54 protein-coding genes and 1 pseudogene (2 of these 55 running past the window's edge) are annotated in these 55,600 nt (G+C 66.5%); 27 read left to right on the top strand and 28 right to left on the bottom strand.

Annotated features, from left to right (window positions below; translation table 11 throughout):
• From ACS5NL_RS14915 to ACS5NL_RS14850, 14 genes and pseudogenes are all read left to right on the top strand, one after another.
• A protein-coding gene (locus ACS5NL_RS14915) for a GlcG/HbpS family heme-binding protein (RefSeq protein ID WP_066786844.1) crosses the window boundary here: on the top strand, positions 1–239 show its 3' portion. The gene continues 193 nt to the left of window position 1, outside the view; the window shows 239 of its 432 coding nt (coding positions 194–432); the start codon falls outside the window, past its left edge; the stop codon is at positions 237–239.
• 22 nt (positions 240–261) lie between these two features.
• Complete coding sequence (locus ACS5NL_RS14910; protein ID WP_439354708.1) at positions 262–1,716, top strand: 2-hydroxymuconic semialdehyde dehydrogenase; 1,455 nt, start codon at positions 262–264, stop codon at positions 1,714–1,716.
• A 191-nt stretch (positions 1,717–1,907) separates the two neighbouring features.
• A complete protein-coding gene (locus ACS5NL_RS14905) occupies positions 1,908–2,768 on the top strand; it encodes an alpha/beta fold hydrolase (protein ID WP_439354706.1) in 861 nt (286 codons plus the stop codon).
• Positions 2,769–2,793: 25 nt separating this feature from the next.
• Positions 2,794–3,579 carry a 2-oxopent-4-enoate hydratase gene (dmpE, locus tag ACS5NL_RS14900; RefSeq protein ID WP_439354704.1) on the top strand — a complete coding sequence of 262 codons (786 nt, stop codon included), beginning with the start codon at positions 2,794–2,796 and terminating at the stop codon, positions 3,577–3,579.
• Positions 3,580–3,598: 19 nt separating this feature from the next.
• Entirely contained in the window at positions 3,599–4,387 is a 789-nt protein-coding gene (gene dmpH / locus ACS5NL_RS14895) for a 2-oxo-3-hexenedioate decarboxylase (protein WP_439354702.1), read from the top strand.
• 25 nt (positions 4,388–4,412) lie between these two features.
• Positions 4,413–5,006 carry an antibiotic biosynthesis monooxygenase gene (locus ACS5NL_RS14890; protein ID WP_439354700.1) on the top strand — a complete coding sequence of 198 codons (594 nt, stop codon included), beginning with the start codon at positions 4,413–4,415 and terminating at the stop codon, positions 5,004–5,006.
• Positions 5,003–5,806, top strand: a complete 804-nt coding sequence (locus tag ACS5NL_RS14885) for an SDR family NAD(P)-dependent oxidoreductase (protein WP_060984467.1) — start codon at positions 5,003–5,005, stop codon at positions 5,804–5,806. The genes ACS5NL_RS14890 and ACS5NL_RS14885 overlap by 4 nt, the downstream gene beginning before the upstream one ends.
• Before the next feature lie 32 nt (positions 5,807–5,838).
• Entirely contained in the window at positions 5,839–6,753 is a 915-nt protein-coding gene (locus ACS5NL_RS14880; protein ID WP_439354698.1) for an acetaldehyde dehydrogenase (acetylating), read from the top strand.
• Between the two features lie 13 nt (positions 6,754–6,766).
• Positions 6,767–7,807, top strand: coding sequence for a 4-hydroxy-2-oxovalerate aldolase (dmpG, locus tag ACS5NL_RS14875; protein WP_439354696.1), 1,041 nt, complete (start codon positions 6,767–6,769; stop codon positions 7,805–7,807).
• A gap of 9 nt (positions 7,808–7,816) precedes the next feature.
• Complete coding sequence (locus tag ACS5NL_RS14870) at positions 7,817–8,794, top strand: Bug family tripartite tricarboxylate transporter substrate binding protein (protein WP_439354694.1); 978 nt, start codon at positions 7,817–7,819, stop codon at positions 8,792–8,794.
• A gap of 22 nt (positions 8,795–8,816) precedes the next feature.
• Positions 8,817–9,008 (top strand): 2-hydroxymuconate tautomerase, encoded by a 192-nt coding sequence (gene thmT / locus ACS5NL_RS14865; RefSeq protein ID WP_008328882.1) that lies wholly within the window; start codon positions 8,817–8,819, stop codon positions 9,006–9,008.
• A gap of 11 nt (positions 9,009–9,019) precedes the next feature.
• Positions 9,020–9,805, top strand: a complete 786-nt coding sequence (locus ACS5NL_RS14860) for a 1,6-dihydroxycyclohexa-2,4-diene-1-carboxylate dehydrogenase (protein ID WP_439354735.1) — start codon at positions 9,020–9,022, stop codon at positions 9,803–9,805.
• Positions 9,806–9,825: 20 nt separating this feature from the next.
• A complete protein-coding gene (locus ACS5NL_RS14855; protein WP_439354691.1) occupies positions 9,826–10,710 on the top strand; it encodes a 2-keto-4-pentenoate hydratase in 885 nt (294 codons plus the stop codon).
• A 206-nt stretch (positions 10,711–10,916) separates the two neighbouring features.
• Positions 10,917–11,328 (top strand): annotated as a pseudogene (locus ACS5NL_RS14850) (VOC family protein).
• Between the two features lie 22 nt (positions 11,329–11,350).
• Here the strand turns inward: ACS5NL_RS14850 and ACS5NL_RS14845 are convergent.
• Positions 11,351–13,147 carry a sigma-54-dependent Fis family transcriptional regulator gene (locus ACS5NL_RS14845; RefSeq protein ID WP_133155587.1) on the bottom strand — a complete coding sequence of 599 codons (1,797 nt, stop codon included), beginning with the start codon at positions 13,145–13,147 and terminating at the stop codon, positions 11,351–11,353.
• A 289-nt stretch (positions 13,148–13,436) separates the two neighbouring features.
• Between ACS5NL_RS14845 and ACS5NL_RS14840 the strand changes: the two genes are divergently transcribed.
• Together ACS5NL_RS14840 and ACS5NL_RS14835 are read left to right on the top strand one after the other, a co-directional pair.
• A complete protein-coding gene (locus tag ACS5NL_RS14840) occupies positions 13,437–14,441 on the top strand; it encodes a PDR/VanB family oxidoreductase (RefSeq protein ID WP_439354689.1) in 1,005 nt (334 codons plus the stop codon).
• A gap of 67 nt (positions 14,442–14,508) precedes the next feature.
• Complete coding sequence (locus ACS5NL_RS14835; protein ID WP_439354687.1) at positions 14,509–15,621, top strand: Rieske 2Fe-2S domain-containing protein; 1,113 nt, start codon at positions 14,509–14,511, stop codon at positions 15,619–15,621.
• A gap of 222 nt (positions 15,622–15,843) precedes the next feature.
• Here ACS5NL_RS14835 and hpaI read toward each other — a convergent pair whose 3' ends face one another.
• From hpaI to hpaR, 10 genes are all read right to left on the bottom strand, one after another.
• Positions 15,844–16,653: a 4-hydroxy-2-oxoheptanedioate aldolase gene (gene hpaI, locus ACS5NL_RS14830; RefSeq protein ID WP_439354685.1), complete on the bottom strand. Its 810-nt coding sequence runs from the start codon at positions 16,651–16,653 to the stop codon at positions 15,844–15,846.
• Entirely contained in the window at positions 16,650–17,669 is a 1,020-nt protein-coding gene (locus ACS5NL_RS14825) for a 2-dehydropantoate 2-reductase (RefSeq protein WP_439354684.1), read from the bottom strand. The genes hpaI and ACS5NL_RS14825 overlap by 4 nt, the downstream gene beginning before the upstream one ends.
• An 11-nt stretch (positions 17,670–17,680) precedes the next feature.
• Entirely contained in the window at positions 17,681–18,442 is a 762-nt protein-coding gene (locus tag ACS5NL_RS14820; RefSeq protein ID WP_439354682.1) for a class II aldolase/adducin family protein, read from the bottom strand.
• Between the two features lie 36 nt (positions 18,443–18,478).
• On the bottom strand, positions 18,479–19,306 hold the full coding sequence (hpaH, locus tag ACS5NL_RS14815; protein WP_439354681.1) for a 2-oxo-hept-4-ene-1,7-dioate hydratase: 828 nt from the start codon (positions 19,304–19,306) through the stop codon (positions 18,479–18,481).
• Positions 19,307–19,313: 7 nt separating this feature from the next.
• Complete coding sequence (locus ACS5NL_RS14810; protein WP_439354679.1) at positions 19,314–19,760, bottom strand: 5-carboxymethyl-2-hydroxymuconate isomerase; 447 nt, start codon at positions 19,758–19,760, stop codon at positions 19,314–19,316.
• Positions 19,761–19,773: 13 nt separating this feature from the next.
• On the bottom strand, positions 19,774–20,700 hold the full coding sequence (hpaD, locus tag ACS5NL_RS14805) for a 3,4-dihydroxyphenylacetate 2,3-dioxygenase (protein ID WP_439354677.1): 927 nt from the start codon (positions 20,698–20,700) through the stop codon (positions 19,774–19,776).
• 357 nt (positions 20,701–21,057) lie between these two features.
• A complete protein-coding gene (hpaE, locus tag ACS5NL_RS14800) occupies positions 21,058–22,533 on the bottom strand; it encodes a 5-carboxymethyl-2-hydroxymuconate semialdehyde dehydrogenase (protein ID WP_439354675.1) in 1,476 nt (491 codons plus the stop codon).
• A complete protein-coding gene (locus ACS5NL_RS14795) occupies positions 22,530–23,303 on the bottom strand; it encodes a fumarylacetoacetate hydrolase family protein (RefSeq protein ID WP_439354673.1) in 774 nt (257 codons plus the stop codon). Before ACS5NL_RS14795 ends, hpaE begins: the two co-directional genes overlap by 4 nt.
• Positions 23,300–23,944, bottom strand: a complete 645-nt coding sequence (locus tag ACS5NL_RS14790) for a fumarylacetoacetate hydrolase family protein (protein ID WP_439354671.1) — start codon at positions 23,942–23,944, stop codon at positions 23,300–23,302. Before ACS5NL_RS14790 ends, ACS5NL_RS14795 begins: the two co-directional genes overlap by 4 nt.
• Positions 23,941–24,426 (bottom strand): homoprotocatechuate degradation operon regulator HpaR, encoded by a 486-nt coding sequence (gene hpaR / locus ACS5NL_RS14785; RefSeq protein ID WP_439354669.1) that lies wholly within the window; start codon positions 24,424–24,426, stop codon positions 23,941–23,943. Before hpaR ends, ACS5NL_RS14790 begins: the two co-directional genes overlap by 4 nt.
• 84 nt (positions 24,427–24,510) lie before the next feature.
• On the opposite strand from hpaR, the gene ACS5NL_RS14780 reads away from it, so the two are divergent.
• Together ACS5NL_RS14780 and ACS5NL_RS14775 are read left to right on the top strand one after the other, a co-directional pair.
• Positions 24,511–25,566, top strand: coding sequence for an NAD(P)H-dependent flavin oxidoreductase (locus tag ACS5NL_RS14780; RefSeq protein ID WP_439354667.1), 1,056 nt, complete (start codon positions 24,511–24,513; stop codon positions 25,564–25,566).
• Positions 25,554–25,856 (top strand): antibiotic biosynthesis monooxygenase family protein, encoded by a 303-nt coding sequence (locus ACS5NL_RS14775; protein WP_439354665.1) that lies wholly within the window; start codon positions 25,554–25,556, stop codon positions 25,854–25,856. The genes ACS5NL_RS14780 and ACS5NL_RS14775 overlap by 13 nt, the downstream gene beginning before the upstream one ends.
• On the opposite strand, the gene ACS5NL_RS14770 is transcribed toward ACS5NL_RS14775, so the two are convergent.
• A complete protein-coding gene (locus ACS5NL_RS14770; RefSeq protein WP_439354663.1) occupies positions 25,853–26,992 on the bottom strand; it encodes a hypothetical protein in 1,140 nt (379 codons plus the stop codon). The genes ACS5NL_RS14775 and ACS5NL_RS14770 overlap by 4 nt on opposite strands.
• Positions 26,993–27,057: 65 nt before the next feature.
• On the opposite strand from ACS5NL_RS14770, the gene radA reads away from it, so the two are divergent.
• From radA to ACS5NL_RS14750, 4 genes are all read left to right on the top strand, one after another.
• Positions 27,058–28,434, top strand: a complete 1,377-nt coding sequence (gene radA, locus ACS5NL_RS14765) for a DNA repair protein RadA (RefSeq protein WP_439354661.1) — start codon at positions 27,058–27,060, stop codon at positions 28,432–28,434.
• A gap of 61 nt (positions 28,435–28,495) precedes the next feature.
• Positions 28,496–28,891, top strand: a complete 396-nt coding sequence (locus ACS5NL_RS14760) for a glycerate kinase (RefSeq protein WP_439354659.1) — start codon at positions 28,496–28,498, stop codon at positions 28,889–28,891.
• A 63-nt stretch (positions 28,892–28,954) separates the two neighbouring features.
• The gene (locus ACS5NL_RS14755; RefSeq protein ID WP_439354657.1) at positions 28,955–29,893 is read left to right on the top strand and encodes a branched-chain amino acid transaminase; all 939 of its coding nucleotides are present in this window, start codon (positions 28,955–28,957) and stop codon (positions 29,891–29,893) included.
• Positions 29,894–29,905: 12 nt separating this feature from the next.
• A complete protein-coding gene (locus tag ACS5NL_RS14750; RefSeq protein ID WP_439354654.1) occupies positions 29,906–30,112 on the top strand; it encodes a zinc-finger domain-containing protein in 207 nt (68 codons plus the stop codon).
• Positions 30,113–30,421: 309 nt separating this feature from the next.
• Here the strand turns inward: ACS5NL_RS14750 and ACS5NL_RS14745 are convergent, their stop codons facing one another.
• Both ACS5NL_RS14745 and ACS5NL_RS14740 read right to left on the bottom strand, forming a co-directional pair.
• Positions 30,422–31,675, bottom strand: coding sequence for a HAMP domain-containing sensor histidine kinase (locus tag ACS5NL_RS14745; RefSeq protein WP_439354652.1), 1,254 nt, complete (start codon positions 31,673–31,675; stop codon positions 30,422–30,424).
• Positions 31,672–32,403 carry a response regulator gene (locus ACS5NL_RS14740; protein ID WP_439354650.1) on the bottom strand — a complete coding sequence of 244 codons (732 nt, stop codon included), beginning with the start codon at positions 32,401–32,403 and terminating at the stop codon, positions 31,672–31,674. The genes ACS5NL_RS14745 and ACS5NL_RS14740 overlap by 4 nt, the downstream gene beginning before the upstream one ends.
• Before the next feature lie 80 nt (positions 32,404–32,483).
• On the opposite strand from ACS5NL_RS14740, the gene ACS5NL_RS14735 reads away from it, so the two are divergent.
• A complete protein-coding gene (locus tag ACS5NL_RS14735) occupies positions 32,484–34,028 on the top strand; it encodes a class I adenylate-forming enzyme family protein (RefSeq protein WP_439354648.1) in 1,545 nt (514 codons plus the stop codon).
• On the opposite strand, the gene ACS5NL_RS14730 is transcribed toward ACS5NL_RS14735, so the two are convergent.
• Positions 33,994–35,445 (bottom strand): AmpG family muropeptide MFS transporter, encoded by a 1,452-nt coding sequence (locus tag ACS5NL_RS14730; protein ID WP_439354646.1) that lies wholly within the window; start codon positions 35,443–35,445, stop codon positions 33,994–33,996. The two genes, ACS5NL_RS14735 and ACS5NL_RS14730, sit on opposite strands and share 35 nt — an antisense overlap.
• Positions 35,446–35,504: 59 nt before the next feature.
• Between ACS5NL_RS14730 and ACS5NL_RS14725 the strand changes: the two genes are divergently transcribed.
• The gene (locus ACS5NL_RS14725) at positions 35,505–36,386 is read left to right on the top strand and encodes a M48 family metallopeptidase (RefSeq protein WP_439354644.1); all 882 of its coding nucleotides are present in this window, start codon (positions 35,505–35,507) and stop codon (positions 36,384–36,386) included.
• A gap of 9 nt (positions 36,387–36,395) precedes the next feature.
• Here ACS5NL_RS14725 and ACS5NL_RS14720 read toward each other — a convergent pair whose 3' ends face one another.
• The 11 genes from ACS5NL_RS14720 to ACS5NL_RS14670 all read right to left on the bottom strand — a co-directional run bounded on the left by ACS5NL_RS14720 (position 36,396) and on the right by ACS5NL_RS14670 (position 50,986).
• Positions 36,396–38,348, bottom strand: coding sequence for a vanadium-dependent haloperoxidase (locus tag ACS5NL_RS14720; protein WP_439354642.1), 1,953 nt, complete (start codon positions 38,346–38,348; stop codon positions 36,396–36,398).
• Positions 38,349–38,461: 113 nt separating this feature from the next.
• Positions 38,462–40,075, bottom strand: a complete 1,614-nt coding sequence (locus tag ACS5NL_RS14715; protein ID WP_439354640.1) for a T6SS phospholipase effector Tle1-like catalytic domain-containing protein — start codon at positions 40,073–40,075, stop codon at positions 38,462–38,464.
• A gap of 22 nt (positions 40,076–40,097) precedes the next feature.
• Positions 40,098–40,790 (bottom strand): hypothetical protein, encoded by a 693-nt coding sequence (locus ACS5NL_RS14710; protein WP_439354638.1) that lies wholly within the window; start codon positions 40,788–40,790, stop codon positions 40,098–40,100.
• Positions 40,791–40,861: 71 nt separating this feature from the next.
• Positions 40,862–41,647: an SGNH/GDSL hydrolase family protein gene (locus ACS5NL_RS14705; protein WP_439354636.1), complete on the bottom strand. Its 786-nt coding sequence runs from the start codon at positions 41,645–41,647 to the stop codon at positions 40,862–40,864.
• A 71-nt stretch (positions 41,648–41,718) separates the two neighbouring features.
• Positions 41,719–42,399, bottom strand: a complete 681-nt coding sequence (locus ACS5NL_RS14700; protein ID WP_439354634.1) for a hypothetical protein — start codon at positions 42,397–42,399, stop codon at positions 41,719–41,721.
• 890 nt (positions 42,400–43,289) lie between these two features.
• Positions 43,290–43,955, bottom strand: a complete 666-nt coding sequence (locus ACS5NL_RS14695) for a hypothetical protein (protein ID WP_439354632.1) — start codon at positions 43,953–43,955, stop codon at positions 43,290–43,292.
• Positions 43,956–44,107: 152 nt separating this feature from the next.
• The gene (locus tag ACS5NL_RS14690; protein ID WP_439354630.1) at positions 44,108–45,166 is read right to left on the bottom strand and encodes a helix-turn-helix transcriptional regulator; all 1,059 of its coding nucleotides are present in this window, start codon (positions 45,164–45,166) and stop codon (positions 44,108–44,110) included.
• A complete protein-coding gene (locus tag ACS5NL_RS14685) occupies positions 45,163–47,166 on the bottom strand; it encodes a S8/S53 family peptidase (RefSeq protein ID WP_439354628.1) in 2,004 nt (667 codons plus the stop codon). The genes ACS5NL_RS14690 and ACS5NL_RS14685 overlap by 4 nt, the downstream gene beginning before the upstream one ends.
• Positions 47,163–48,329, bottom strand: coding sequence for a phosphatase PAP2 family protein (locus tag ACS5NL_RS14680; protein ID WP_439354626.1), 1,167 nt, complete (start codon positions 48,327–48,329; stop codon positions 47,163–47,165). The genes ACS5NL_RS14685 and ACS5NL_RS14680 overlap by 4 nt, the downstream gene beginning before the upstream one ends.
• Before the next feature lie 60 nt (positions 48,330–48,389).
• On the bottom strand, positions 48,390–50,156 hold the full coding sequence (locus tag ACS5NL_RS14675; protein WP_439354624.1) for an adenylate/guanylate cyclase domain-containing protein: 1,767 nt from the start codon (positions 50,154–50,156) through the stop codon (positions 48,390–48,392).
• A gap of 191 nt (positions 50,157–50,347) precedes the next feature.
• A complete protein-coding gene (locus tag ACS5NL_RS14670; protein ID WP_439354622.1) occupies positions 50,348–50,986 on the bottom strand; it encodes an MBL fold metallo-hydrolase in 639 nt (212 codons plus the stop codon).
• A 160-nt stretch (positions 50,987–51,146) separates the two neighbouring features.
• On the opposite strand from ACS5NL_RS14670, the gene ACS5NL_RS14665 reads away from it, so the two are divergent.
• The gene (locus ACS5NL_RS14665) at positions 51,147–52,730 is read left to right on the top strand and encodes a methyl-accepting chemotaxis protein (protein WP_439354620.1); all 1,584 of its coding nucleotides are present in this window, start codon (positions 51,147–51,149) and stop codon (positions 52,728–52,730) included.
• Here ACS5NL_RS14665 and ACS5NL_RS14660 read toward each other — a convergent pair.
• Positions 52,720–53,523, bottom strand: a complete 804-nt coding sequence (locus ACS5NL_RS14660; protein ID WP_439354618.1) for an exodeoxyribonuclease III — start codon at positions 53,521–53,523, stop codon at positions 52,720–52,722. The two genes, ACS5NL_RS14665 and ACS5NL_RS14660, sit on opposite strands and share 11 nt — an antisense overlap.
• Between ACS5NL_RS14660 and pyrE the strand changes: the two genes are divergently transcribed.
• Both pyrE and ACS5NL_RS14650 read left to right on the top strand, forming a co-directional pair.
• Complete coding sequence (gene pyrE, locus ACS5NL_RS14655; RefSeq protein WP_439354616.1) at positions 53,522–54,238, top strand: orotate phosphoribosyltransferase; 717 nt, start codon at positions 53,522–53,524, stop codon at positions 54,236–54,238. The genes ACS5NL_RS14660 and pyrE overlap by 2 nt on opposite strands.
• A 9-nt stretch (positions 54,239–54,247) precedes the next feature.
• A complete protein-coding gene (locus ACS5NL_RS14650; RefSeq protein WP_439354614.1) occupies positions 54,248–54,922 on the top strand; it encodes a DUF4124 domain-containing protein in 675 nt (224 codons plus the stop codon).
• 57 nt (positions 54,923–54,979) lie between these two features.
• On the opposite strand, the gene gatB is transcribed toward ACS5NL_RS14650, so the two are convergent.
• Positions 54,980–55,600 carry the 3' portion of an Asp-tRNA(Asn)/Glu-tRNA(Gln) amidotransferase subunit GatB gene (gene gatB / locus ACS5NL_RS14645; protein ID WP_439354612.1) on the bottom strand. The gene runs 843 nt beyond the window's last position, so only the last 621 of its 1,464 coding nucleotides appear in the window; its start codon lies beyond the right edge, outside the window; it ends in the stop codon at positions 54,980–54,982.

The following is a 55,600-nucleotide window of genomic DNA, read 5'->3' as shown; positions in this document are numbered from 1 at the left end:
ACAAGGCCTACACCGCCGCGAGCTTCGGCTTTCCCACCTCGCAATGGGGCGGCGTCATCGGTGACGACGAGCTGCTGCGCATCGGCCTGAACCAGCGCCAGCGCCTGGTGCTGTTCGGCGGCGGCCTGCCGGTCGTGACCGACGGCCAGCGCATTGGCGGTATCGGTGTTTCCGGCGGCTCGGCCGAGCAGGACGAGGCCTGCGCCCGCGCCGGCCTGAAAGCCCTGGGCCTCGACTGATTTTTCATCTCACTCACGCACCATGAAACAGTTCCTGAACTTCATCAACGGCGAATTCGTCGCCACCGCCAAGACCTTCGACAACCGCAACCCGGCCACCAATGAAGTGGTCGGCCAGGTGCACGAGGCCGGCCAGGCCGAGGTCGACGCCGCCGTGGCCGCGGGCCGTGCCGCGCTCAAGGGCGAGTGGGGCACGATGAGCGTGGTCAAGCGCGCCGAGCTGCTGCACGCGGTGGCCGACGAGATCAACCGCCGCTTCGACGACTTCCTGGCCGCCGAACTGGCCGACACCGGCAAGCCGCGTTCGCTGGCCTCGCACATCGACATCCCACGCGGCGCGGCCAACTTCAAGATCTTTGCCGACATCGTCAAGAACGTGCCGACCGAGAGCTTCCAGATGACCACGCCCGACGGCGGCACGGCCATCAGCTACGGTCTGCGCAAGCCCCTGGGCGTGGTCGGCGTGATCTGCCCCTGGAACCTGCCGCTGCTGCTGATGACCTGGAAGGTCGGCCCGGCCCTGGCCTGCGGCAACACCGTCATCGTCAAACCCTCGGAGGAAACCCCCGCCACCGCGACCCTGCTGGGCGAGGTGATGAACGCGGTCGGCGTGCCCAAGGGCGTGTACCAGGTGCTGCACGGCTTCGGCCCAGGCTCGGCCGGCGAATTCATCACCAAGCACCCGGGTGTCAACGGCATCACCTTCACCGGCGAGACCCGCACGGGTGAAGCCATCATGGCCGCCGCCGCCAAGGGTGTGCGCCCGGTGTCGTTCGAACTCGGCGGCAAGAACGCCGGCATCGTGTTCGCCGACGCCGACTTCGACAAGGCCATCGCCGGCATCACCCGCAGCGCCTTCGAGAACTGCGGCCAGGTCTGCCTGGGCACCGAGCGCGTGTACGTGCAGCGCCCGATCTTCGACAAGTTCGTCGCGGCACTGAAAGCCAAGGCCGAAGGCCTGAAGATCGGCGGCCCCGACATGCCGGGCGTGGGCATCGGCCCGCTGATCTCTGCGGAGCACAAGCAGAAGGTCATGGGCTACTACGCCAAGGCCAAGGCCGAGGGTGCGACCGTGATCACCGGCGGCGGCGAACCGGCCATGACGGGCGAGTACGCCAACGGCCACTTCGTCCAACCGACCATCTGGACCGGCCTGCCCGAAAGCGCCAGCGTGATCCGCGAAGAAATCTTCGGCCCCTGCTGCCACATCGCGCCCTTCGACACCGAAGAGGAAGCGATTGCCCTGGCCAACGCCACCGACTACGGCCTGGCCACCACCGTGTGGACGCAGGATCTGGGCAAGGCGCACCGGATGGCCGCGGCCATCGAAGTCGGCCTGTGCTGGATCAACAGCTGGTTCCTGCGTGACCTGCGCACCGCCTTCGGCGGCAGCAAGGCCTCGGGCATCGGCCGCGAAGGCGGCGTGCACTCGCTGGAGTTCTACACGGAACTCCGCAACGTGATGGTGAAGCTGTGATCTCCCCCCTGCGCCGCTGCGCGGCCCTGGACGAACGGCCTCGTGCGCCGACAGCGAGTGGGCCGGGGCGACTGGTGCAGTGAAGTAAAGGAGGAGGCGGGCGCGCAGCGACCGACGGGGGACATGAACGGAACCAGTCGTCCCGGCCCACTCGCCGCCCCTTCAACGCAAAGACCTCAAGGACAAGACACATGAATGCCCCACACAACCCTGAAATTGCGCTGAGCGTTCGCACAGGCAGCTTCAACACCAACGTGCACGACCTCGGCAGCTCCAAGCCGGGACAGCCTCCGGTGCTGTTCATCCACGGCTCCGGTCCGGGTGTGAGCGCCTGGGCCAACTGGCGCCTCGCCATGCCGGTCATCGCAAAGGACCGCCGCGTGATCGCGCCCGACATGGTGGGCTTCGGCTACACCGACCGCCCCGCCGGCATGACCTACAACATGGACACCTGGGTGCAGCAGGCGCTGGATGTCATGGACGCGATGGGCGTCGAGAAAGCCGACGTGGTCGGCAACAGCTTTGGCGGTGCGCTCTCGTTGGCGCTGGCGATCCGCGCGCCGCAGCGCGTGCGCCGTCTGGTGCTCATGGGCTCGGTCGGCGTGCCCTTCCCGATCACGCCGGGCCTGGATGCGGTCTGGGGCTACGAGGCGTCGCTGGACAACATGAAGCGCATCATGGACGTGTTCGCCCACGACCGGGGCCTGATCACCGACGAGCTGGCCGAGCTGCGCTACCAGGCCAGCGTCCGCCCCGGCTTCCAGGAATCGTTTTCGGCCATGTTCCCCGCCCCGCGCCAGCGCTGGGTCGATGCCATGGCCAGCCCCGAGGCCGCCATCCGCGCGCTGCCGCACGAGACCCTGATCGTGCACGGCCGCGAAGACCAGGTGATTCCGCTGCAGACCTCGCTGACGCTGAGCCAGTGGATTCCCAACAGCCAGCTGCACGTGTTCGGCCACTGCGGCCACTGGACGCAGATCGAACACGCCGCACGCTTCGTCCAGCTGGTGTCGAACTTCCTCGCCGAAGCCGACGCCCGGGCCGCCGCCTGACCTTTTCACTCATCGGATACGCATCATGGACAAACAGAAGATCCAGCACTACGGCGACGAGCTCTACCAGTCGCTGCTCGACCGCCAACCCGTCGCTCCGCTGACCGACCGCGAAGCGGACATCACCATCGAGGACGCCTACCAGATCCAGCTGCGCATGATCCAGCGCCGCCTGGACGCGGGCGAGCGCGTGGTGGGCAAGAAAATCGGCGTGACGAGCAAGGTCGTGATGGACATGCTCAAGGTCAACCAGCCCGACTTCGGCCACCTGCTCTCGGGCATGGTCTACAACGAAGGCCAGCCCATCCCGGTGGGCACCATGATCGCGCCCAAGGCCGAGGCCGAGGTCGCCTTCATCCTGGCGCGCGACCTCGAAGGCCCCGGCGTCACCGCGGCCGACGTGCTGCGCGCCACCGACTGCGTGATGCCCTGCTTCGAGATCGTCGACAGCCGCATCAAGGACTGGAAGATCAAGATCCAGGACACCGTGGCCGACAACGCGTCGTGTGGCGTGCTCACGCTCGGCGGCCTGCGCAAGAGCCCGCGCGACCTCGACCTCGCGCTGGCCGGCATGGTGCTGGAGAAGAACGGCGAAATCATCAGCACGTCCTGCGGCGCATCGGTGCAGGGCTCGCCGGTCAACGCGGTCGCCTGGCTGGCCAACACGCTCGGCCGTCTGGGCATCGGCCTCAAGGCCGGCGACATCATCCTCTCGGGCTCGCAGTCGCCGCTGGTGCCGGTGGTAGCGGGCGACAGCCTGTATTGCAGCGTCGGCGGCCTGGGCGGCACGTCGGTGCGTTTCGTCGCCTGAGCGGGAAGGAAACAACCACATGAAACTCGACAAGAACACCCTCGCCCAACTGGCCGAGCACCTGGAAAACGCCGAGCTGAAGGCGCACGACGTCACCAAGATCACCGACGACCACCCGGACATGGACTGGGACGACGCCTACGCGATCCAGGACCTGATCCGCGCGCGCAAGGAAGGACGCGGCCACAAGACGGTGGGCCTCAAGTGCGGCCTGACCTCCTACGCCAAGATGAAGCAGATGGGCGTGGAAACGCCGGTCTTCGGCTTCGTCAGCGACTACATGGCCTGCGCCGAAGGCAGCGATATCCGGACGGCCGAACTCATCCACCCCAAGGTCGAGGCCGAGATCTGCGTCGTCACCAAGGCGCCGCTCAAGGGCCCGGGCTGCCACGTCGGCGCCGTGATGGCCGCGATCGACTTCGTGATCCCCGGCGTGGAGATCATCGACAGCCGCTACCGCGACTTCAAGTTCGACCTCAAGAGCGTGATCGCCGACAACACCTCGGCCTCGCGCTTCGTGATCGGCGGGCGCGCCCGCCGTGTGGAAGACCTGGACCTGCGCACGCTGGGCGTGGTGCTGGAGAAGAACGGCCAGATCGTGGCCATGGCCGCCGGCGCCGCCGTGATGGGCCACCCTGCCGCCGCCATCGCTGCCCTGGCCAACCACCTGGGCGCGCGCGGCCAGGAGATCCCGGCGGGCAGCTTCATCATGACCGGCGGCGTGACCGAAGCCATTGCGGTGCAGGCCGGCGACAGCGTGAACGTGCGCTTCCAGGACCTGGGCACGGTCGGCATGCGCTTCGTCTGAGCGCCGCCCTGAGCCGCCTGCACCCATGAACGCACCCGCCACCCCGTCGCGCGCCGTGACCGTGCTGGTCACGCGCCGGGTCGCCCCCGAAGGCGTGACCGCCTTCGAGTCGGCCATGGCCGGCATGATCGAGGCGGCCACCCACTTCCCCGGCCACCTGGGCGGCCAGCTGGTGCGCCCTGGCGAGGCCGGCGGCGGCGACGAGCCCCTGCTCTACCACGTGGTCTTCGCCTTCGACAACGACGCGCACCTGGCCGCCTGGCAGGACTCGCCCGAGCGGGCCCGCTGGCTCGCGCAGGTCGCACCCCACACCGTCGGTGCGCAGGAGATGCGCCGGGTCAGCGGGCTGGACTACTGGTTCGCGCCGGCGGGCAGCACCACCAAGGCGCCGCCGCCGCGCTGGAAGGTGGCGGCCGTGACCTGGCTGGGCATCTTCCCGACCGTGCTGCTGCTGTTCCTCACCGTGGCGCCGCTGCTGGCCGACTGGCCGCTGGTGCCGCGCACCATGGTCATCACCGCGCTGGTGGTGCTGCTCATGACCTGGGTGGTGGCGCCGCGCCTGACCCGCTGGCTGGCAGGCTGGCTGCACGCCCGTCCGCCCGCAGGAGGGCGCCCATGAGCCCGGCACCACGCCCCCTGGCGGGGCAGACCGCCTTCGTCTCGGGCTCGACCGCCGGCATCGGCCTGGCCATCGCCCAGGCCCTGCTGGCCGACGGCGCCCATGTGGTGCTCAACGGCCGCGGCGAGGCGTCGGTGCAGCGCGCCCTGCAGACCCTGCGCCAACAGCACCCGCAGGCCGAGGTGTCCGGCATCGCCGCCGACCTGGGCACCGCCGCCGGCTGCGAGCAGGTGGCGACCCGGCTGGCCGATGTGGACATCCTGGTCAACAACCTTGGCATCTTCGAGCCCAAGCCCTTCGAGCAGATCGCCGACGCCGACTGGCAGCACCTGTTCGAGGTCAACGTGATGAGCGGCGTGCGACTTTCACGCGCCGCCTTGCCGGGCATGCTGGAGCGCAACCGCGGCCGCATCGTCTTCATCTCCAGCGAGTCGGGCATCTGTCCGCCGGCCGAAATGGTGCACTACGGCATGAGCAAGTCGGCCCAGCTGTCCGTGGCACGCGGCCTGGCCGAGTGCTGCGCCGGCACCGCCGTCACGGTCAACAGCGTGCTGCCCGGCCCCACGCTGACCGAAGGCGCACGCGCTTTCTTCGACACGCTCGCCACACAGCAGGGCCTGAGCTTCGACGAAGCCGCGGCCCGCTTCTTCCGGGAAGCGCGGCCCACCTCGCTGCTGCGCCGCTTCATCCGCCCCGACGAGGTGGCGGCCATGGTGGCCTACGTCTGCAGCCCGCAGGCCAGCGCCACCACCGGCGCCGCGCTGCGGGTGGACGGTGGCGTGGTGCGCACGCTCACCTGAACCTTTTTTCTTCTTCCCCCAGGAGTCAACCCATGACCAAAAAAATCAAGTGCGCCCTCATCGGGCCCGGCAACATCGGCACCGACCTGCTGGCCAAGCTGCAGCGCAGCCCCGTGCTCGAACCCGTGTGGATGGTCGGCATCGATCCCAACTCCGACGGCCTCAAGCGCGCCAAGGAGATGGGCATCAAGACCACCGCCGAGGGTGTGGACGGCCTGATTCCGCACATGAAGGCCGACGGCGTGCAGATCGTGTTCGACGCCACCAGCGCCTACGTGCACGCCGAGAACTCGCGCAAGGTCAACGAACAGGGCGCGATGATGATCGACCTCACGCCCGCCGCCATCGGCCCCTACTGCGTGCCGCCGGTCAACCTCAAGCAGCACGTCGGCCAGCGCGAGATGAATGTGAACATGGTCACCTGCGGGGGCCAGGCCACCATCCCCATGGTCTACGCGGTCAGCCGCGTGCAGCCGGTGAGCTACGGCGAGATCGTCGCCACCGTGTCCAGCAAATCGGTCGGTCCCGGCACGCGCAAGAACATCGACGAGTTCACCCGCACCACGGCCGGCGCGGTCGAGAAGGTGGGCGGCGCCAAGAAGGGCAAGGCCATCATCGTGATCAACCCGGCCGAGCCGCCGCTGATCATGCGCGACACGGTGCACTGCCTGGTCGAAGGCACGCCCGACGAGGCCGCGATCACGAAGTCGGTGCACGACATGATCCGGGAAGTGCAGAAGTACGTGCCGGGCTACAAGCTGGTCAACGGCCCCGTCTTCGACGGCAACCGCGTCTCGGTCTTCATGGAGGTCGAGGGCCTGGGCGACTACCTGCCCAAGTACGCCGGCAACCTGGACATCATGACCGCCGCCGCCGCGCGCACCGCCGAGATGTTTGCCGAAGAAATCCTGAAGGGCGAGCTCGTGCTCGAACCCGTCGCCGCCTGATCCGGAGCACCCCATGAGCCAACAAAAAATCACCCTGCACGACATGACCCTGCGCGACGGGATGCACCCCAAGCGCCACCTGATGACACTCGACCAGATGAAGAGCATCGCTTGCGGCCTCGACGCCGCGGGTGTGCCGCTGATCGAGGTGACCCACGGCGACGGCCTGGGCGGCTCCAGCGTCAACTACGGCTTCCCGGCCCACAGCGACGAGGAGTACCTGGGCACCGTGATCCCGCTGATGAAGCAGGCCAAGGTCTCGGCCCTGCTGCTGCCCGGCATCGGCACCGTCGACCACCTGAAGATGGCGCACGGCCTGGGCGTGCACACCATCCGCGTCGCCACGCACTGCACCGAGGCCGACGTGAGCGAGCAGCACATCACCTACGCCCGGAAGCTCGACATGGACACCGTCGGCTTCCTGATGATGGCCCACATGAACAGTCCCGAAGGCCTGGTGAAACAGGCCAGGCTGATGGAGGGCTACGGCGCCAACTGCATCTACATCACCGACTCGGCCGGCTACATGCTGCCCGGCGACGTGAAGGTCCGCCTGCAGGCGGTGCGCGACGCGCTCAAGCCCGAGACCGAGCTGGGCTTCCACGGCCACCACAACCTCGCCATGGGCGTGGCCAACTCGGTCGCCGCCATCGAGTGCGGCGCCACGCGCATCGACGCCGCCGCCGCCGGCCTGGGCGCGGGCGCGGGCAACACGCCGATGGAGGTGCTGGTCGCCGTGCTCGACCGCATGGGCGTGAGCACCGGTGTCGACGTCTGGAAGATCCAGGACGTGGCCGAAGACCTGGTGACGCCGATCATGGACTTCCCGATCCGCATCGACCGCGACGCGCTCACGCTGGGCTACGCGGGCGTGTACGGCAGCTTCCTGCTGTTCGCCAAGCGCGCCGCCGTCAAGTACGGCCTGTCGGCGCGCGACATCCTGGTCGAGCTGGGCCGCAAGAAGATGGTCGGCGGCCAGGAAGACATGATCGAAGACACCGCGATGACCATGGCCCGTGCGCGCGATGCGCAACTGCAGAAAAAAGCCGCCTGAGGAAGACACATGGACCGCAGACAATTCATCGGCGCAGCAGGCGCCGGCATGGCGCTGACCCACCTGAACGGCTGGGCACAGGACAGCTACCCCGCCCGCCCCGTCAAACTCATCGTGCCCTTCCCGCCGGGCGGACCGACCGACGTCATGGGCCGCACCGCGGCCAAGGCCATGGGCGACGTGCTGGGCCAGTCCTTCGTGGTCGAGAACAAGGCCGGCGCCGCGGGCAACATCGGCACCGATGCGGTCGCCAAGGCCGCCCCCGACGGCCACACGATCGGGCTCTCGGCCATCAGCAGCCTGGCGATCGCGCCCCACCTGATGGCGTCGGTGCCCTTCAATGTCGACAAGGACTTCGCCCCCATCTCGCTGGTCGGCACCACCCCTTGCGCCATCGTGGTCCATCCGTCGGCCCCGTTCTCCGACCTCAAGGGTCTGGTGGCCTATGCGAAGGCCAACCCCGGCAAGCTGGCCTACGCCAGCTCGGGCATCGGCACCAGCAACCACCTCGCGGCCGAACTGCTGCAGACCTCGGCGGGCATCGACCTGCTGCACATCCCCTACAAGGGCTCCAGCCAGATCGTGCCCGACCTGCTCGCCGGCACCATCATCATGAGCGTCGAGAGCTCGCTGACCACCACGCTGCAGCATGTCCGCGCGGGCAAGCTCAAGGCGCTGGCGGTGACCTCGCCGACGCGGTCCAAGGCCCTGCCGGATGTGCCCACCGTCTCCGAATCGGGTTACCCCGGCTTCGCGGTCGAAAGCTGGTTCGGCCTGGTCGCGCCCGCGGCCACGCCGGCCGCGATCGTGCAGAAGCTGCACGACGCCTGGGCCAAGGGTGCGAAAACCGCCGAGGCGCAGACCGCGTTCGACAACATCGCCGGCACGCTGCGGGTCACCACGCCACAGGAGTTCGGCGCCTTCATCAAGGCCGAGAACAACCGCTGGGGCGCCCTGATCCGCAAGCAGAACATCAAGGCCGACTGACACCCACCACAGGATCACCACCATGCCGTTCGCACAGATCTACATCCTCGAAGGCCGCACGCCCGAGCAGAAGAAGGCCGTGATCGAGAAGGTCACCCAGGCGCTGCACGAGGCCATCGACGCGAAGAAGGAAACCATCCGCGTCTGGATCCACGAAATGCCCAAGGAGAACTGGGGCATCGCGGGCGTCAGCGCCAAAGACCTCGGCCGCTGACCAGGACCGGAATCGCCGCCCAGCGCTACCAGGGGCGCGTGGTCGTCGTGACCGGCGCCGCGCAGGGCATCGGCCGGGCCTGCGCGCTGCGCATGGCGGCCGAGGGCGCGCGCGTGGTGCTGGTGGACCGCGCCGCCGGCCCCTGCGAGGCGGTGCGCGACCAGATCACCGCTGCAGGCGGCGAGGGCCTGCTGGTGGCCGCCGACCTGGAGCAGCACGAAGGCGCGCAGGCCGTGGTGCAGGCGGCCCTGCAGGCCCACGGCCGCATCGACGTGTCGGTGCACAACGTGGGCGGCACCATCTGGGCCAAGCCGTTCTGGGAATACACGCCCGACGAGATGCAGCGCGAGATCAACCGCTCGCTCTGGCCCACGCTGTGGTGCTGCCGCGAAATGGCGGCGCTGATGAAGCGCCAGGGCGATGGCGCCATCGTCAACGTCGGCTCCATCGCCACCCGCGGCATCTACCGCGTGCCCTACGCCGCGGCCAAGGGCGGCGTGCACGCGATGACGGTGGCCATGGCGATGGAACTCGCCGAATTCGGCGTGCGCGTCAACTGCGTCTCACCCGGTGCCATCGACAACGGCCAGCGCATCGTGCCGCGCAACCCGCAGCCGCTGAGCGAGGCCGAGACCGGCTGGATGAAAGCCATCTACACCCAGTCGCTGCGCGACACGCCGATGAACCGCCTGGGCACACCAGAAGAGATCGCCGCGGCCATCGGCTTCCTGGGCGCGCCCGAGGCCTCGTACATCACCGGTCAGGTGCTGTTCGTGGGCGGCGGTGCCATCGGCTGAGGGCGGCTGGGATGAAGACGGTGGCCCAACTTGCCGAAGCGATCTGGGCCGCCCGCCAGGCCGGGCGCACGCTGGACGCCGACGCCACCGTCGGCTCGCCCGACCTCGCCACCGCCTACGCCATCCAGCGCGCGCTGCTCGGCCTGCGCCTGGCCGCCGGCGAGCGCGTGGTCGGGTGGAAGCTGGGTTACACGTCGGAAGTGATGCGCCGCCAGATGGGCATAGCCCGGCCCAACATCGGGCCGCTGACCGACCGGATGCTGCTGAACTCGGGCGACGCGGTGCACGAGCGCCTGGTGCAGCCGCGGGTCGAACCCGAGATCGGGCTGCGCCTCCAAACCGCCCTCGACGCGCGGCACGCGCCCGTCGACCGCCACACCGTGGCCGCCGCCGTGGAGGGCGCCTACGCCTGCCTCGAGGTCGTGCACTCCACCTGGACCGGCTACCGCTTCAACCTCGAACAGAACACCGCCGACAACTCGTCCGCCGGCCAGGTCGTCGTCGGGCCGCGCCTGCCGGTGACCGACATGATGGCGGCGGGCACCGTTGCGGTGCGCCTGCACGACGGCAGCCACCACACGCTGGGCCAGGGCGTGGGCGCCGACGCCGACGGCCACCCGCTGGACGCGGTGGCGCGGCTGGCGCGGGAGCTGGCCGCGTTTGGTCAGCGGCTGGAGGCGGGTGATCTGGTGATCACGGGTGGGCTGACAAAGGCTTGTGAGCTGGAGGGGGGGGGGGAGGTTGACGGGGGTGTTTTCGTTTGGGGACGCTTGGTCGGTAGATGTGACTGTGCGGCGTCTGTGAAACGACACCTGATAGGTGCGGATCGCCTGCACATCAACCCGGTCAACGAACGGCTCCATCAAAGACGCCAGTGCAGCGTGAGCGGTCGCGTGACACCTTGACCAGTGAGCGGCCGGTGGAGGCGCCTCGACGATGGCCTGCAGAGAGGTCGAGTGACAGCCACCAGCCTTGTGCGGACTTCGGCCGCGATCAAATGAAGCGCTGCCACTGGTCGGCGCCGAGCCGACCGCGCAAGCCCTTCCCCAAACAACTGTATGTACAGTTTTGTGGCGCGATCTTGCACGCCACACCCACTCAAGGACCCCACATGCTCGACCACATGACGTTTCGCGTGACGGACATCGCCAAGGCCAAGGCCTTCTACAGCGCGGCCCTGGCCGCTGGGTTACAGCGTCTGCTTTGAAGGGAACTACGGCGCCAACATCCTCGGCCTGGCCTACCCGGACCCCGCCGAGCCCGACGGCAAGAAGGCCGACGTCTGGTTCATCGACGGGCCTTCGCCCTACGGCGGGCCGGCGGCGACTTCGGGTTGCCATCTGGCGTGGCGCGCACAAAGTCGCGCGCAGGTGGACGCCTTCTACAAGGCGGCGATGGCCGCCGGCGGCAAGGACAACGGTGCGCCCGGCCTGCGACCCGACTACCACCCCCACTACTACGGTGCCTTCGTGATCGACCCCGAGGGCAACAACATCGAAGCGGTCTGTCACCTGCCCGAGTGACCCGCGCCCCTGAAAACCGGCCTCAGCCCCCGGCTTCGCGCCGCTTGATGCGGTACTCCACCTGACCGCGCCGCAGTTGCAGCAGCCGCGCCACCGCCGACACGTTGCCGCCGCAGCGATCGATGGCGCGGTCGATCAGCATGGCCTCGATGTCGGTAAACGCGGCCTGCTGGTCCAGCAGCCGGTCCACCAGGCTGGGCAGGTCGCCCGCCGAATCGTCGCCTGGCACCGGGAAGCCGGGCGCGGCGCGCCCATGCCCGCCGGCGCGCACCAGATCGCCCGCTGGCCCCAGGCCCCAGGTGGTGCCGCGCAAGGTTTCGCCGCCGGCAAAGAGGTGTTGCACGTCGATGCTGCCGCCCGCTTCCGCGAGGATGACACCGCGTTCGATCATGTTTTCCAGCTCGCGCACATTGCCCGGCCAGTCGTAGTCCCACAGCGCTGCATAGGCCTGCGGGCTCAGGCCCTTCACGTCCTTGCCACAGCGGCGCACGCTGCGGTCCAGAAACAGGGCCACCAGCAGCGGGATGTCTTCCAGCCGCTCGCGCAGCGGCGGGATCTCGATCGGAAACACGTTCAGGCGGAAGAACAGGTCGGTGCGAAAGCGCCCTTCGCTGACCTCCTTGCGCAGGTCGACGTTGGCGGCGGCGACGATGCGCACGTCGGCCCGCCGCACTTCGGTGCCGCCCACCCGTTCGAACTCCCGCTCCTGGATCGCGCGCAGCACCTTGCCCTGTGCGGGCAGGCTCAGGCTGGCGATTTCGTCGAGAAACAGCGTGCCGCCATCGGCGCGTTCGAAGCGCCCGGGCCGCGCGCGGTCGGCGCCGGTGTAGGCCCCGCGCTCGACCCCGAACAGTTCGGCCTCGACCAGGTTGGCGGGAATGGCCGCGCAGTTGATGGTGATCATCGGCCCCGCGGCGCGCGGGCTGATGGAGTGCAGCGCCCGCGCGAAGCATTCCTTGCCCACGCCGCTTTCACCCCGGAACAGCACGGTCGAATGGGTGGGCGCCACGCGGCGCACCAGGTGGGCCACCGCGCGAAACCCGGCCGAGGTGCCGACGAAGCCACCCAGGTTGTCGCCAGGGTCGGCCACCGTGCTCGCGGGCGCGGCCGGGGGCTGACCTGCCGATGCCGCGGCGGCGGTATGAGCCCCCGGCGCCGACCACGAACGGCGGCGCCCCACGCGGTCCACGAAGGTGTCGACCTGCAGGTAGTCGGTGTCGTCTTCGCCGTCCTGCAGCGCTTCGGATTGCCACTCCACCAAGGGCCGGCCGATGACGCGGCAGCGCGCGTGCCCCATGGCCACGCACTCCACTTCGCGCCAGTGGATGGGCATGCCGGTCACGGCGGTGCAATAGCCATCGGCATACCCCACCATGGTCCAGCAGGCCGGTGAACCGCTCACGCCGCAGTGCGCCAGGTGGGCCTGGGCCTCCCAGCTCGCGCTCCAGTAGTAGTCGCCCCAGAACTGGCCCTGCGCGATGTCGACCTGCATCGCATCGACCGGCTGGTTGCGCACAAAACCTTCCATCTCGCGCAAGCGCGGCCCCAGCGCCAGCGCGTCGGCGGGGTCGGCGCGACCCAGTTGTTCGCGCACCCGCTGGCCGTCATCAAAGCCCTGCTGGTACCCCAGCCGCATCATGAGCGCGCGCGTTTTCGCGGTGCCGAGGCTGACGATGAGTTCGCGCCGCAATTCGGCAAACGACTCGGCCTGCATCAGCAGCATGCGCTGATCGAACAGCTGGATGTGGCCGGCGTCGGGCGAGAAATGCAGGTGGCCCGCCAGCAGTTTGGCGGGGTCGATGGCAGGGGTCAGGGGCATGGGAGCGTGGGGTTTGAAGAAGGCGACGGCAGGTCGTCGGCACCGGGTGAGTTTCCGCAAATGCGTAATCCAGAGGCTGTTCAGGTTTCCGCAAATCCTGAACAGCCACCCCCTGCACCGCCATCATGGTTTACCCCCGCTTGGCCAAAAACCGTTGCCCGACAAGGGCTTGCCGACGGCCTCTCTGTCGTCTCTCCGCCATCTGCGCGATGGCACATCGCTTGCAAGGAAGGCTGCCAAGGCCGCGCCCAACGGGCGGTGCAGCGGTCATCACAACGACGGAGACAACATGACCAACCCGACAGCCGACGCGGCCCACGGCCTGCTGCGCGTGCGCGTGTCGCACCGCGAGGTGCAGGCCGAGGACGTGGTGGCGCTCACCCTGGTGCCCATCGACGAAGCCCCCGATGCGTTGCCCGCCTTCGACGCTGGCGCCCACATCGACCTGCACCTGCCCAACGGCCTGGTGCGCCAGTACTCGCTGTGCAACGCGCCGCACGAGCGCGGCCACTACCTCGTCGCCGTGCTGCGCGAGCCCGCCGGACGCGGCGGCTCGGCCTGCGTGCACGAAGCCCTGCACGCCGGCACCGAGTTGCACATCGGCCGGCCCCGCAACGCTTTTGCACTGGCCCCCTGCCCACACACCTTGCTGCTGGCCGGCGGCATCGGCCTGACGCCGCTGCTGGCCATGGCCGAGCAGCTCTGGGCACAACAGCAACCCTTCGAGCTGCACATCTGCACACGCTCGGCCGCGCGGCTGCCGTTCCGCCAGCGGTTGCAGGCAGCCCCGTGGTCCGCACACGTGCACCTGCACCACGACGACGGGCCGCCCACGCAAAAGCTCGATGCGCACACGCTGCTCAGCCGCTCACCGCACGGCACCCAGGTCTGGGTGTGCGGCCCGGCGGGCTTCATCGGCCATGTGCGTGATCGCGCGCAGGCACTGGGCTGGCCGGCCGACCGCGTGCACGCCGAGCACTTTGCCGCGACGCCCGGTCATGCGGTGGGCGCACAGGCGGCAGACGGCGCGTTCACCGTCGAATGGCAGCCCACGGGCCAGCGGGTGGCGGTGCCGCCGGGCACCAGCGTCGCGCAGGCGCTGGAGGCCGCCGGCATTGCGCTGGCGCTGTCGTGCGAACAGGGCATCTGCGGCAGTTGCAGTGTGCGGCTGGTGGCCGGCGAGCCCGACCACCGCGACCAGCTCTACACCGCTGCTGAACACGCCGACCCCGGCCACTTCACGCCCTGCTGTTCGCGCTCGCACAGCCCGCTGCTGGTGCTGGCGCACCACTGAAACCGCATCCCCCTTTCCCCCACCCGGCCGGCAACGGCCTTCACTACCAGCAACGACAGGAGACAACATGGACGCCCCCACCCGAACCACCGCCTCGATCCCCATCCACACCCATCCCAGCGGCAACCCCGTGGGCAAGCCGGACACGCAGTACCTGCTGAACTGCTGGTACGTCGCGGCGATGTCGCGCGAGCTGGGCGCCGAAGCCATGCTCACACGCCAGTTGCTCGACACCTCGGTGCTGATGTACCGCAAGGCCGACGGCACGCCCGTGGCCATGCACGACCGCTGCCCGCACCGCTTCGTGCCCCTCTCGATGGGCGAGCGCCACGGGGACGACGTGGTGTGCAAGTACCACGCACTGCGCTTCGACTGCAGCGGCCAATGCACGCACAACCCGCACGGCACCGGGCGCATTCCCGCCGCCGCCAAGGTCCGCACCTTCCCGCTGCTGGAGAAGTACGGCTTCGTCTGGATCTGGATGGGCGACGAGCCGGCCGACGCGGCAAAGCTGCCCGACTTTTCCGAACTCGACAACGGCCCGGCCACCGGCGTGGCGCACACCTACATGCCGATGAAGGCGAACTACGAGCTGATCATCGACAACGTGATGGACCTGAGCCACATCGACCACGTGCACGGCGAGATCATCACCACGCGCGGCCAGCTCTCGCCGCTGATCCCACCGGTCAAGGAAGACAACAACACCGTCAACGCGCGCTGGGAATGGCGCCAGACCCCGGCCATGATGATCTTCGCCAACTTCCTGCCCGACCCGACGGCCGAAGCGCGCGGTTTCTTCGACATCACCTGGAGCGCGCCGGCCAACATCCAGCTCAGCGTGGGGGCGATCCAGGGCGAAGGCGCGCTCGACCTGAACGACACCGTGGGGCAGTACGACCTGCACACCTGCACCCCCGCCAGCGCCACCGAAAGCCACTACTTCTTTGCCACACGGCGCAACCACATCGTGGACGACGGCGAGTACAACCAGATGAAGATCGAGGCCATGCACAACGCGTTCGTCACCGAAGACGGCCCCATCATCGAAGCCGTGCAGAAGGAGATGAACACCAACGATTTCTTCTCGCTCAACCCGGTGCTGATGAGCAACGATGCGGCGCCTGTGCGGGTGCGGCGCCTGCTGGCGCGGCTGATTGCGCAGCAGAGTAGAGGGTGACGGCCCGGGGCCGAGCCGATGAGGCCCGGCCTCCGCCGCCATGGGTCGAACCCGAGATCGGGGCGCGGGCGCCGACGGCCACCCGCTGGATGCGGTGGCCCGGCTGGCGCGGGAACTGGCTGCGAATGGTCAGCGGCTGGAGGCAGGCGAGAGGTGATTGACTCCGCCTTCAGAAATCGAGATCTCGAAGATTTTTTTTCAGATTTGGCGTCAAGTCGGCGCTCAGTACCCGCCCGAAGGCGCAGCCGGTCCCTTGGTGGCGCCCGCGCTGAACCGCTGAACGAGGCTGCTCGCCGCCTTCACCAGCAGCGTCGTGTCCACCCCCACCGCCACGAACAGCGCGCCCGCGTCGAGGTATTGCTGCGCCAGCGCCGGGTCGGTGGCGAGGATGCCGGCGGCCTTGCCGGCGGCGCGCACGGTGGCGATGCCGTCCATGATCACTTTCTGCACCTCGGGGTGTGATGGCTGGCCGCGGTGGCCCATGCTGGCAGACAGATCGGCCGGGCCGAAGAACACGCCGTCCACACCCTCGGTCTCGGCGATGGCCTTCAGGTTGTTCACCGCGGTCACGGTCTCGGCCTGCACCAGCAGGCACATCTGGCCGTTGGCCTGGTTGAGGTAGTCGTCGACCTGGTTCCAGCGCGAGGCGCGCGCGAGCGCCGCGCCCATGCCGCGGATGCCTTCGGGCGGGTAGCGCATGGCCTGGACCATGAGCGCGGCCTGTTCGGCGGTGTCGATCATCGGGATCAGCAGGGTCTGCGCGCCGATGTCGAGGTATTGCTTGACGAGGGCGACGTTGCCCTCGACCGCGCGCACGACGGCGTGGGTCTTGGTGTACGGGGCCACTGCGCGCAGCTGGTCGAGCGCGGTGCGCGGGTCGTTGGGCGCGTGTTCGCCGTCGATGAGCAGCCAGTCGAAGCCGCAGCCGGCCAGCGCCTCGGCCACGTCGGGCGAGGCGAAGCCGACCCAGCAGCCGATCTGTGGATGGCCGGCCTTGAGGGCGTCGCGGAAGGTGTTCTGGGGGATCTTCATTGCGGTGTCTTCGTCGGTTCGGGGTAGAGGCCGCGCATCTGGCCCATCAGTCTTGTGAGGCCCATGAGCGCGTCCATGTTCGGTGTCGCTTCGCCCAGATGCTGCCCGATCTCGCGCACGGCGCCCACCAGCGCGTCGAGTTCGATGGGGCGGCCGGCTTCCACGTCCTGCAGCATCGAGGTCTTGAACGAGCCGAGCTTGCGCGTGACAGCGTGGCGGTCTTCGGGGTTCTGGTCGATGGGGATGCCGATGCGCGCTCCGATGGCCTGCGCCTCGCGCATCACGGCGCTGCAGAAGCCGCGCACGAGTTCGTCGTCCAGGATGCGGTCGCAGGGCGCACCGGTGATGGCCGAGACCGGGTTCATGGTCATGTTGCCCCAGAGCTTGAACCAGATGTCGCGCTGGATGCGCTCGGACACGGTGACGCCGAAACCGGCTGCGCCCAGCAGCTCGGCCACGGCCTGCACGCGTGGTGTCACGCCGCCGGCCGGCTCGCCGATGATGAGCTGGTTGTTCTTGATGCGTTCGATGCGCGCGGGCTGGGGCGCGGCGGCGCTGGCGTGCACCACGCAGCCGATGACCTGCGATGTGGGGATGTGCTGCGCGGTGACGCCGCCAGGATCGACCGCATTCAATTGCAGACGGGCGGCCTCGCCCGGCAGGCCATCAAAGAACCACCAGGGCACGCCGTTCATGGCGACGAGCACGACCGTGTGCGGCCCCATGAGCGCGCGCACGGCGGGTGCGACCACGGGCATGGCCGGGCCCTTGACCGAGACGATCACCAGGTCCTGCACGCCCAGGCTTGCCGGGTCGTCGCTGGCGTTCAGCGGCACGCGGTGTTCGGCGCCTTCGGCATCGACCCATGTGAGGCCTTGGCCCCGCAAGGTGCGCAAGGTCTCACCGCGCGCCACTGCCGAGAGCTGCACCTGCCCGGCCGGCAGGCGCGAACCGAGCCAGCCGGCAAACAGGCCGCCGATGGCGCCGACGCCGACGATGGCAATCTTTTTGAACATCGGTGAATCACTCATGCGCGGTACCCCGGGTCGATTCGGTCGATCAGGCGCTGCATGGCGGCGAAGGAGTCTTCGCCGGCGCCGTACTTCGGGTTGAAGTTGAGCGAGTCGCGCACGCAGCCTTCGAGCACCGGCACCGGAATCTGCCGCAGCTGGCCGAGCGTGGCCGAGGCCACCTGGATCTCGCAGGCGCGCTGCACCAGCCACATCAGGTTGAACGCCTGCGGCAGCGTGTGGCCGATGACCACCGGACCGTGGTTGCGCAGCAGCAGCACGCGTTTGCCATTGGCTGAAGCGAGGATGCGCGCGCCCTCTTCGCGGTGCACCGTGATGCCCTCGAAGTCGTGGTACGCCACCTGCCCGTGCAGCTGCGCAGCGTAGAAGTTGGTGTAGCTCAGGCCCTCTTCGCTGCAGCACACGGCCATGGTCGGTGTGGTGTGCACGTGCATCACGCAGTGCGCGTCGGGCAGGGTGGCGTGGATGGCGCCGTGGAAGGTGAAGCCGGCCGGGTTGATGGGCCAGTCGTCGTTGCCGATGATGTGGCCGTCCACATCGACCTTGACCAGGTTGGACGCGGTGACTTCGGTGTAGTGCAGGCCGAAGGGGTTGATGAGGAAGTGATCGTCCGGCCCCGGCACGCGCAGCGAGATGTGGTTGTAGATCAGCTCAGCCCAGCCCAGGTGGGCAAAGATGCGGTAGCAGGCGGCCAGCTGCACGCGGGCCTGCCATTCGGCGTCGCTGACGCGGGCGGGTTTGAGGAAGGCGTCGGCCATTTCGGATCTCCTGTCTCTCTATATATATGTGTGTGCTCAGACGAAGCGGAAGCGCAGGCAGCCGAGCGGGCCGTAGTCCGCCTCGAACAGATCGCCCGCTTTCGCCGCCACCGGCCGTGTGAAGCTGCCCGCGAGCACGATCTCGCCGGCCTGCAGCGTCTCGCCCCAGGGCGCGAGCTTGTTGGCCAGCCAGGCGATGCCGATGGCGGGGTCGCCCTGCACGCCCGCGGCGAGGCCGGTCTCTTCGACCGCGCCGTTCTGCCGCAGGATGGCGCCGCACCAGGGGCGGTTGGTGCTGCGTGGGTCGGCGCGGAAGGCCGGGTCGCCCGCGCCGATCACGATGCCGGCGTTGGCCGCGTTGTCGCTGATGGTGTCGTAGACCTTGCGCATCACTTTCGTGTAGCGGTCGAACTGCTCGATGCGCGCGTCGATGATTTCGATGGCCGGCGTGATGTAGTCCGTCGCGGCGAGCACGTCTTCCACGGTCACGTTCGGGCCGGTCAGCGGCGCCTTGAGCACAAAGGCCAGCTCGACCTCGACGCGCGGGGCGATGAAGTGCTTCACCGGAATCTCCAGCACCTCACCGGCCTGGGCGGTGTAGAGCATGTCGTCGAGCAGGGTTCCGTAGTCGGGCTCGTCGATCTGGCTGCTGATCTGCATGGCGCGGCTGGTCAGGCCGATCTTGTGGCCGATGACTTTTTTGCCGGCGACTTTCTCAAGATCCACCCAGGCGCGGCCGATGCGGTAGCCATCTTCGATGGTCATGCCGGGGTGGCGCTTGGAGAAGTGCTCGACCGGGGTGCGGGTCTGCTGGGAATGCTGCAGCTCGGCGGCGAGCTGCTGAACGAGGGCATCGTCGAACATGGTGGTTTTACGTCTTGTTGAAGAGCGGGTGCAGGGAACTGTTCTTGGCGTCGAAGACCTCCCCGCCTTCGTCGACCTGCACGGTGATGCCAATGGGGCGCTTGGCCAACTGTTCGGCGAAGCGTTCTTTCACGCAGGCGTTGAGCGCCTCGCCCACGCGCTGGTGCACGACGGCGCTGCGGCCTTTGGCCATGCGCACGTTCATGTAGACGAAGGCGTAGTCGCCGCCCAGCCCGGCCGCGACGCCGGCCGCACCACCGTCGGACACCGCGCTGTGCGCCGCGGGGTAGGCCAGCACGCGCGTGCCGCCGGTGGGGAAGACCTGCTGGTCCTGTTCGTCGCGCACGGCGAGCATGGTGTCGGCCAGCGCGCGGCACAGGCCGCCCATGTCGACGCCGCCTTCGGCCGCCGGTTTGTCGAGGTTGGGGGTGTAGAGGATGACGAGGTGGGGCATGTGTCGCTTCCGTTCAGAGGCGCGAACTCACGAGGCTGAAGCCATCGGCGGCCGAGGCCTGCGCCTTGGGAATCGCCTTGCCGGTGACGGGCGTGACCGGGAACACGGCGTTGATCTGGCCGGTGCCCGAGGCGCTGAAGTACGGCGTGATGACGTCGGCCCTGCCGTCGTACTCGCTCCAGCCCAGCACGCCCATCATCATGGCCGTGTCGTGCATGAAGCCTTCGCCGTGGCCCTTGCTGGCGTACTCGGGCAGCATCTCGCAGAAGTCTTTCCACTCGCCGGCCTGCCACATGCGCACGACCTCGTCGTCCAGGTGCTGCAGGAAGGGGCTCCAGACCTTGAATGCGAATTCGGGCGCGAGGCCGTTCTGCGCGAAGCGGTGGCTGAGGCTGCCGCTGGCCAGGAAGGCGACGGTGCCGTCGTAGTGCTCTTCGACCGCCTTGCGCATGGCCCAGCCCAGGCGCGCGCTGTCGTTGAGGTAGTGCACGGTGCACAGCGCGGAGACCGAGATCGCCTTGAAGTGCTGGTCCTCGTTCATGTAGCGCATGGGCACGAGGGTGCCGTACTCGGGCTGCAGCGTGGTGGCGTGGTGGGCGAGGGTTTCGACGCCGTGTTCGTTCGCGACTTTGGCGAGCAGCTGGCCCAGCTCTGGGTTGCCGGGGATGGCGTAGCCCATGTTGCTGATGAAGTGGGGCAGCTCGTTGCTGGTGTAGGTGCCTTGCCAGTGGGGCGCGCAGTTGAGGTGGTAGCTGGCGTTGACGAGCCAGTGGGTGTCGAAGACGACGATGGTGTCGACGCCGAGTTCTTTGCAGCGGCGCGCGATTTCCTTGTGGCCGTCGATGGCGTCCTGGCGGGTGCCTTTGCGGGGGCCGTCGAGTTCGCTGAGGTACATCGAGGGGACGTGGGTGATCTTGCCGACCAGTGCTACTTTGCCCATTGGGTTTGTCTCCGGTTGCGTTGCTCTGTTTGTGTGCCGTTGCTGGGCTGACTGTTGTGGGTGGAAGGCGAGGTGGGTGGTGTACCTCCGCTCATGTCCCCCGGTCTGCGCTGCGCGCAGCCCTCCTCCTTTACTTCGCTGCGGCACACCACCCACCTCGCCTTCTCTCGCTGCGCATCGGCGCTCCAACCGTTGAGTGCCAGCATCGCTTCTGGCTTGGAGGATCGGGGCACCCGGTGCAGCGAAGTAAAGGAGGAGAAACGGGCAAAGCCCGTTTCGGGGGACATGAGCGGAACCGGGTACCCCGGTCCTCCCAGCCCGCCCAGGCAGCTGCGTGAAACAGCAGAGGCGAACAAATCACACCCCCCAATGCGGAATGTGGTGAGAACCCAAAGAGACAGCGACGTTCTTGGGCTCCAGGAACACCTCGTAACTCCAGGTCCCGCCCTCACGCCCCGTGCCCGACGCCTTGGTGCCACCAAACGGCTGCCGCAGATCCCGCACGTTCTGCGAGTTCACGAAACACATGCCGGCCTCGACCGCTGCCGCGATACGGTGCGCCTTGCCGATGTTCTCGGTCCAGACATAGCTCGACAGACCGTAGGCGATGTCGTTCGCAATCCGGATCGCATCCGCCTCGTCCTTGAACGGGATCAGACAGGCGACAGGGCCAAAGATCTCGTCCTGCGCGATCTTCATGCGGTTGTCCACGTCGGCGAACACCGTCGGCCACACGTAGTTGCCACCCGCCACATGCGCCGGCAGTTCGGCCGCGTACGACGGCCGGTCCAGACCACCGCACAACATCGTCGCGCCCTCCTTCGGCCCCAGCTCGATGTAGCTGCGCACCTTGGCCATGTGGCCCTTGGAAATCATCGGGCCGATGGTGGTCTTCTCGTCCAGCGGATCGCCCACCACGATGCGCTTCGCACGCTCGGTGAACTTCGCCACGAAGTCGGCGTAGATGCTCTGCTGCACCAGGATGCGCGAGCCGGCCGTGCAGCGCTCGCCGTTGTTGCTGAAGATCATGAAGATCGCGGCGTCCAGCGCGCGGTCCAGGTCGGCGTCGTCGAAGACGACGAACGGGCTCTTGCCGCCCAGCTCCATGCTGAACTTCTTCAGGCCCGCGGCCTTGACGATGCGGTTGCCGGTGGCCGTGGAGCCGGTGAAGGAAATCGCGCGCACATCGGGGTGAGCGCACAGCGGCTCGCCAGCTTCCTTGCCGAAACCGTGCACCACGTTAAGCACGCCGGCCGGGATGCCGGCCTCCAGCGCCAGCTCGCCCAGGCGCGCGGCGGTCATGGGCGAAAGCTCACTCATCTTGAGCACCGCCGTGTTGCCAAACGCCAGCGCGGGTGCGACCTTCCAGGTCGCGGTCATGAAGGGCACGTTCCACGGCGAGATCAGCGCGCACACGCCCACCGGGTGGAACAGCGTGTAGTTCAGGTGCGTGGGCGTGGGGTAGGTGTGGCCGTCGACGCGGGTGCACATCTCGGCGAAGTAATAGAAGTTGTCCGAGGCGCGCGGGATCAGCTGCTTGCCGGTCTGCGCGATCACCTGTCCGGTGTCCTGGGTCTCGGTGTTTGCGATCTCGGGCACGTGTTTCGCGATCAGGTCGCCCAGCGCGCGGATCTTCTTCGCGCGCTCGGTCGCGGGCAGGCCGGCCCAGACGGGGAAGGCGTCTTTCGCGGCCTGCACCGCGGCGTTCACTTCGGCCTCGGTGCCCGAGGCGACTTCGGCGAGCACGCCCTGCGTGGCCGGGTTGACCGTTTCGAAGTAGTCGGCGCCGGCGACGGTCTTGCCGTTGATGAGGTGGTCGATGCGTTGCGTCATGCCTTGCTTTCGGAAGTGATGGTGTTCGTGAGGGCGCCGATGCCGTCGATCTCGGTGACGACCACGTCGCCGGGCTGGCAGTCGACCACGCCGTCGGGCGTGCCGGTGAGGATCAGGTCGCCGGGCATCAGGGTCATGAAGCCGCTGAAGTACTCGATCAGCGTGGCGACGTCGAAGATCATGTCTTTCGTGCTGCCCTGCTGCGTGAGCTTGCCGTTGACCGTGGTGCGCAGCGCGAGGTTCATCGGATCAGGGACATCGGCCGCATCGACCAGCCAGGGCCCGATGGGCGTGCAGGTGTCGCGGTTCTTGACCTTGAGGTTGGGCCGGTACCAGTTCTCCAGGTAGTCGCGGATCGCGTAGTCGTTGGCGACGGTGTAGCCGGCGACGTACTGCAGCGCATCGGCCTTCTTCACGCGCTTGGCGGGCTTGCCGATCACGACCGCGAGTTCACATTCGTAGTGCATGAACTGCACGCCGTCGGGCCGCACGGTGAAGGCGCGGTGGCCGATGAGCGAAGCCTCGCCCTTGACGAAGGCCAGCGGCTCTTCGGGCGCCTTGAAGGCGAGTTCCTTCGCGTGGTCGGCGTAGTTCAGGCCGAGGGCCAGCACGGTGCGCGGGCGGTTGATCGGCGCGAGCGGTGGCAGCCAGGTCACCTCGTCGAAGCCGACGCGGCGCCCCTGGAAGGCGGGCGTGAGCAGTTCGAGTTGGCCATCGGCTTCGACGGCGTCGTGGACCGCGCCGGCCCAGGCGATGCGTGCTCTCTTCATACCGTCTCCTGCACGAAATGGTTGACCAGCGGCGAGAAGCCGGTGGCGGTGATCTCGACCGAATCGCCGGCCTTCACGCGCGGCCGGGTGCCGTCGTCCAGGCAGTCGGTGCCGACCATCAGCACGTCTCCGGGCCGCATCGACTGGAACGCGTTCACGTCCGCCCAGAGCGTGGCCACGTCGCGCACCAGGTCGGCCAGCGCCGTGCGCTGGCGCATCACGCCGTCCACGCGCAGTTCCAGCACCAGCGACGCGAGCGACGACAGGTCGCCGACCGGTCGCACCCCATCGCCCACACCGAAAAACCCGTCGACATTGCGGAACTTCACCGGCGGCCGGTAGTAGCTCTCGTGCGGGATCGCCACGTCGTTGCACAGCACGGCCCCCACGATGGCGCCGCCCTCGCCCGCCACCAGGCCGACACTGGCACACACCTCCACCTCGGCCACACCACGCGGCAGCGTGATCGGATGCCCCGAGGGCGTGAAGGTGTTGGCGGTCTTGATGTAGAGCACCGGCGCTTGCGGCGGCGCCTTGTAGGGCGCCTCGTGCATGCGCGGCGCCCAGAGCGCGTGTTCGCGCCGGAAGTTCAGCAGCGTGCCGTAGACCGTGCCGGCCGGCAGATAGGGGATGGGGTTCATTCGATGTCGTCCTCGGAGATGTCGTCGCCGCTGGGGGCTTCAAGCGCAATCACCTGGTCCAGCAAGGCGTAGAGCTTCGCCAGCTGCGCCTTGCCCAGTTGTTCCTCCATCCAGGCGTAGTGCGCCTCGATGGTTTGCGAGAGCGTGGCCACCAGCGCCAGGCCCTCGGGCGTGGCACGCACCACCGTGCGGCGCGCGTCCTGCGGGCAGCGCTCGCGGCGGATCAGTCCGTCGCGCTCCATGCGCGAAAGCACACCGGTCAGGCTGGGGCCGAGCAGCAGCGCCTCGCGCGCCACGCGGCCGGTCTCGACACCGGCCGGATCGCCCGCGTGCTCGCCCAGCACACGCAGCACGCGCCACTGCTGGTCCGACAGGCCGTGCTCGCGCAGGCTCGGGCGGGTGTGCTGCATCACCGCTTCGCGCGCCTCCAGCAGCAGGCGGGGCAGGTTGCGGTGAACGAACGAAGGCGTGGTCTGGCTCATTTATTTAATATGTTAAATGATTTCTCCGGACGCATCCAGCAAGGGATTACCCGGAGACCGCGGCCGGGAGGACAATCCCGCTGCATGAAGACCTTGCTCGCCCTGCTGGGCACCGAAGTCCCCCTCATCCAGGCCCCGATGGCGGGCGTGCAGGGCGCGGCGCTGGCGATCGCCGTCAGCAACGCCGGCGGCCTGGGTTCGCTGCCCTGCGCGATGCTCTCGCCCGAGGCGCTGCAGACCGAGCTGACGGCGCTCGCCCGGGGCACGTCGCACCCCTGGAACATCAACTTCTTCTGCCACACGCCGCCGGTGCCGGACGCCGGCCGCGAAGCGCGCTGGCGCGAGACGCTGGCGCCGTTCTATGCCGAGGCCGGGCTGGACATCACCGCCGTGCCGGCCGGTGCGGGTCGGGTGCCGTTCAGCCACGCGGTGGCCGATGTGGTCGAGCCCTTCCGCCCCCCGGTGATGAGCTTTCACTTCGGCCTGCCCGCACCCGACCTGCTGGCTCGCGTCAAGGGCTGGGGCAGCGTGGTGCTGTCGTCGGCCACGACGGTCGACGAGGCGCGCTGGCTGGTTGCGCACGGTGCGGACGCAGTGATCGCACAGGGCGTGGAGGCCGGCGGCCACAGAGGCATGTTCCTCTCGGACGACCTGACGACACAGTCCGGCACCTTCGCCTTGCTGCCGCAGATCGTGGCGGCCGTCGACCTGCCCGTGGTTGCGGCTGGCGGCATCGCCGACGCGGCCGGCGTGGCCGCCGCGCTGGCGCTGGGCGCCTCCGGCGTGCAGGTCGGCACCGCCTACCTCTGCTGTCCCGAAGCCACCACCAGCGCGATCCACCGCGCCGCGCTGCAGAGCGATGCCGCCCGGCACACCGCGCTCACCACCCTGTTCACCGGCCGGCCGGCGCGCGGCATCGTCAACCGCGTGATGCGCAGCCTCGGCCCGCTGAACCCGGCCACGCCCGCCTTCCCGCTCGCCACCGCCGCCATGGCGCCGCTGCGTGCACACCACGAGTCGCAGGGCAGCGGCGACTTCTCGCCGCTGTGGTCCGGCCAGAACGCCAGCGGCTGCCGCTCCATCCCGGCGGCCGAACTCACCCGCGAACTCTCGCAAGGATTCATCGAATGTTTGTTGTGATCTTCCGGGCCAAGGCCCGCGCCCTCGACGCCGAATACAGCGCCATGGCCGCACAGATGCGCCAGCTCGCGCTCACGCAGTTCGGCTGCCTGGACTTCACCGCGGTCACCGAAGGCAACCAGGAAATCGCCCTCTCCTACTGGCCCGACGAAGCCGGCATCCGCGCCTGGAAGCAGCACACCGACCACCTGATGGCACAGAAGCTGGGGCGCGAGCGCTGGTACGCCAGCTACACGGTGGAGATCGCCGAAGTGACGCGGCGCTACTGCCACCCGGCGGCACCGGGCTAGAAGTCGTCGTCGGGGTCGCGGTCCGCGCGGGGCTGGCGCGGCGTTTCGCGCTGCCGGTTGAGCCAGCGCTTGAGCGCCGCGGGCTCCCGCACCTGGTCCAGGTCGTGCTCCAGCTGTGCCACCGCCGACTCCAGCGCGCCCACCTGCGCCAGCAGTTGCTGCCGGAGCGTGTTCGGATTGGCCACCTGGCCGGGCGGCAGATCGAATTCGGCCGCCAGCTGTCCCTGCCGCGCGGCGCGCTCGCGCTCCAGCTCGGCCACCTGCTGCTTGAGCAACAGGGTCAGCGCCGCCAGCTTGTCGTCGGCCATGCGCGAGACCGCGGCCGGGTCGGCCAGCTCGGCGCGCAGCTGGATCTGCATCAGCGTCACCAGGTCCTTGCGGCCATAGGCCGCGTTGGCCTCGCTCATCAGCGCGGTCTTGCGCAGGCGCTCGGTCTCATCGGGCTCGCGGTCCGGGTGCAGGGCGCTGGCCAGCTGGCGGAACAGGGTGCGCAGCTGCGTCTCGGCATCGGCCTGCTGCGCCTGTGCCTGGACCAGCCCGGCACCCGGCTTCTGCCGGGCCTTGCGGGCTTTCGCCTTCGCCTGGCGGCGCGCCTGTTCTTCGTCCCGTGATTCGCGCAGCCGCGCCATGCCGGCGCGCAGCAGTTCCTCCATCGACACATCCTCGTCCGCGCCGTCCAGCGGCTCGCCCAGCACGGCTTCCAGCCGCGCCCGCATGGCGTCGGCCGCGGCCTGCTTTTTCTGCGCCAGGGTCTGGCGGCTGTGCCGGTCGTGCAGCGCGGCCATGGCGGTGTCACCCTCCTCGGCCAGGCTCTGCGCCAGCCGGCACAGGGCCTCGGTCGCTGCCTCCTGCTGCAGGCGGCTCAGCGCCTTGCCCTGCAGACACGCGGCCAGGTCCAGCGCCAGCGCGCGCATGCCCCCGCGCCGCCGCTGCTCCAGGGGCGTGACCCAGCGCTGCCGCTCGGCCCGGTGCAACTGGGCGAGCGTGTCCAGTTCGGCCAGCTGCTCCTTGAGCTTGTCGACGCGGGTGAGCTGGAGGTTGAAGGCCCGCACCGCGGGCGAAGGCGGCTGCCCGCCGGGTGGCAGCACGCGCAGGCCGGCGGCCGGTGGCGCAAGGGGTTCTTGGGGTGCGGACAAGGAGGTACCGGAGATGCGGGGTGGGCCAGGGCGGCCCGGCGGGACTCGACTATATTGCCTGCCACATGGCCAAAGAAAAGACGATCTACACCTGCAACGAATGCGGCGGCACCAGCCCCCGCTGGCTGGGCAAATGCCCGCACTGCAACGCCTGGAACACCTTGATCGAGTCGGTCGCCGAATCGTCGGCCCCGGCAAAAAACCGCTTCGCCTCGCTGGCCAAGACGGCCGAAGTCACGACCCTGGCCGACATCGAGGCCACCGACGTGCAGCGCACGCCCACCGGCCACGACGAACTGGACCGCGTGCTGGGCGGCGGCATCGTGGAAGGCGGTGTGGTGCTGATCGGCGGCGACCCGGGCATCGGCAAGTCCACCCTGCTGCTGCAGGCGCTGGATTCGCTGCAGCGCCTGGGCCAGAAGACGCTCTACGTCACCGGTGAGGAGTCGGGCGCCCAGGTCGCGCTGCGCTCGCGCCGGCTCGGGCTCGATGGTTCGCAGGTCAGCGTGCTGGCCGAGATCCAGCTGGAAAAGATCCTCGCCACGCTGGCCCACACCCAGCCGGCCATCGCGGTGATCGACTCGATCCAGACCGTGTACTCCGAGCAGCTCACCAGCGCGCCCGGCTCGGTGGCGCAGGTGCGCGAATGCGCAGCGCACCTGACCCGCGCGGCCAAGGCCAGCGGCACCGCGATCGTGCTGGTCGGCCACGTGACCAAGGAAGGCGCGCTGGCCGGTCCGCGCGTGCTGGAGCACATGGTCGACACCGTCCTGTATTTCGAGGGCGACACGCATTCGAGCTACCGCCTGATCCGCGCGATCAAGAACCGCTTCGGCGCGGTCAACGAGATCGGCGTGTTCGCGATGACCGAGCGCGGCCTCAAGGGCGTGAGTAACCCGAGCGCGATCTTTCTCTCGCAGCACGCCGAGCCGGTGCCGGGCAGCTGCGTGCTGGTCACGCTGGAAGGCACGCGGCCGATGCTGGTGGAGATCCAGGCGCTGGTGGACAGCGGCGGCCCGTCGCCGCGGCGGCTCTCGGTCGGCCTGGACCGCGACCGGCTGGCCATGCTGCTGGCCGTGCTGCACCGCCACGCCGGCGTGGCCTGCATGGACCAGGACGTGTTCGTCAACGCGGTCGGCGGCGTGCGCATCAGCGAGCCGGCGGCCGACCTGGCCGTCATGCTGGCCATCACCAGCAGCCTGCGCGGCAAGGCCCTGCCCAAGGGCTTCATCGCCTTTGGCGAAGTCGGGCTGGCCGGCGAAGTGCGTCCCGCGCCACGCGGTCAGGAGCGCCTGAAAGAAGCCGCCAAACTGGGTTTTTCGGTTGCGGTCGTGCCCAAGGCCAACGCGCCCAAGCGCAACGACAAGGCCTTCGAGGGCCTGACCATCCACGCGGTCGAGCGCATCGAGGAAGCGATGGAGTTGGCTCGAAGTCTCGCTTGAGCCGCCCTGTCTACGCAGATTCCGCAGTGGCAGACAACGCCAGGTTGCCGACAATCCGGGTATGAACTTCCAGCGCTTCGCGATTCCTGTCCTGATCATTGGCCTGCTCGCGGTCGCCTGGCGCAGCTACGGCTGGCCGGGCATCGCTGCCGTCGGCGGCGGTCTGGTGATGTGGCTGCTGCTGCATGTCACGCGGCTGATGACCGTGATGCAGCGCGCCGCCAAACGCCCCATCGGCTCGGTCGCTAGCGCCGTGATGCTCAACGCCAAGCTCAAACCCGGCGCGACGCTGCTGCACGTGATCGCGATGACGCGCTCGATCGGCGAGCGGCTGTCGGCCGAGGGCGAACAGCCCGAGCGCTACCGCTGGACCGACGGCAGCAACTCCTCGGTCACCGCCAGCTTTGCGGGCGGCAAGCTCACCGACTGGCAGCTCTCCCGCCCCGCCAGCGACTAGAGCCGGCGCCAAGGGGCGCCGTAAAATTGCGGGCTGACCGACAAATCCCACAAAGGACCCCGCATGAGCCCCGTGATTCCCTCGATGTCCGACCGCGACGGCAAGATCTGGATGGATGGCCAGATGGTCGACTGGCGCGACGCCAAGATCCATGTGCTGACCCACACGCTGCACTATGGCTGCGGCGCCTTTGAAGGTGTGCGCGCCTACAAGACCGCCGACGGCACCGCCATCTTCCGCCTCGAAGAACACACCGACCGCCTGTTCAACAGCGCCAAGATCCTGCGCATGAAGCTGCCGTTCACCAAGGAGGAAGTGAACGAGGCCCAGAAAGCCGTGGTGCGCGAGAACAAGCTCGAATCCTGCTACCTGCGCCCGCTGACCTGGATCGGCGACAAGAAGTTGGGCGTTTCTCCCAAGGGCAACACCATCCACCTGATGGTCGCGGCCTGGGCCTGGGGCGCCTACCTGGGCGAAGAAGGTCTGAAGCGCGGCATCCGCGTCAAGACCAGCAGCTACACCCGCCACCACGTCAACATCACCATGACGCAGGCCAAGGCGGTGAGCAACTACACCAACTCCATCCTGGCCAACATGGAAGTGACCGACGAGGGTTACGACGAAGCGCTGCTCCTGGACAGCTCGGGTTTCGTGTCGGAAGGCGCGGGCGAGAACATCTTCGTGATCAAGAACGGCGTCATCTACACGCCCGACCTGTCGGCCGGCGCCCTGAACGGCATCACCCGCAACACCATCTTCCACATCGCCAAGGACCTGGGCCTAGAGATCATCCAGAAGCGCATCACCCGCGACGAGGTCTACATCGCCGACGAAGCCTTCTTCACGGGCACGGCCGCCGAAGTGACCCCGATCCGCGAACTCGACCGCATCGAACTGGGTTCGGGCAGCCGCGGACCGATCACCGAGAAGATCCAGTCGGCCTTCTTCGACATCGTCAACGGCCGCAATCCCAAGTACGCCCACTGGCTCGCCAAGGTCTGAAGGAACAACCCCATGAGCAAGATGCAAGTCGAACTCGCCGCCGCCGATCTGAACCACCAGGGCGGCGTGTTCTGCCCCAGTCCCAAGGCGGACATGAAGCTCTGGAACAGCCACCCGAAGGTGTATCTGGATGTGGCCAAGACCGGTGAAGCGCGCTGCCCGTACTGCGGCACCGTGTACCGTCTCAAGGCTGGCGAAGTGGTCGCTCACAGTCACTGAGCATCAGGCCCGGCCCAAAAAAAAGCCACCTTGCGGTGGCTTGGAAGTCCTTGGAAGGACGTCGTTGGGAGATCGGTACTGTGGCAACGGCGGGACCACACGGCCCCACCGTTGCGATGAATGTTGTGACAGCAACCGGCAAATTGTGCGTTGCGGCATGTGTTTCGACCATCCCCTGTTTGGGGGAGAAATGTGGTCCTTTGTTGCAATTTGCCCGGTAAACAGGCAACAACTCACCACAAAATGCCTCGGCCCGTACGCAAGCGTGACAAATTGCACAGTTCGCTACCGAACACAATTTACAGGTAGTTACATCGGAAGCTCGACCACGAACCGGGCGCCACCGCCGGAGCGGTCTTCACAACGCACGGTACCGTGGTGCCGGATCGCGATCGAACGCACCAGCGACAGGCCCAGGCCCACGCCGCCGACGCTCTCGCTGGCGCCAGGCAGGCGGTAGAACGGTTCAAAGATGCGCTCGCGCAGTTCGGGCGGGACACCGGGCCCCCGGTCCTCGACGCAGACCCGGATGCCGGTTACACCTGTCGCGCCAGCACCACGTTCGATGACCAGGTGCGCGGGCTCGGCGGGACCGGTGGCACCCGGCCGCTGGCCATAGCGCCGCGCGTTCTCCAGCAGGTTGCGCAGCAGCCGCCGCAGCAGCTTGGGATGCCCCTGCACCAGCACCGGGGAAATGCCCTCCGCCACGTCCAGATCGGCCCCGGTGCGCGCGCACTCCTCGGCCGCGAGCCCCACCAGGTCCACCTCTTCGGTCGGCCCCAGCGCCGAAGCCTCGTTGGCGTCGCGCAGATCCAGCCGGCTGGCCATCAGGATTTCGTCGATCAGCTGGTCCAGCTCGTCGATGTTGCGTGCCACTTCGGCCCGCTGCCCGGCACGCGCCGGATCGTTGCCCAGCAGCTCCAGCCCGATGCGGATGCGCGCCAGTGGCGAGCGCAGCTCGTGCGACGCGTTCGCAAGCAGTGTCTTGTGCGACAGCATCAGCGACTGCACACGCTCGGCGGCGGCGTTGAAGCGCTCCCCGAGAAACGCGATCTCGTCGCGACCACTGACCGGCAGGCGTGTGCTCAGGTCACCCTGCCCCCAGCGCTCGACGCCGCGCTGCAGGACTTCCAGCCGCTTGGTCAGGCGGCGCACGATCGGATACGCGCCCAGCGCCACCGCCAGCGCCACGAGACCGAGCATCCAGACAAAACCGAACGGATCCTGCAGCCCGAACATGCCGCGCCGCGCGCCGACCGGAGGCGCCCCCGGCGGCCGGTTCGGTCGCGGCAGCTGGATGTACAGCGTCTGCCCGTCCTTCATCTGCACCTGGAATTCCAGTCCCTGGCCGGGCACCCGGATCGCCTGCGCCGGCGCCTCGCCGACGATTTCCCCGGCGCCGTTGCGCAGCACGATCTCGCGCGCCACCCGCGCGTCGCGCTCGGCGCGGTCACGGTCCAGTGCCATCTGCCAGAGCCAGCCCACCACCAGAGTGAGCACCGCCACGGCCGCCACGATGGCCAGCCAGATGCGCAGATAGAGTTTCTGGCCGAGGCTGTTCATTCCTGCTGCTTCGCGAACACGTAGCCCACGCCACGCACGGTGAGGATGCGCTTGGGCTCCTTGCTGTCGGCCTCGATCGCGTTGCGGATGCGGCCGATGTGCACGTCGATGCTGCGGTCGAACGCCTCCAGCTCGCGCCCGCGCACCGCTTCCATGATCTGGTCGCGCGTGAGCACGCGCCCGGCGCGCTCTGCCAGCGCCACCAGCAGGTCGAACTGGTAGGAGGTGAGGTCACAGGCCGCGCCCGCCACCTGCACGGTGCGTGCGTCGCGGTCGATTTCCAGCGAACCGAAGCGCAACACCGGTGTCGCGCGGGTGGTGGCCACGGCCGCATTGGCATCACCACGGCGGCGCAGCACGGCGCGGATGCGCGCCAGCAGCTCGCGCGGCTCGAAGGGCTTGGGCAGGTAGTCGTCGGCGCCGATTTCCAGGCCGATGATGCGGTCCATCGGATCGCCCTTGGCGGTCAGCATCAGCACCGGCACCTTGGCGTTGCCGTTGGGCAGCGAGCGGATGCGCCGGCACACTTCGAGGCCGTCGATGCCCGGCATCATCAGGTCCAGGATCACCAGCTCGGGCTGCAGCAGCGGCAGCTGTTCCAGCCCACGCTCGCCGTCGGGCGCGTGCGTGACCGCGTAGCCGGACTGGGCCAGGTACTCGGTGACCATCTGCGCCAGACGCGCATCGTCTTCGATCATGAGGAGGCGGGTGGGGGTCGGAGCGTTCATACAGGCAGTTTATAGACCCGGATCGGGCATGGTCGCCTGCGCGCGTGAAGCCTTTGCATCCCTCACGTAAAGTTGGCGGCATGTTTGCGCCCACCGCCCCCACCCTGCCCGCCCCCTCGCTTCACGAACTGTTGCAGCGCCGCGCGCAGGAGCGGCCGGACACCACGGCCCTGGACCACCTTGACCCGGCCAGCGGTGCCCGCAGCGTCCTGGGCTATCGCGAGCTGCTGGCCTTGACCGACCGGCTGGCGGCCGGGTTTTCGGCCCATGGCGTGGTGCGCGGCGACCGCGTGGCCTGGCTCGGCCTGAACCACCCGCTGCAGATCGCGGCCCTGTTCGCGCTCGGCCGGCTCGGCGCCGTGCTGGTGCCGCTGAACCACCGGCTGGCCGCCGCCGAATGGACCGCCGTGCTGGCCGACTGCACGCCCCGGCTGCTGGTGCACGACGCGGGGTTCGCCGAAGCGGCGCGCGTGCTGTGCACTTCGGGCCACCCGAAGCCCGTGCTGCAGGACACGCTGGCCGCGTTAGACGCTCAGCACCCGTTGCCTGCGCCCGCGGCGAACGCCTTGGCCGAGCCCGCGCTGCTGGTCTACACCTCCGGCACGACGGGCACGCCGAAAGCGGCGGTGCACACGCAGGGCAACCTGCTGGCGAACATGGCGATCGCCGCGCAGGTGCAAGGCATGACGGACGGCGACACCGTACTGACCGTGCTGCCGCTGTTTCACGTCGGCGGCCTGTGCATCCAGACCCTGCCGGCGCTGTCGGTCGGCGCCCGCGTGCTGCTGCACACCCGCTTCGACCCGACTGCCACGCTGCGCGCCATTGCGCAGGACCGGCCGAGCCTGACGCTGCAGGTGCCGGCCACGCTGCAGGCGCTGACCGCGCACCCCGACTGGGCGTCGACCGACCTGTCCTGCCTGCGAACGGTCTGGGCCGGCTCCAGCGTGCTGCCGCCCGAGCCGCTGGAGGTGTTCATGGCGCGAGGCGTGCCGGTCAGCAACGTCTACGGCAGCACCGAGACCGGGCCGTTCTCGATCGCGCTGCCACCCGACGAAGCGGCGTCGCACATCGGCTCCTGCGGCTGGCCGGCCCCGGGCGTGGAGATCCGGCTGCTGGACCCGCAAGGCGCGCCGGTCGCGCCGGGCCAGGTGGGCGAGATCTGCGTGCGCGCACCCAACGTGGTGGCGACCTACTGGCCCGACAAGCCCGCGCTCGACGCCGAAGGCTTCTTCCACAGTGGTGACCTGGCCCAGCAGGCGGCCGACGGCAGCTACGCGGTGGTCGGCCGCGCCAAGGACATGATCATTTCCGGCGGCGAGAACATCTACCCGGCCGAGATCGAGAACCTGATCGCCACGCACCCCACGGTCGCCGAATGCAGCGTGGTCGGACAGACGGACGCACGCTGGGGCGAGGTCGCGGTGGCGGTGGTGGTGCTGCGCGATCCGCAAGGCGCGGACGACGACTGGGAGGCGCCACTGCGCGCGTTCATCGACGGCCGGCTGGCGCGCTACAAATGGCCGCGCCGCTGGGTGCGCCTGGACAGCTTGCCGCGCACCGCGCTGGGCAAGGTGCAGAAAGCCAGCCTCAAGGCTTTGCTGGAGACACCGGCGCCGAACTGATTCGGGTAGCGAGCCAGATCAGCACCAGCACCGGAAGACCCAACAGAGAGGTCGCGGTGAAGAAGGTCGGGTAGTCGTAGGCGTCGACAAAGGCGCCCGAATAGCCCGCCAGCCACTTGGGCGCCAGCAGCATCATCGAGCTGAACAGCGCGTACTGCGTGGCCGAATAGCTGACGTTGGTCAGGCTCGACAGGTAGGCGATGAACGCCGCCGAGGCCACGCCCGCGCTCAGGTTGTCGGCCGAGACCACGGCGATCAGCGCCGTCACGTCGTGGCCGTGGTGCGCGAGCCAGGCGAACAGCAGGTTGCTCGCAGCCGAGAGCACAGCGCCCAGCATCAGCACCCGCATCACCCCCAGGCGCAGCGACAGCGCGCCGCCGATGAAGGCGCCGACCAGGGTCATGATCACTCCATAGATCTTGGTGACCGCCGCCACCTCGTCCTTGGTGTAGCCCATGTCGACGTAGAACGGGTTGGCCATGATTCCCATCACCACGTCGCTGATGCGGTAGACGCCGATCAGCGCCAGGATCAGCAGCGCGTGCGTCCCATAGCGCTTCAGGAAATCCGCGAAGGGCTCGACGAACGCGCCCTTGAACCACTCGGCGGCGTTGCGCGAGGGCGGCAGTTCGACCTGCGCCGGCTCGCGCGAGAACAGCACCGTCACGACGCCGACCAGCATGCTCGCAGCCATGACGAGGTACGCCGTGGTCCAGGCGGCGTTCTGGTACAGCGCCCCCGGTGCCGGTTTGACCGCGGCAGCAGCAGCGGCCACAGCCGCGCCGGCCTGCGACACCGCCACATCGGCGGCCTGCGCCACGGGCGCCACCTCGGCCCGCGCCGCCAGCCACAACACACCCGCACCGGCCCAGATCATGGCCAGTCGGTAACCGGTCTGGTAGGTCGCGGCCAGCGTGCCCTGGTGCGCGGCGTCCGCCGACTCAATACGGTAAGCGTCGAGCGCGATGTCCTGCGTGGCCGAGGCAAAGGCGACCGCCAGCGCACACCAGACCACCATGTCCAGCCCGCTGCGCGGATCGGCCACCGCCATGCCCGCCAGCGCCACCATGATCAGCCCCTGCGAGACCAGCAGCCAGCTGCGGCGCCGCCCCATCGCGCGCGTCAGCAGCGGAATCGGCAGCCGGTCCACCAGCGGCGACCAGACCCACTTGAAGCCGTAGGCCAGGCCCACCCAGCTCAGGTAGCCGATGGTGGTGCGGTCCAGCCCCGCCTCGCGCAGGCGGAAGCTCAGCGTGCCCAGCACCAGCAGCAGCGGCAGACCGGCCGAAAACCCCAACGCGAACATGCGCAGGCTCGCGGGTTCGAGATAGGCCTTGAGGGTTTCGCCCCAACCGGGCTTGCGGTCGGCGGCGGCGCTGTCCGCGGCCGACGCGGGTGTGACGGAAGACTCGTTCATGAAAGGGGCGGGCCCGTGGCCCGGATGCGGGCGACAGGCCCTTTGCCTATTATTGGACCATGTGCTTCCTCTGCGACCTCAAGCAACGCGCCGCCGCCCCGTCGGCGGATTCCTCCACGCCCGAACCCGCGGGCCACGGCCCCTGGCAGGCCCGGCGCGGCTTCCTGCTCGCGGCGGCCTCGGCCGCGGCGGCCCCGGCCATGGCCCAGGTCGACGTGGGCAAGGCGTCGGGCATGCGCAAGCTGATCCCGGCCGAACAGATCGAGCAGATCGGCGCCCAGCAGTTCGTGGCCACCGTCAAGGAGGCCCAGGCCAAGAACGCGCTGGTGCCGCAGAACCACCCGCAGACCCAGCGCCTGCACACCATCGCGAAAAAGATCATTCCGTTCGCCGGCGCCTGGAACCCGCGCGCCAAGGACTGGAAGTGGCAGGTCGCGCTGATCAACAGCGACGAGATCAACGCCTTCTGCCTGCCCGGCGGCAAGATCGCGTTCTACACCGGAATCCTCAACAAGCTGCAGCTGTCCGACGACGAGGCCGCGATGATCATGGGCCACGAAATGGCGCACGCGCTGCGGGAGCATGCGCGCGAACGCATGGCCAAGAGCAGCGCGACCAACCTCGGCCTGCGCCTGGGTTCCGAACTGCTGGGTCTGGGCAACCTCGGCGCCCTGGCGGCCGACATGGGCTCGCAGCTGCTGACCCTGAAGTTCAGCCGGGAAGACGAGAGCGAAGCCGACCTGGTAGGCCTCGAACTCGCCGCCCGCGCCGCCTACCAGCCCACCGCCAGCGTCAGCCTATGGCAGAAGATGGCCAAGGCCGGCGGCGGCGACGGCATTGCCTTCCTCTCCACCCACCCGAGCGGACCGGAGCGGATCAAGCAGCTGCAGGTGAATGTGCCGAAGGTGCAGGGCTTGTATGAGGCGGCGAAGAAGGGGTGATGCGCCGGTTCATTCGATCTGGACCTGGCCCTGGGAAATACGGACCACCTGCCGGTCGAAAGAACGGAAGGTAAAGGACACCGGGCGCTCCGCATACTCCAAAGTCCGCTTGCGCAGAATCTCGATAGCGACCTGCTCACCCAGCCGCAGACTGCGGGTGTTGTCACTCCGCCAATGCACACCACCCATGCTTCGCCCCATGGCGACATTGCTGGCGATCTTGTTGAGCTCACCACCGATGGTCATTTGACCGGCATCCTTGCCTTGGTATTCCGCCGGCTCACAAAAGGCCTCCAGACCACCGCCTTTGCTGCGATACCCTGGCTGCAACAACATCCACTGATCCATTGGCGGATCCTTGAGGTCCTCACTGGCCAGACCAAAAAGGTCTGCCAGCTTCGCGTCCTCATCGAACCAGGCTTTGAGCACGGTGACGCAAGCGCCCGCGACAGTGGCATGTCCCGCCCCATAGGCCGGGTGGCTCGGCGAACCTGCTGAAAACGCCATGGGCAGGAACAAGGTGGCTTCCCCACCATTCAGCAACTTGTTGTGGGCCATCACTTCGGCCCACGTTGTCTTGAGTGCTTTGCCGAACTGTGGGGCTCCATGCACCACATGAGGCAAGCCGTAGTCACGCAGGCAACCACCGTACCCGTTGTGTTGCATCTGCAGCAGACCGCCATAGGCCTCCGGGCGCCCCCTGCGATGCACCAGCCATTTCTGACGCCAGACGACCTTGAGGGCGCGGCTGGCCACTTCCGAAACCAGGGTCAGAAGGTCTGGGCCACCCAGTGTCGCGAAGCCCCCTTCCCGCGAATAGCGTTTGCCCCGATAGGGGTTGCCAGCATCCAGAATGGAATGGGAAGCAGGCAGCGCTCCGTTCAGACCGTCCAAAAATAGCGCCGCATTGAAATAGGCCTGGTGCAGCGCATCGCGGTTCACAAACCGGGCAAGGTCGCGCACGGTGGAGATGTAGCGCGTGATCACCCTGCCGTCGGGCTCTCCGTTGTCCGTCGGGTAGTACGGGCTGTCGGCACACCTGAGCTGATCCGCGTAGTGGTTGCAGTTGCCGTAGTCACGGCCGTACTTGTCCAGTCCGGTGTTTTGAGCCAATAGCCAGTCGCTGTGCATTGTCAGAAAGTCGCGACGCGCCTGGTAAGGAACGATCCTCTGGTCAATCGTCTGCGCGCCATACCGGATCGGTCGCAGAAAGAACTGGCTCACGAGCGGACCTAGGTTCTCCCCCATCAGACCGGAGCGAAACAGGGTTTGCACATCGATGGCGGCCCCACCCATCCCCTCCTGAAGATCTAGCGGTGCCCGCAGGCGGCCAGGATCGGTGTCGAGGCGCACCGCGCAATCAAACACGTCGTTCACCGCTTTGCAGGCCGTCCGGACGCGCTTGTCCAACTGGTAGCCAAGTTCACTATCGTGATCGGACAAGGAGGCCGCCTGGCAACCCGACTGGGGTGCCTTGGCGGGCTGGGTCGGGTCGCTCTGAAATGCCAGCAGCGGCGCATCACGCAGCAGCGCCATCCAATAAAGCTCCACCATCTCTGCGGCGGCACTGACGGACAGACAGCTCGGCGCGGGTGGCATGTTCTGCGCTTTCGGGTCTAACCCGTGCGTCTCGGTGGAAGCACCCGCCATCGGGCTGGTGAACTTGGCTGCGGACCTGACCATCAACTTGTCCACACAGTTCGCGAACGCACTCTGAACTTGCGTCTGAACGAGCTTCTCACTCTGTGCAGGGAAAGGTGCTGTCAATGGGCCCGACGGCACCTCTTCGAAATTGCCCGGCGCGCCCGCTTCGACCGCCATGCATGTGCGCTCAAACTTTCGATAGGCGGCAGCTTCGACCTCGCCGAACTCGTTGTGCGGCAAGGTCTTGTGGAAACTGCCCATGAAAAGTCCATCGGTTGTCACCAGACTTTCGTCGGCATTGGGTAAGGGAAACGTCATGTCATCACTCCTTGAGGTTCTGGGTTTTCACATTGACCCGCGCGTTCAGACCGACAACCCTGCAGCAAAAGCGCCGCGGTCCGTTTCGCGCAAGATGCGTTTGGGTCGAAGGTTCACGTTCTCCTCCGCACCCATGCGGAGCCTTCAGCCCACAAGCCGAACAGCCCGAGGGCTGCCGCCCCCAAGAAGGCCAGGCATTTGATCCACGCCGCAACCGACAGGCAGAGGGCGGTCAGGCAGATCCAGAAGCCCGTGCCAGGCGCTTCCCACATGTACAGCGCCGTCAACAGGTTTTCAGAAAGGTCGGCGACGAGGTAGACCGGCAATGCCATGCCCAAGAAGGTGAGCCACCGAGGCACCAATTCGCCAGCGCGCCTCTGTCCTGCGAGCCGCGCGAAACCCGCGCTGCCGGCCAGGCAGAGACAAAGCGCGAGACCGGATATGAAACCCATGTCAACCAGCAGATGCCTGATCACATGAAGGGGCTCCGCGGGCAACTCTCCACCATGCCCAAACCCTACGAGGAGCTGCCACTGTGGTATTGAGGAGCCTCCTGGAATCTCACCGAGGCCTTGCCAGGCCAGGAGCGTCACTCCCAAGGCGAGCATCCAAATCAGGATGCGCGCAATTCGGCCTCGTTGCCAGACCGAAGGCAACGGCTTCTCGCCCACTGGGACCTGCCCGCTCCAGCCCGAGGGAGGCAACAAGGGCGACAGTGATCCGCCCTCACGCCGCGCGCATTGACCGAGCAGAGCCCAGAGCACGCCGGTCTGCAATTCGGAGTGCACCCGTATGTCTGCCGGGGTCGCACCGCTTGGAGGCCGATAGCTTCCCAGGCGCAACCCGCAAGCCCTGGCCTCTTCCACCATCCAGGCCAGCGAGAGGTCGCTCAGTCCGGACTCCTGGTATCCGCCGCCGATGTCGCTGTGGCAGCCAGGGAGCGCTACCTGCTTGTGAGTGCCCTCGCACTTGTGTCCATCCACCCGCGCGGTGTGACTGCCAACGTCGCACTGATACAGGCGAGGCCGAAACTGGCGGCGGTGTTCATCAAGTGCCAGCACGTGGCGAACATGCAAGAAGCACTTGTCGGCAAGGCCGTTGCCGTTGCGGATGCGACGTGAAAACAGCGGAATGGGCAGACCGACTTCGTCCACCGTGTCCCAGACCCCCACGAAATGAATGAAAAGGCGGCGAGCTCCTGTCATAGTTCGCGCCTGTACCAATGTGGTGTGGTCCCTTCGCATTCCAGCGTTACCGGAAGAAAAGTACCGCTCAATCAGGATAGGCAGCAAGTGCAACTGGTCCGGTTGCGGTAGCCCATACTGGTTGATCACCCCGGCCACAGCGCGCGCGGTAAAAGCCCCACGCGAGAAGCCAAAGAGATAAATCTGATCATCGGCTTGGTAGTTCCGGGCCAGGAAGGTGATGGCTTGCACCATGTTTTCAAACACGCCATCGCCAAACGCCAAACCCCAAAGACGCGCCAGATAACCCTTGAACTGGCTCCACAGCGTCGCCTCCGGCAGATTGACCGCAGCGCCCACGCCGGGGTCGTACCACACGAGCTGGCCCACATCGTTGGCGTTGTGGGTCCTCAAGCCCTGAGCAAGCTTGAGAACATTGGTATCGCCCACGCCCCCATTGAGAGTGTTGTTGGTACCGTCGCAGAAGACGAGAAGCTGGCGTGCGCCGGAATTCACTTCGGCCGGTTGGTCGGAGGTGTTCATGAGCGACTTCCGGGAGATAGAGTCAACGCCGGCACTTACCATCAACAAGACGTCTGTCGGGGAAGTACCGCAAATCGGTCAACCGCGTGGGCGCCTTGCAGTACGTCCAAGCCACCACTGCATTCTTTTGCAGCGAAATTTCTCCGCCGGGGTCCAGTTCCTGCTGCCCGAAACGTTGCTCCTCACAAAGGATGTTGGTGGCCTCCGACCGGTCGTTGGGAATGAAGCACCAGCCCAGACTCACGCGTTTGGAGCACTCGCTGTATAGCGTCGATCTCACGGGACTGACAAAGACGCAGTTGGCGTTGTCATCTCGCGGCTCAGGTTTGCGTTGGGTGACGACATTGCCAGGCAGTGTTGAACTCGCCTTCGACCCGGTTTCCAACTGTTTGAGCGCTGCCAACGAGCCGCACAGCCCCATCCTTGAGCCAATCTGGATCAACAAAGTCCAATCTTTGGGGTTGGCCAACACCTTCCTCGCCTCCTGGATGTTGTCCTGCAAGCCCGCGACAGTCGGCGGCGATCCGGCGCCTTCCTCAAAGTTGATCTGGACCTTTCGGGAGGTGAGCTTCCCTCCCAACCCTTCGGACTCAGACTGAGCGTCGTAGGCGCGCGCGTCGGCGGCACATCCGGCCCAGGCGGCAGGCCAGTTGACGGATTGGGCTTGAGCCAGTCCCGCAAAGACAAGCAAAAGACAGATGATCAAACGCTTCATGGTGCAACTCCTTGAGGGAAAGAATGTTGGTAATCGCCAATGCAAATTCCAGACACTGAGCAGGCCAGCGGTCAGGCCAGACCCGCCGTCTCCAGCACAGGTCGCCAGGACATCTCCGCGACGATCTCGAAGCCCTTGCTGGTGGGATGCAGCTCATTGGCCCAGAGGTGTGGTTTGAGCACCCCACGGCTATCGACCACATGGATGTGTCCCGGATCGGTCGCCTCGATGCTCTTGAGCTGCCGATAGAACTCATCGACCATGTGGCGCATGCACTCCGCCTGCAGTGCGGGCGGCACCTTGGCCGCGTCCAGCGCCGACTTGAGCCATGCGTGGCTAGAACCGCCGAAGCCGATCCCGCTCGGAATCGCGTAGTCGTAGGTGTGGACAACGATGTGGCAATCCGGGCCCGTCCGCGTCCAGATCTGTCCGATCAAGTTTCGGTAGTGGTTGTTGATGGACGACATGAAGTCGGCCAGCCCCGACGTGCCGGTCCAAAAGCACTGCTCCGGGGTCGTTGCCGCGCTGCAGTCCAGGTTGAGCAGTGGCCTCAAATCACCGTAGCCCGCGAAGTCGTTGCCACCGCCGCTGACGAACACGGCCGACAAGGCGTCACCGTATAGCCGGATCGCTTGCCGGACGTGGTTCTTGTAGCGCCCTACCGTGAAATCGGCCACCTCGGCACCGTTGTTGCCGATCGCCAGGATGTTGTGGCTCTTGGGTGCGACCATCGGACCCAGATGGTTGACCAGGCTCCCGCCAAACGCCGGGTACCAGAACCAGGAATCGCCAATCGCGAGGATCGAGGCGGTCACGTATTGGTCCTGCATGACACGGGGATCGTGAAAATAGTTCATGACAACTCCTGCTGATGGGAAAGACTCAGGTGTGAGCGATGCAGCTCAATCGGTTGAAAGATCGGCAGCACTCACCGCCGGCACTTGCCGTTGAGACCGACGCCCTTGACGTACTGAAGGTCCGCCACCCGCTTGGGTGACTTGCACGTGGTCCAGGCGATCAACGCGTTCTCTTGCAGGGCGATCCGTTCTCCTGGATCCAGCTCCGCCTGGCCGAATTTCTGCTCATCGCAGTGGATCGATGTGGACGCGCTCGGGTCGTTGGGTACAAAGCACCAGCCCACACTGACCCTGGTCGAGCATTTGCTGACCAGCGATGAGGTGGATGGGTTGACGATCACACAACGGTCGTTTTCGACTTGCGGTTCGCGCTGGGCCACGGGGTTGCTGGGCGCAGCAGCAGCCTGGGTCGATCCGCCCTGCAACTGGTTGAGGGCGGCGGTGGTTCCACACAGCGCCAGCTTGGAAGACAGCTGGATCAGATCGGCCCACTTCTTCGAGTCGCGCAGAACGCCCCGGTCTTCGTCCATCTTGGCGCGCAGCTTCGCAGCAGTGGGAGGAGTTCCCGTGACCTCCTCGACGTATCGCATGACTTTGCGGGCGGTGTGCTCCGGCGTGCTCTGGCGGCGAGACTCGGCGTCGAAGGCACTGGCTTCGGCTGAACACCCCGACCAAGCCCGGTTCCAGTCGAAGGATTGGGCGTGGGCCATGCCCACCATCAACCCCGCAAAGACCAACAGCAATCGCTTCATGATTCACCTCGATTCGTTGAACGAGGTCTGCTGGCTAAGCCGAACAAACCTCAGGCTTGGAAGGCCTTCAGGTTCTCAGCTTTCGAGGGGAATTTCTTCACCTGTTCAGGTGGGAGATGCAAGCTGACTCGCTGAGTACTACATACGGGGCATTCAGCGCTTGCATGCCCCCATCCATTGCGGGTCGAGGTCAAGTCGATTCGCGTGAATCCGTTTGCGAACAAGAACGCCCCACATCACCTCGCTGAAACGCAGCGGGCGGTGTGGGGCGCAATGGTTGGATTGCGTGCTGCAGCTCGACGCGAACGACTTGTCACGCTGGCACATGCAGGGATGTGTGACCCCAATCAGGACCCACCACCCAACGAACGAGTAACACTGCCGGTTCCTGGAGATGTGGTCGAAGGAGATGGATAGGTTGCGCCACTGGGCAAAGTCGGTCCAGCTCCCACCCCCAAGATTCCCGCAACAAGGAATCGCGCCTCAGATTCATTAACCTGGCTATTTGCTGGCATCGGGATAGGTCCCCAGACGCCGCGGCCTCCGTTCAGCACCTTGGCCGCCAAAGCAGGAACGTCATTGGCGGTGTAGCGCGTGCGCACCCAGTTGTAGGCTGGGCCCACAAGCTTCTTGTCCCAGGCGTGGCACGTGAAGCAGTTTTTTTGGCGCAGTGTCTCGTTCAGGTCTTGCGCCTGCGATGGGGCAGGCATCGCGCACACCGCAGCACCCACAGCCAATCCCAAGGCCATCAAGGGGCTACCCCCCCGATGGCTCGTCTTCGATCTTGATCCCAAGTTCATGACTTTTCCTCCTCTAGAAAACCAATCTGATCTCGACCTATACGGTGCGGCACACACACCACATGCAGCAGAGATCGAAATTTCACCAAGCTAGTCTGTACAACCCGCCCTCAACCCACGACCCGAGAGGTATTCAACTTCGAACGGTCGAGCGGGAAGTGCACAAGCAAACCAGTAAATCCTTCCTGAAGGAACGGAGATCGAATCCCCAGGAGCCAACTGCGTACCCGCCAAGTTGCGATTGCTGCATGCGTTGGCTCCGTCGCTGTCTGCACACCAGTTCATCGCCACACGCTGGTTGCAGGTGTTGCGCAACTGAAGTTCGGAGAGACTCACACAATGGTTTGCCGCCAAATCGGGCCTGTCCCGCACAGCGGCGCGCGCTGTTGCGCTGCTGGCTGCCGAACGGGTAGAACCACCCTGCAGTTGGTTGAGCGCCGCCAACGAGCCACAGAGCCCCATCCGGGAGCCAATCTGGATCAGCAAGGTCCAGTCTTTGGGGTTGGCCAGGACCTTCCGGGCTTCCTGGATGTTGTCCTGCAACCCCGCGACGGTCGGCGGCGATCCGGCACCTTCTTCAAAGTTGATCTGGACTTTCCGGGACGTGAGCTTTCCGCCCAAGCCTTCAGACGCCGATTGCGCGTCGTAGGCACGCGCGTCAGCCGCACAGCCTGCCCAGGCGGCAGGCCAGTTGACGGATTGGGCGTGGGCCACGCCCACCATCAACCCCGCAAAGACCAACAACAAGCGCTTCATGATTCACCTCGATACGTTGAACGAGGTCTGCCGCAAACGGCGCGCAAACCTCAGACTTGGAAGGCCTTCAGGTTCTCAGCTATCGAGGGGGATTTCCTCACCTGTTCAGGTGGGAGGTGAGAGCGAAATCGCGTTGCGCTCACCAGGCGCGGTCAGCGCTTGCAGGCTTGGATCAGGCGCTGTGCCACATCACGTCGGTCCGCAACGCCGATGCGATGAAAGACCGCTTTGACGTGGGAATCGGCGGTGTTCCCGGATACGCAGAGTTCGCGTGCGATCTGCTGGTTGGTCATGCCGCGGGCGAGCATGACCGCCACGTCGCTCTGCCGCGGCGACAAGCCCAGATTGGCGGCGCCTTCGGTGAGGCGAAGCGGCTCTGCCGAGAGCCTGGACACGATGAGTCCTCGGGCTCTGAGCCCTTCTGTGCTCCGCAGCTGGTGCCGTCGAAACGCAAAACTTCCCCAGGCGGTGTCGGTGCGGTGAAGCGCTTGTGGCGATGCATCGATGGCCTCCAGCACAGCAGCGATAAAACGTGGCAACGATCGGGCCTCGTGTTGCGCGGTCGCCGGCGTGATCGGGTTGCCTTCCGCCAGGCGAATCAGGCGCCCCCACGCTTCGTCCGCAAACACCACCTGTCCGTCAGCATCAAACACGGCCAAGCCCTCTTCGACCGTTTGATCAAGGGCACCCTTCGCCGGAGGAGGGCTGGGCACACCCAGCGCCTCACCGAGGTAATGCAACACCTCCTGGAGTTGTTCTTCGTCACGGACAGAGAACGCCGGGCCCTGCGCACCACGGTACAGACTGAGCTGCCCGATGACCCGCGATCCAGAGCGAACGATGGCGTACAGGAAATGTTCAGCGCCCAGAGGCTGGAGCACGTCACGGTAATAGTCTTGTTCCCGCTCTTCCGGCGTGACGCTGCGACGACTGACGGGGCGTACTGCCTGCACGCGCGACAGGTAGTGGCGACGGAAGTGGACGTCGTTGTGTTGATCGTGGTACTTCGCCTGTACCTCGGGCGCCAGCAGGCGCTCGGCATACAGGTTGTCAATGCTGCCGCGCTCATCGCAGAAAAAGAAGCCCGCGTGATCGGCATTCACCACCTGCCGCAACGCCGGCAGCAGCGACGGCAACACCACCGGGCCGGGCAGCCCCAAGCGGCAGAGCCGGCGCAGCGTGACGCGGGCAGAGGTGGAGGTGGAGGTCACTGGACGATTTCCCCTGGGGCCAGCGGGGGCTTCGGATCGCCCCCGTTTGCCAAGGTGCGAACGACCTGCGCCACGCTGACGCTGGTCCCGCCCAGGCGGACCACGGCCCCGCTGCGGCTTGCCGCACCGCGCACGCCCCAGAGCTCCACCCGTTCGTCGCCCGGTGCCATGCAATCGGGGCTTTGCTTCACTTCAGGCCGTCTCGGGCGATCGCTGGTGTCATGCAGGCGCGGACTGTAGGGCGCCGGCCATTCCTGGCCGCCCGCCAGCGCCACGCAGGCGCCGACGCTGAACACCTGGCGGTGGCTGCTGTACTTGCTGCTGTTGCTGCCGGTGGCCAGGCTGCTGAATGCGCCCGTGCGCCGGATGACGCTGCGGTTGTCCGAATAGCTGGTCGGCGGTTTGAACTTGGAAGGCACGTCGACGCCTTCCTGATCGTTGTAGAGCTCATCTTCAAAGTGCGACTGCCTCGCGCCTGTGAACAGCCCCAAGGCCACATCGTTGCGCTCGATATAGGCGTCGACCTTCAAGGGCTGGCCGCCCACATTCTCGATCCGCACCGTCCAAAGCCCGGCTGCCGCCAAGATGGCGCCACCGTTCCCGGCCGTCGGGTTCAGCGCGAGCAAGGCCACGGTGCCCCGACCGAGATAAGCGCGGTTGACCAAGACCAGCGTGGCTCCGCCGGAGCCCATGGCGAAGGGCTGTCTTTCGGACACGCTCAAGCTTGCTTGCGTCGAATCGGGCGACTCCAGGGAAATTTCCACCGAGCCCATCTGGTCGGGCTCGAACCACAACTCCAGAAAATGGGGGGTGTAACTCTCCGGGGGAACCCGCCACGGCAGGGCCCGAACGCCGCCCGCGTCAATCTGGGCGTTGGCGTGGCCGCGCGACTGGTAATGGTTGCCCGCTGAAAGCACGATCTGCAGCTGACCGGGGGCACGCAAGTCGCACCAAGCCAGCATCGCCTGCTCAAGAATCGACGACCCATCGTGGGGTCCGGCGTGGGCGCCCCAACTCGTGTTGACAATCAGGCGGGACTTCTCAGGACAGCGCGCCAACAGATACATCAAGGCATCGAGAATGTTCGCGTCGGCACTGCGTCCCGACGTGTCCAACACGTTGGCCCACGCGAGTTGAACCGCCATCAGATCGCAAGTCGAGGCCACCTCCTCCTTCGCTTCCCAATTGATGGATTGATCGTTCCCGCAAAACTGCTCGGGATAGCGAAAGGGGCCTGCAGCGAGGCTGAAAACATGGGTGCCGTGATGCGCCAGGCGGTCCAGCTCCCAAAGCCCCAAATCCTGGTACAGCGCCGACTCATCGAGCGATCCGCGAAGCCGGTGCGCTGCCAGCGCCTTGTTCAACGCGAAGCGATCCAACTCGGCGCCATAGCCCATCATGCCCGGTTGCCAAGGATCGGTGCTGTGCAATGGGTCGCTCGTTCGTCGCGCATCATTCAAATACCGGCTGCCCGAATAGTCGTCTTGCCGCCAGAAATGGCGAATTCGACTCTCACCGTTCGCATCGAGGAACGCGCGGTGGCCCAGGGCCAATCCACCGTCAATCAAAGCTAAAATCGTCTTTCCATCGCCGTCGGCAGGGCTGTCGGTCGGGTCGCCTGTTGCTTTCAGAGGGTCCACAGGATACTCAACGGGCAAACACAGTCGATAAGCCAACACAAGGTCTTTGAGCGAGCCGGAAGCCACCGCGGCAAAGAATTCCTTGCCGACACGCGCGGTACAAAATGCGAACCGCTTCGCTGCAATATCCGCACGGCGATAGATCGGAGAAACCTGCAACCACTCGTCGCCGGAATTTTTGATCAACGCCTCTATCGGTGCATCGCGGCCGCTAACTTTCAAATGGATGAGCACCATCCACCGGCGAACCTCCGAGGACCGCAGCCGAAAATGTTGGTACTGGGTCAATTCCGCCCAAGCCAGATAGGGGTCGGCCGCTTCGTAGGAATTCCCATTTTCCCAATCGATGACGGTGTTCATTGCCATTCCTTGATCGCTTCGTTCCAAATGTGCTCCAAGACCTCACAGGGTTCTTCAAACCTAATGTCAACGGCGGTGTTGTCGTTATATTCTTTTCTGGGTTGAATGGAGAGATTCGAATGAAAATCTTGGGTCATGTAGTCCGCGCTATCGAAATAGCGCCACTGCTGGATGGATTGGCCTTGGCAGCGAGCCACCAGGTACTCGGCCAGCGTGGTTCCGGCCACCCGCCCGGCCAAGGTGTCAATGGGGAAATGCAGGCCGGCGATCACGCGGTTGGTGGCAATCCGGGCTGCCAGTCGGTTGAGTTGTTCTCCCAAGTGCTGCTCTGACGCGTCACTCAGGCGCCGCTTTTCTGAAGAGCTTGGCTCTTTAATAAAGGCCCCGGTAATGACAGCCCTCAATAGCGCGGCCGACATGAAGGCCTCGCTGGCGTGTCCTCCGGGCCAGGAGCCATGAGCGGGAACATCAATCATGGGTTGAATCTGAAAGGAGAACTGCGAGGGACGCGGAACTGCGCAAAAGTGCTTTAGTCGGCGAACGAGGTGCAGCACCAATTCCTGACCAATGTTGAGCAGCAAGAGGGTGTTGGCGTGTTGTCGGGGTCGCATGCCGAGCAATCCGGTCCATGCGTGGAGGGGCCATCCTATTTGCGAGGCAATTTCGGCGGTTCTCTCCCCCCTCAGATCGGCATAGGCCATCACCAACCTCAATTGAAACTCTCTTTTTAATTGAGATTCCTGTTTGTCGTCAGTCCATTGCGGCGGCTTTAGCTGCACCAAAGGCTTTTTCGTTCCGTCGGACGCAATGACCTCGATCGCCACCTCCTCTGACGTCTCTTTCGAGCAAACCAGTCGCTCCAAGGCTTCACCCAGACCCAGCGATACCAATTGATCGGTATCCCAGGCCGACAAACGCCGGTCAGGCTGCGCGCCTCCCGAATGCCCCAGGGGCGACAACAAGGTAGTGTTTGAAGTGATGTCCTCGCCTATTTTCACTTCTTCACGCAATGGATCGGCGTAGTAGGGCCCGACAATACAAGCACGGGTCGTCACATTGGCGTCCAACAGCGACAACCCAGCTACTCCGTGCCCACCGCTGTGTCCCCCGCTGTGGCCCCCACTCAACGTGCGATAGTTGAACAAATTGAATTCGTAAGACATCGTGACTCCTCATTGAGAATGGCAGATGGACAGAAAATGGATTGCCCTGCGAGAGCGGATTTACGAAACCCCGAGTTGCGCGAGCGCATAGGCCACTCGGTTTCGGATCGGATTGGCGGCACCGCCGGCCAGATAGCCTTTGATGGTCAGTTCGGGTTGCAATTTCAATAGCTCGCTTAAGGCAGCTCGCGCCTGCGCCTCCTGACCCGCTTCAAAATAGGCGGCCACCAAGGCGCGCAAGGCAGGCAGATGAACCCGATTGCGAGCGATTGACGCGCCATACGCGTCAATCGCTCGCTCGATTTCGCCAGCGGCCATGTAGGCGCTGCCCAGCATCATTTCCTGATGCGCCCGCAGCGGGTCCAGTGGCGAGAGTTGCAGCGACATTTGGGCGCAGTCAATCGCGGCCTGGGCCTCGCCCCACATGTGGTGCCACGCGCTGAGATACAGCCAGGCGGAGGCCTCATTGGGGTTGCAGCGGGTGGCATGTTGCAGCACCTGCAGCGCCCGCTCGGGGGCCCGGCCCTCGTGACACAGCGCATGGCCTTGGATCGCCAGGGCGATGGCGTGGTCGGGATCCGTGTCCAAGGCCCGACTGGCGCAGTCGATGGCTTGTCGGTAGGCCTGACCGGGGTCTTGCGCAACGCCCTGCACCGAGGCCAGCACATGCCACTTGGCCAGCCAGGCTTTGGGCTCCGCTGCGCGGCGATGGCGGTCGATGACCGCCTGCAGCATCGCTTCGCTGCGCGCCAGTTCAATGCCGCTGGCCCGGTGCATCAGCGCCACCGCACCAGCCATCAAGGCGTGGCTGTCCAACTGAGGCAAGGGGCGGTGCTGTGTCTGCCGGATGTAGGCCTCGTTCAAGGCGTGAACGCAGGCCTCCAGGATCTGCAGCACCGGTTGGGCTCGCACTTGTATCCAGTCGTCCAGCGGTGCCATCACCTGATCGGCCCAGATCACTTCGTCGGAGTGGGTGTCTATCAGTTGGGGGTTGACCACCAGCCGACCGCCCAGTTGCTGCATGGAACCGGTCAAGGCGTAGCGCACCCCCAGGTGCAAGGCGTTGGTGCCAGCGTGTTCGGCACCTTCCCGGAGCCGCGTGGCCGACAGCGGTGAGGTGACCCGCAGGTTCGGCTGCTTGGTCAATGCGCCGACCAGCGCTCCGTTGAGAAAATCGCCCAGCCCAGGGGTCAGCGAGGCGGCCCCGGCAAAACGCAACACAGCAATTGATTGCCGGGCATCGGGGGCGCTGCTGTCGGCGGGCGGTCGGTGTGGCGCCTGCGCCTGCGGCGGGGAAATCCGCCACAGGCGTACCGGCGTATCCCAGTGCTTGAGGAAACAAAAACCCAAATCGTCGATGCGCGCGTCCACATCATCGGTAAGCACATCCCGCACCGCGTTGGTCACCACGGTCTCTCCGGCATTGGCCACTTGCAACAGCCGCGCCGCGAGGTTGAGCGCGTTGCCGTAGAGGTTGTTCGTATCAGACAGCAGGCGGCCGCCATGAATCCCGACCCGCAGGCAAATGGCCTTGCCCGGTTCGGCGCCGCGTGCGAGGTCGCACGCCAACTCGTGCATGCGCAGGCCGCTGCGCACCGCGTCTTGGGCGCGCTCGAAGCGCAGGAGAAGTCCGTCCCCTTGCCGTTCAACGAGCGTGCCACCCAAGGGCTCGACGGCCTGTTCTAGCAGCCGGGAGATCAGGGCGCGCAGCAACGCGATGGCCTGTCGCTCGTCTTGCTGCAACAGCCGAACCGACTCGACCACGTCGACAAAGACGACAACGGTATCGAGTTCGAGAAGCGGCGATGAATCCCCTGCGTGTTCCATTCGCGTGACTCCAGCCAAGTCCAAAGCCGAAACACACGATAAGAGAAAACGCCTATACGTAACAGAGTGTTTGCCTGACGCTAGCGAACTTTGTAGGGATTTCGCATCAAAGAGCATCCAGAGCACTCTGCCCGGGATGCCCCATCTCGGATATCACCTATTCGGGTGGGATTTCGCGTTTATCCACCTGATCACCGCTCCCCCACATACGGATTGAACCGCCGCTCCTCGCCGAACGTGCTCTCCGGCCCATGGCCCGGGATGAACACCGTCTCGTCCCCCATCGGCCACAGCCGTTCCTTGATGCTGGCGACCAGCTGGGCGTGGTTGCCCTGCGGGAAATCCGTGCGGCCGATGCTGCCGGCAAACAGCACATCGCCCACGAACGCGCGCTGCGCCTCTGGCGAGTGAAACACCACGTGGCCGGGCGTGTGGCCCGGGCAGTGGCGCACGTTCAGCGCGCAGTTCCCGATCTGCACCGTGTCGCCGTCGGCCAGCCAGCGGGTCGGCGTGAAGTGGCCGGCGGGCGGGAAGCCGAACATCTGGCTCTGCTGCGGCAGGCCGTCGATCCAGAACTGGTCGCCCGGGTGCGGGCCAATGATGGGCAGCGCCAGTTTTTCGGCCAGGGCCGCGGTGCCTCCGGCGTGGTCGATGTGCGCGTGGGTGAGCCAGATCGCCTTGAGCGTGACGCCCAGCCGCTGCGCCTCGGACTCGATGCGGTCGAGGTCGCCGCCCGGGTCGATCACGGCGGCGTCCTGGGTTTCGCCGCACCAGACGATCGAGCAGTTCTGGGCGAAGGCGGTGACGGGAATGGTCTGGTAGTGCAGCATGGCTTGACGACGGGAAACGGACGGAAAAGCGATCGGAGATGTGGTCCGATCCATTATCGAGCGCCGGCCCCGGGCGCGCAGAAGTATCAATTTGAGACGCCGACAGCTCAAGTTCGGTGCGGGCGGGTCGAAGAACGGTGGACTCGAAAGAGAGGGCCACATGCTCAAGAACCTCAGCCTCAAAACCCAGCTCGGGGTCGGCTTCGCCACCGTGGTGGCGCTGTTTCTCGCCACCATGGTGCTGGTCGCCCAGCTGGTGGCCCGCCTGGAACACGGGGTGCGCGACTTCAGTGTGACGGAGTTGCCGCTGGTGCTGGCGGTGGAGCGCATGAACCTGTCACGCTCGGAGGTACAGCAGTTCCTGACTGACGTCGCCGCCACCCACGATCCGGCCGCCTACGCGGAAGCCGAAGAGGCCTTGAAAAACTACCAGTCGGCGAGCAAGGAAGTGCGCACGATCCTGACCGCCGCTGGCGACCAGAAGGACATCGCGGCCCTGGACGCGATGGACCACGCCTTTGTCACCTTCTACGACAGCGGAAAGACCATGGCCGAGGCCTACATCCGCGACGGGCTGGACGCCGGTAACCGCCTGATGAAGGGCAGCCAGGGCCAGCCCGGGTTTGACCAGGCCAGCGAAGCGATTTCCACCCGGATCGGGGCGCTGCGGGAAACCCTGCTGGCGAGCGCCCGCCAGTCGGTCGTGCAGGATCTCGGGCAGGTCGTGGGCATCGAGCGCGTGATGCTGGTCGGCGGCGCGCTGGCGACCCTGGTCGCCACCGGCTTTGCGGTCTGGATCGTGCTGACCGTCTATGCGCAGATCGGGGGTGAGCCACGCTTTGCGGTCAAGCTGATGCAGCGCATCGGTGCCGGCAACCTGGGCTCCCACATCCGCCTCAAACCCGGAGACACCGCCAGCCTGATGGCCAGCGCCAGCGCCATGCAGACCAGCCTGCGCACCGTGGTGAGCGAGGTGCGCGAACACGCCCATTCGGTCGAAGGCACCTGCTCAGAGATCGAATCGGGCGGCAACGACCTGGCCCACCGCACGTCGGCGCAATCCGATGCGCTGGCCCACACTTCGGCCGCCGCCGAAGAGCTGACTGCGTCGGCCAACCACAACGTCGAAGGCGCCCGCGGCGCCACCGAGCAGGCACGGCTGGCCAGCGACAGCGCGCGCAAGAGCGGTGAACTCGTGGGCCGCTTCGTCGACACCATGCACGAGATCCAGCACTCGTCGCGCCAGATCGCCGACATCATCGGCGTGATCGACGGCATTGCCTTCCAGACCAACATCCTGGCCCTCAACGCCGCGGTCGAGGCCGCCCGGGCGGGTGAACAGGGGCGCGGCTTCGCCGTCGTGGCATCCGAGGTGCGCAGCCTGGCGCAGCGCAGCGCCGAGGCCGCCAAGGACATCCGCGGACTGATCTCGGGCAGCGTGGACCGGGTCGATCAGGGCTCGGCCCTGGTCGAGCAGGCGCGCAGTGCGATGGACGAGGTGGTGACCGACACGCTGCGGGTGATGGAAGCCATGTCCGATGTCGCGTCCACCAGCTCCGAGCAGGGCCGAGCCATCTCCGAAGTGGCCCGCTCGATCCAGGAAATGGATCAGGTGACGCAGCAGAACGCCGCCCTGGTGCAGGAAAGCGCTGCGGCGACCGCCAGCCTGCGCCAGCAGGCGCTGGCCCTGACCGGAGCCGTGGCCCGGTTCGACCTGGGCGAAGGCGCCGCGCTCAGAGCTTGAAGTCGTACTCGATCGTGATCGGGGCGTGGTCGCTGAACTTCTCGCCCTTGTAGATCGCTTCGGACCGGGCGGTTTCGGCAAACGCCGGTGTCGCCAGGTGGTAGTCCAGCCGCCACCCCACGTTGTTCGCGTAGGCCTGCCCCCGGTTGCTCCACCACGTGTAGCAGGTCTCGGTCGTGTCCGGCTGCAGCCGGCGGTAGACGTCGACCAGGCCGCCCTCATTCAGCAGCTTCGTCATCCAGGCACGCTCCTCGGGCAGGAAGCCGCTGTTCTTCTGGTTGCTGCGCCAGTTCTTCAGGTCGGCGTTCTGGTGCGCGATGTTGACGTCGCTGCAGATCACGAAGTCGCGTGTTTTCTTCAGCGCCATCAGGTGCGGGTACATCAGGTCCAGGAAGCGGTACTTGGCTTCCTGCCGCTCCGGGCCGGACGAGCCGCTGGGGAAATACACGCTGATGACCGAGAACTTGCGCTTGGGGGTGTCAAAGCGCAGCTCGGCCCAGCGGCCCTCGGCGTCGAACTCGCCGCCATCGAAGCCGATCACCACGTCGCTGGGCGCGTGCCGCGTGTAGACCGCGACGCCGGAATAGCCCTTCTTTTCCGCGAAATGGAAGTGGCCCTTGAGGCCTACCATTTCTTCGAAGCGGCCACTCACATCCGGGGCCTGGGCCTTGACTTCCTGCACGCAAATACAATCGGGCGAGTGCCCGGCGAGCCAGGATTCCAGCCCTTTGTTGCTGGCCGAACGGATGCCGTTGAGGTTGAGGCTGGTCAGTTTGAACAAGGAAGTCCCCATGTCGTTGGATACGGGCGCGGCAACCACCACACAACAAGGTGATTCGCTGGCGCAGGAATTTGTGCAGTTCTGTGTGGACTCGGGCGTGCTGCGCTTTGGCGAATTCAAGACCAAAGCGGGACGCCTGTCACCCTATTTCTTCAACGCCGGCCTGTTCGACGACGGAGCCAAGCTCGGTCGGCTCGCGCAATTCTATGCACAGGCCCTGATCCGCAGCGGCATCGAGTTCGACATGATCTTCGGCCCCGCCTACAAGGGCATTCCGCTGGGTGCGGCCGTGGCCATCGAACTGGCCCGCCTGGGACGCAACGTCCCCTTCGCCTACAACCGCAAGGAAGCCAAGGACCACGGCGAAGGTGGCACCCTGGTCGGCGCCCCCCTCCAGGGCCGGGTGCTGATCGTCGACGACGTGATGAGCGCAGGCACCGCCGCGCGCGAGTCCATCGCCCTGATCCAGGCGGCCGGCGCCACGGCGCACGCGGTCGTCATCGCGCTGGACCGGCAGGAGAAAGCCACCGAGAAGACCGCCGACGGCGGCGTTCGCGACGTGGACCACAGCGCCGTGCAATACGTGCAGCGCGAGCTGGGCCTGCAGGTCTGCGCCATTGCGAGACTGTCCGATTTGCTGCAGTATCTGTCGGGACACACAGGGGCCGAACTGAACCAGCACCGCGACCGCGTGCTGGCGTACCGCGAACGCTACGGCGTTGCCTGAGGAATTGCATTGACCCGTCTCCTGACCACCGCTGCTGCTTCCCGCGGCCTGCGCCTGACCGGCGCCGGGCTGCTGGCGCTGGTTCTGGGCGCTTCCGCCTGGGCACAGGACAACAAGAACACGGGCGGCATCTACAGCTGCGTCGACGGCAAGGGCCGGCGCCTGACCTCGGACCGCCCGATCGTCGACTGCCTCGACCGCGAGCAAAGGGAACTGGGCAACTCCGGCACGGTCAAGCGCGTGGTGCCGCCCAGCTACACCGCCGAAGAGAAGGCCAGGCTGGAGGCGCAACGCAAGGTCGAGGATGCCGAAAGAGCGCGCATCGCCGAAGAGAAGCGGCGCGACAAGGCGCTGCTGATCCGCTACCCGAACCAGACGGTGCACGACAAGGAGCGCGTCGATGCCCTCAGGCAGATCGACGATGTGATCGATGCGGTGAAGAAGCGTGTCGACACCTTGTCCAAACAGCGCCGCGACATCGATCTGGAACTGGAGTTCTATCAGAACGATGTGAGCAAGGCGCCGGCCTGGCTCAAGCGCAAGCTGGAAGACAACACCCAGCAGGTGCAGGTGCAGAGCCGTTTCCTGAGCGAGCAGTCGCTGGAAAAGCAGCGCATCAACGCCCGCTTCGACGAAGAGCTGGCCAAACTCAAGATGCTCTGGACCTACGGCATCAAGCCCTGAGTCCCCCACAAGCAAAAGGCCCGCTATGCGGGCCTTTTGTCTTTCTGCGGCGTGCGCTCAGCCCTGCAGCTTCTGCCGCAGCACGTCGTTGGCCTGCTGCGGGTTGGCCTTGCCCTTGCTGGCCTTCATGACCAGGCCGACCAACGCGTTGAAGGCCTTGTCCTTGCCGGCGCGGAACTGCTCGACCATCGGCGCGTTGGCGGCCATCACCTCGTCGATGATTTTCTCCAGCGCACCGCTGTCGTTCATCTGCTTGAGGCCCTTGGCTTCGATGACGGCGTCCACGTCCTGGCCTTCACCGGCCCACAGCGCGTCCATCACCTGCTTGGCGGCGTTGTTCGACACCGTGCCGTCGGCAATGCGCTTGAGCAGTGCGGCCAGCGTGTCGGCGCTGACAGGCACCTGGGCGATGTCCTTCTCTTCGTTGTTCAGGCGGCGCGAGACCTCGCCCATGATCCAGTTGCTGGCCATCTTGGCCTGGCCGGACGCCTTGGCGGCCGTCTCGAAATAGGCGGCCATCGCCGGGCTCTGGGTCAGCGTGGTGGCGTCGTACTCGGGCAGGCCGTAGGCCTGCACCAGGCGCTCGGCCATCTGGCGCGGCAGCTCGGGCATCGAGGCTTTCACCTCGTCCACCCACGAGCGCGCGATCACCAGCGGCGGCAGATCGGGATCCGGGAA

Source organism: Hydrogenophaga sedimenti, from assembly GCF_051857515.1.
In the GTDB taxonomy this organism is placed as follows: Bacteria; Pseudomonadota; Gammaproteobacteria; order Burkholderiales; family Burkholderiaceae_C; genus Hydrogenophaga.
Note: the sequence above shows the minus strand (reverse complement) of the source record. Positions and strands in the feature narration are given on the sequence as shown.

Coding starts and splice junctions, on each gene's coding strand:
- ACS5NL_RS14910 (WP_439354708.1), top strand. CDS start 262: ATGAAACAGTTCCTGAACTTCATCAACGGCGAATTCGTCGCCACCGCC.
- ACS5NL_RS14905 (WP_439354706.1), top strand. CDS start 1,908: ATGAATGCCCCACACAACCCTGAAATTGCGCTGAGCGTTCGCACAGGC.
- dmpE (WP_439354704.1), top strand. CDS start 2,794: ATGGACAAACAGAAGATCCAGCACTACGGCGACGAGCTCTACCAGTCG.
- dmpH (WP_439354702.1), top strand. CDS start 3,599: ATGAAACTCGACAAGAACACCCTCGCCCAACTGGCCGAGCACCTGGAA.
- ACS5NL_RS14890 (WP_439354700.1), top strand. CDS start 4,413: ATGAACGCACCCGCCACCCCGTCGCGCGCCGTGACCGTGCTGGTCACG.
- ACS5NL_RS14885 (WP_060984467.1), top strand. CDS start 5,003: ATGAGCCCGGCACCACGCCCCCTGGCGGGGCAGACCGCCTTCGTCTCG.
- ACS5NL_RS14880 (WP_439354698.1), top strand. CDS start 5,839: ATGACCAAAAAAATCAAGTGCGCCCTCATCGGGCCCGGCAACATCGGC.
- dmpG (WP_439354696.1), top strand. CDS start 6,767: ATGAGCCAACAAAAAATCACCCTGCACGACATGACCCTGCGCGACGGG.
- ACS5NL_RS14870 (WP_439354694.1), top strand. CDS start 7,817: ATGGACCGCAGACAATTCATCGGCGCAGCAGGCGCCGGCATGGCGCTG.
- thmT (WP_008328882.1), top strand. CDS start 8,817: ATGCCGTTCGCACAGATCTACATCCTCGAAGGCCGCACGCCCGAGCAG.
- ACS5NL_RS14845 (WP_133155587.1), bottom strand. CDS start 13,147: ATGCCCCTGACCCCTGCCATCGACCCCGCCAAACTGCTGGCGGGCCAC.
- ACS5NL_RS14840 (WP_439354689.1), top strand. CDS start 13,437: ATGACCAACCCGACAGCCGACGCGGCCCACGGCCTGCTGCGCGTGCGC.
- ACS5NL_RS14835 (WP_439354687.1), top strand. CDS start 14,509: ATGGACGCCCCCACCCGAACCACCGCCTCGATCCCCATCCACACCCAT.
- hpaI (WP_439354685.1), bottom strand. CDS start 16,653: ATGAAGATCCCCCAGAACACCTTCCGCGACGCCCTCAAGGCCGGCCAT.
- ACS5NL_RS14825 (WP_439354684.1), bottom strand. CDS start 17,669: ATGTTCAAAAAGATTGCCATCGTCGGCGTCGGCGCCATCGGCGGCCTG.
- ACS5NL_RS14820 (WP_439354682.1), bottom strand. CDS start 18,442: ATGGCCGACGCCTTCCTCAAACCCGCCCGCGTCAGCGACGCCGAATGG.
- hpaH (WP_439354681.1), bottom strand. CDS start 19,306: ATGTTCGACGATGCCCTCGTTCAGCAGCTCGCCGCCGAGCTGCAGCAT.
- ACS5NL_RS14810 (WP_439354679.1), bottom strand. CDS start 19,760: ATGCCCCACCTCGTCATCCTCTACACCCCCAACCTCGACAAACCGGCG.
- hpaD (WP_439354677.1), bottom strand. CDS start 20,700: ATGGGCAAAGTAGCACTGGTCGGCAAGATCACCCACGTCCCCTCGATG.
- hpaE (WP_439354675.1), bottom strand. CDS start 22,533: ATGACGCAACGCATCGACCACCTCATCAACGGCAAGACCGTCGCCGGC.
- ACS5NL_RS14795 (WP_439354673.1), bottom strand. CDS start 23,303: ATGAAGAGAGCACGCATCGCCTGGGCCGGCGCGGTCCACGACGCCGTC.
- ACS5NL_RS14790 (WP_439354671.1), bottom strand. CDS start 23,944: ATGAACCCCATCCCCTATCTGCCGGCCGGCACGGTCTACGGCACGCTG.
- hpaR (WP_439354669.1), bottom strand. CDS start 24,426: ATGAGCCAGACCACGCCTTCGTTCGTTCACCGCAACCTGCCCCGCCTG.
- ACS5NL_RS14780 (WP_439354667.1), top strand. CDS start 24,511: ATGAAGACCTTGCTCGCCCTGCTGGGCACCGAAGTCCCCCTCATCCAG.
- ACS5NL_RS14775 (WP_439354665.1), top strand. CDS start 25,554: ATGTTTGTTGTGATCTTCCGGGCCAAGGCCCGCGCCCTCGACGCCGAA.
- radA (WP_439354661.1), top strand. CDS start 27,058: ATGGCCAAAGAAAAGACGATCTACACCTGCAACGAATGCGGCGGCACC.
- ACS5NL_RS14760 (WP_439354659.1), top strand. CDS start 28,496: ATGAACTTCCAGCGCTTCGCGATTCCTGTCCTGATCATTGGCCTGCTC.
- ACS5NL_RS14755 (WP_439354657.1), top strand. CDS start 28,955: ATGAGCCCCGTGATTCCCTCGATGTCCGACCGCGACGGCAAGATCTGG.
- ACS5NL_RS14750 (WP_439354654.1), top strand. CDS start 29,906: ATGAGCAAGATGCAAGTCGAACTCGCCGCCGCCGATCTGAACCACCAG.
- ACS5NL_RS14745 (WP_439354652.1), bottom strand. CDS start 31,675: ATGAACAGCCTCGGCCAGAAACTCTATCTGCGCATCTGGCTGGCCATC.
- ACS5NL_RS14740 (WP_439354650.1), bottom strand. CDS start 32,403: ATGAACGCTCCGACCCCCACCCGCCTCCTCATGATCGAAGACGATGCG.
- ACS5NL_RS14735 (WP_439354648.1), top strand. CDS start 32,484: ATGTTTGCGCCCACCGCCCCCACCCTGCCCGCCCCCTCGCTTCACGAA.
- ACS5NL_RS14730 (WP_439354646.1), bottom strand. CDS start 35,445: ATGAACGAGTCTTCCGTCACACCCGCGTCGGCCGCGGACAGCGCCGCC.
- ACS5NL_RS14725 (WP_439354644.1), top strand. CDS start 35,505: ATGTGCTTCCTCTGCGACCTCAAGCAACGCGCCGCCGCCCCGTCGGCG.
- ACS5NL_RS14720 (WP_439354642.1), bottom strand. CDS start 38,348: ATGACGTTTCCCTTACCCAATGCCGACGAAAGTCTGGTGACAACCGAT.
- ACS5NL_RS14715 (WP_439354640.1), bottom strand. CDS start 40,075: ATGAACACCTCCGACCAACCGGCCGAAGTGAATTCCGGCGCACGCCAG.
- ACS5NL_RS14710 (WP_439354638.1), bottom strand. CDS start 40,790: ATGAAGCGTTTGATCATCTGTCTTTTGCTTGTCTTTGCGGGACTGGCT.
- ACS5NL_RS14705 (WP_439354636.1), bottom strand. CDS start 41,647: ATGAACTATTTTCACGATCCCCGTGTCATGCAGGACCAATACGTGACC.
- ACS5NL_RS14700 (WP_439354634.1), bottom strand. CDS start 42,399: ATGAAGCGATTGCTGTTGGTCTTTGCGGGGTTGATGGTGGGCATGGCC.
- ACS5NL_RS14695 (WP_439354632.1), bottom strand. CDS start 43,955: ATGAAGCGCTTGTTGTTGGTCTTTGCGGGGTTGATGGTGGGCGTGGCC.
- ACS5NL_RS14685 (WP_439354628.1), bottom strand. CDS start 47,166: ATGAACACCGTCATCGATTGGGAAAATGGGAATTCCTACGAAGCGGCC.
- ACS5NL_RS14680 (WP_439354626.1), bottom strand. CDS start 48,329: ATGTCTTACGAATTCAATTTGTTCAACTATCGCACGTTGAGTGGGGGC.
- ACS5NL_RS14675 (WP_439354624.1), bottom strand. CDS start 50,156: ATGGAACACGCAGGGGATTCATCGCCGCTTCTCGAACTCGATACCGTT.
- ACS5NL_RS14670 (WP_439354622.1), bottom strand. CDS start 50,986: ATGCTGCACTACCAGACCATTCCCGTCACCGCCTTCGCCCAGAACTGC.
- ACS5NL_RS14665 (WP_439354620.1), top strand. CDS start 51,147: ATGCTCAAGAACCTCAGCCTCAAAACCCAGCTCGGGGTCGGCTTCGCC.
- pyrE (WP_439354616.1), top strand. CDS start 53,522: ATGTCGTTGGATACGGGCGCGGCAACCACCACACAACAAGGTGATTCG.
- ACS5NL_RS14660 (WP_439354618.1), bottom strand. CDS start 53,523: ATGGGGACTTCCTTGTTCAAACTGACCAGCCTCAACCTCAACGGCATC.